54 protein-coding genes (2 of these 54 running past the window's edge) are annotated in these 56,585 nt (G+C 65.7%); 25 read left to right on the forward strand and 29 right to left on the reverse strand.

From position 1 onward, the window contains the following. From GSQ92_RS13830 to GSQ92_RS13870, 9 genes are all read right to left on the reverse strand, one after another. Window positions 1-426 carry the 5' portion of an ABC transporter permease gene (locus tag GSQ92_RS13830; protein ID WP_159013615.1) on the reverse strand. The gene continues 570 nt to the left of window position 1, outside the view, so 426 of the gene's 996 nt are visible here — the first part of the coding sequence; the start codon lies at window positions 424-426; its stop codon lies beyond the left edge, outside the window. Then, a complete protein-coding gene (locus tag GSQ92_RS13835; RefSeq protein ID WP_158803752.1) occupies window positions 423-1,949 on the reverse strand; it encodes a sugar ABC transporter ATP-binding protein in 1,527 nt (508 codons plus the stop codon). The genes GSQ92_RS13830 and GSQ92_RS13835 overlap by 4 nt, the downstream gene beginning before the upstream one ends. 46 nt (window positions 1,950-1,995) lie before the next feature. After that, window positions 1,996-2,565 carry a hypothetical protein gene (locus GSQ92_RS13840; protein WP_216850222.1) on the reverse strand — a complete coding sequence of 190 codons (570 nt, stop codon included), beginning with the start codon at window positions 2,563-2,565 and terminating at the stop codon, window positions 1,996-1,998. Window positions 2,566-2,644: 79 nt separating this feature from the next. Then, the gene (locus GSQ92_RS13845) at window positions 2,645-3,910 is read right to left on the reverse strand and encodes a CoA transferase (protein WP_159013616.1); all 1,266 of its coding nucleotides are present in this window, start codon (window positions 3,908-3,910) and stop codon (window positions 2,645-2,647) included. Next, window positions 3,907-4,410 carry a MaoC family dehydratase gene (locus tag GSQ92_RS13850; RefSeq protein ID WP_158803754.1) on the reverse strand — a complete coding sequence of 168 codons (504 nt, stop codon included), beginning with the start codon at window positions 4,408-4,410 and terminating at the stop codon, window positions 3,907-3,909. Before GSQ92_RS13850 ends, GSQ92_RS13845 begins: the two co-directional genes overlap by 4 nt. 3 nt (window positions 4,411-4,413) lie before the next feature. Beyond that, window positions 4,414-5,208, reverse strand: coding sequence for a CoA ester lyase (locus GSQ92_RS13855; RefSeq protein ID WP_158803755.1), 795 nt, complete (start codon window positions 5,206-5,208; stop codon window positions 4,414-4,416). Window positions 5,209-5,213: 5 nt separating this feature from the next. After that, window positions 5,214-6,695, reverse strand: a complete 1,482-nt coding sequence (locus GSQ92_RS13860) for an aldehyde dehydrogenase (RefSeq protein ID WP_158803756.1) — start codon at window positions 6,693-6,695, stop codon at window positions 5,214-5,216. A 15-nt stretch (window positions 6,696-6,710) separates the two neighbouring features. Next, the gene (locus GSQ92_RS13865; RefSeq protein ID WP_158803757.1) at window positions 6,711-8,339 is read right to left on the reverse strand and encodes a GMC family oxidoreductase; all 1,629 of its coding nucleotides are present in this window, start codon (window positions 8,337-8,339) and stop codon (window positions 6,711-6,713) included. A gap of 123 nt (window positions 8,340-8,462) precedes the next feature. Next, window positions 8,463-9,446 carry a LysR family transcriptional regulator gene (locus GSQ92_RS13870; RefSeq protein WP_254065715.1) on the reverse strand — a complete coding sequence of 328 codons (984 nt, stop codon included), beginning with the start codon at window positions 9,444-9,446 and terminating at the stop codon, window positions 8,463-8,465. Window positions 9,447-9,575: 129 nt separating this feature from the next. On the opposite strand from GSQ92_RS13870, the gene GSQ92_RS13875 reads away from it, so the two are divergent. The 4 genes from GSQ92_RS13875 (at window position 9,576) to pdxA (ending at window position 13,976) form a co-directional block, all read left to right on the forward strand. Then, entirely contained in the window at window positions 9,576-10,847 is a 1,272-nt protein-coding gene (locus tag GSQ92_RS13875) for a CaiB/BaiF CoA-transferase family protein (RefSeq protein ID WP_254065716.1), read from the forward strand. A gap of 26 nt (window positions 10,848-10,873) precedes the next feature. After that, window positions 10,874-11,656 (forward strand): SDR family NAD(P)-dependent oxidoreductase, encoded by a 783-nt coding sequence (locus tag GSQ92_RS13880; RefSeq protein ID WP_158803760.1) that lies wholly within the window; start codon window positions 10,874-10,876, stop codon window positions 11,654-11,656. An 81-nt stretch (window positions 11,657-11,737) separates the two neighbouring features. Further along, the gene (locus GSQ92_RS13885; protein WP_158803761.1) at window positions 11,738-12,949 is read left to right on the forward strand and encodes a four-carbon acid sugar kinase family protein; all 1,212 of its coding nucleotides are present in this window, start codon (window positions 11,738-11,740) and stop codon (window positions 12,947-12,949) included. Next, window positions 12,942-13,976, forward strand: coding sequence for a 4-hydroxythreonine-4-phosphate dehydrogenase PdxA (pdxA, locus tag GSQ92_RS13890; RefSeq protein ID WP_158803762.1), 1,035 nt, complete (start codon window positions 12,942-12,944; stop codon window positions 13,974-13,976). The genes GSQ92_RS13885 and pdxA overlap by 8 nt, the downstream gene beginning before the upstream one ends. Window positions 13,977-14,136: 160 nt before the next feature. On the opposite strand, the gene GSQ92_RS13895 is transcribed toward pdxA, so the two are convergent. Both GSQ92_RS13895 and rho read right to left on the reverse strand, forming a co-directional pair. Further along, on the reverse strand, window positions 14,137-15,531 hold the full coding sequence (locus GSQ92_RS13895) for an amidase (protein WP_254065717.1): 1,395 nt from the start codon (window positions 15,529-15,531) through the stop codon (window positions 14,137-14,139). A 19-nt stretch (window positions 15,532-15,550) separates the two neighbouring features. Continuing rightward, window positions 15,551-16,825: a transcription termination factor Rho gene (rho, locus tag GSQ92_RS13900; RefSeq protein ID WP_158803763.1), complete on the reverse strand. Its 1,275-nt coding sequence runs from the start codon at window positions 16,823-16,825 to the stop codon at window positions 15,551-15,553. A gap of 420 nt (window positions 16,826-17,245) precedes the next feature. Between rho and adh the strand changes: the two genes are divergently transcribed. Then, window positions 17,246-18,766 (forward strand): aldehyde dehydrogenase, encoded by a 1,521-nt coding sequence (gene adh, locus GSQ92_RS13905; RefSeq protein WP_158803764.1) that lies wholly within the window; start codon window positions 17,246-17,248, stop codon window positions 18,764-18,766. A 770-nt stretch (window positions 18,767-19,536) separates the two neighbouring features. On the opposite strand, the gene GSQ92_RS13910 is transcribed toward adh, so the two are convergent. Next, window positions 19,537-20,052 (reverse strand): hypothetical protein, encoded by a 516-nt coding sequence (locus GSQ92_RS13910; RefSeq protein ID WP_158803765.1) that lies wholly within the window; start codon window positions 20,050-20,052, stop codon window positions 19,537-19,539. Between the two features lie 187 nt (window positions 20,053-20,239). Here GSQ92_RS13910 and GSQ92_RS13915 point away from each other — a divergent pair, with 187 nt between their 5' ends. The 5 genes from GSQ92_RS13915 to GSQ92_RS13935 are packed head-to-tail and all read left to right on the forward strand — an operon-like array spanning window position 20,240 to window position 25,769. Further along, a complete protein-coding gene (locus GSQ92_RS13915) occupies window positions 20,240-21,301 on the forward strand; it encodes a BMP family ABC transporter substrate-binding protein (protein ID WP_158803766.1) in 1,062 nt (353 codons plus the stop codon). 17 nt (window positions 21,302-21,318) lie between these two features. Further along, window positions 21,319-22,887 (forward strand): ABC transporter ATP-binding protein, encoded by a 1,569-nt coding sequence (locus GSQ92_RS13920; protein WP_158803767.1) that lies wholly within the window; start codon window positions 21,319-21,321, stop codon window positions 22,885-22,887. Then, window positions 22,884-23,909, forward strand: a complete 1,026-nt coding sequence (locus GSQ92_RS13925; RefSeq protein ID WP_158803768.1) for an ABC transporter permease — start codon at window positions 22,884-22,886, stop codon at window positions 23,907-23,909. The genes GSQ92_RS13920 and GSQ92_RS13925 overlap by 4 nt, the downstream gene beginning before the upstream one ends. Continuing rightward, window positions 23,906-24,793, forward strand: a complete 888-nt coding sequence (locus tag GSQ92_RS13930) for an ABC transporter permease subunit (RefSeq protein WP_158803769.1) — start codon at window positions 23,906-23,908, stop codon at window positions 24,791-24,793. The genes GSQ92_RS13925 and GSQ92_RS13930 overlap by 4 nt, the downstream gene beginning before the upstream one ends. Before the next feature lie 31 nt (window positions 24,794-24,824). Continuing rightward, window positions 24,825-25,769 carry a nucleoside hydrolase gene (locus GSQ92_RS13935; protein ID WP_158803844.1) on the forward strand — a complete coding sequence of 315 codons (945 nt, stop codon included), beginning with the start codon at window positions 24,825-24,827 and terminating at the stop codon, window positions 25,767-25,769. A 199-nt stretch (window positions 25,770-25,968) separates the two neighbouring features. Here GSQ92_RS13935 and GSQ92_RS13940 read toward each other — a convergent pair whose 3' ends face one another. The 6 genes from GSQ92_RS13940 to hemE form a co-directional block, all read right to left on the reverse strand. After that, a complete protein-coding gene (locus GSQ92_RS13940) occupies window positions 25,969-26,604 on the reverse strand; it encodes a glutathione S-transferase family protein (RefSeq protein WP_158803770.1) in 636 nt (211 codons plus the stop codon). A gap of 30 nt (window positions 26,605-26,634) precedes the next feature. Further along, on the reverse strand, window positions 26,635-27,207 hold the full coding sequence (locus GSQ92_RS13945) for a nucleoside 2-deoxyribosyltransferase (RefSeq protein WP_158803771.1): 573 nt from the start codon (window positions 27,205-27,207) through the stop codon (window positions 26,635-26,637). Window positions 27,208-27,367: 160 nt separating this feature from the next. Further along, the gene (hemJ, locus tag GSQ92_RS13950) at window positions 27,368-27,808 is read right to left on the reverse strand and encodes a protoporphyrinogen oxidase HemJ (protein WP_158803772.1); all 441 of its coding nucleotides are present in this window, start codon (window positions 27,806-27,808) and stop codon (window positions 27,368-27,370) included. Between the two features lie 2 nt (window positions 27,809-27,810). Continuing rightward, the gene (locus tag GSQ92_RS13955) at window positions 27,811-28,521 is read right to left on the reverse strand and encodes an HAD family phosphatase (RefSeq protein ID WP_158803773.1); all 711 of its coding nucleotides are present in this window, start codon (window positions 28,519-28,521) and stop codon (window positions 27,811-27,813) included. Window positions 28,522-28,523: 2 nt separating this feature from the next. Beyond that, complete coding sequence (gene hemH / locus GSQ92_RS13960) at window positions 28,524-29,624, reverse strand: ferrochelatase (protein WP_371418558.1); 1,101 nt, start codon at window positions 29,622-29,624, stop codon at window positions 28,524-28,526. 22 nt (window positions 29,625-29,646) lie between these two features. Then, the gene (gene hemE / locus GSQ92_RS13965; protein ID WP_158803775.1) at window positions 29,647-30,690 is read right to left on the reverse strand and encodes a uroporphyrinogen decarboxylase; all 1,044 of its coding nucleotides are present in this window, start codon (window positions 30,688-30,690) and stop codon (window positions 29,647-29,649) included. Between the two features lie 290 nt (window positions 30,691-30,980). Here hemE and GSQ92_RS13970 point away from each other — a divergent pair, with 290 nt between their 5' ends. Then, entirely contained in the window at window positions 30,981-31,859 is an 879-nt protein-coding gene (locus tag GSQ92_RS13970; RefSeq protein ID WP_158803776.1) for a pyruvate, water dikinase regulatory protein, read from the forward strand. Window positions 31,860-31,867: 8 nt separating this feature from the next. Then, complete coding sequence (locus GSQ92_RS13975; protein WP_159013618.1) at window positions 31,868-32,473, forward strand: nucleoside triphosphate pyrophosphatase; 606 nt, start codon at window positions 31,868-31,870, stop codon at window positions 32,471-32,473. Window positions 32,474-32,674: 201 nt separating this feature from the next. On the opposite strand, the gene GSQ92_RS13980 is transcribed toward GSQ92_RS13975, so the two are convergent. From GSQ92_RS13980 to GSQ92_RS13990, 3 genes are read right to left on the reverse strand one after another with little or no spacing between them, the layout of a single operon-like run. Further along, window positions 32,675-33,076: a helix-turn-helix domain-containing protein gene (locus GSQ92_RS13980; protein WP_158803778.1), complete on the reverse strand. Its 402-nt coding sequence runs from the start codon at window positions 33,074-33,076 to the stop codon at window positions 32,675-32,677. Then, window positions 33,073-33,624, reverse strand: coding sequence for a Smr/MutS family protein (locus GSQ92_RS13985; RefSeq protein ID WP_254065720.1), 552 nt, complete (start codon window positions 33,622-33,624; stop codon window positions 33,073-33,075). The genes GSQ92_RS13980 and GSQ92_RS13985 overlap by 4 nt, the downstream gene beginning before the upstream one ends. Continuing rightward, window positions 33,602-34,318, reverse strand: coding sequence for a YggS family pyridoxal phosphate-dependent enzyme (locus tag GSQ92_RS13990; protein ID WP_158803780.1), 717 nt, complete (start codon window positions 34,316-34,318; stop codon window positions 33,602-33,604). The genes GSQ92_RS13985 and GSQ92_RS13990 overlap by 23 nt, the downstream gene beginning before the upstream one ends. Window positions 34,319-34,573: 255 nt before the next feature. On the opposite strand from GSQ92_RS13990, the gene GSQ92_RS13995 reads away from it, so the two are divergent. The 6 genes from GSQ92_RS13995 (at window position 34,574) to holA (ending at window position 42,642) form a co-directional block, all read left to right on the forward strand. Beyond that, entirely contained in the window at window positions 34,574-35,797 is a 1,224-nt protein-coding gene (locus tag GSQ92_RS13995; RefSeq protein WP_158803781.1) for a porin, read from the forward strand. Between the two features lie 479 nt (window positions 35,798-36,276). After that, window positions 36,277-37,566, forward strand: coding sequence for a porin (locus tag GSQ92_RS14000; protein WP_158803782.1), 1,290 nt, complete (start codon window positions 36,277-36,279; stop codon window positions 37,564-37,566). A gap of 164 nt (window positions 37,567-37,730) precedes the next feature. Continuing rightward, window positions 37,731-38,300, forward strand: a complete 570-nt coding sequence (locus GSQ92_RS14005) for a DUF3576 domain-containing protein (RefSeq protein WP_158803783.1) — start codon at window positions 37,731-37,733, stop codon at window positions 38,298-38,300. 76 nt (window positions 38,301-38,376) lie between these two features. Then, window positions 38,377-41,007: a leucine--tRNA ligase gene (leuS, locus tag GSQ92_RS14010; RefSeq protein WP_159013619.1), complete on the forward strand. Its 2,631-nt coding sequence runs from the start codon at window positions 38,377-38,379 to the stop codon at window positions 41,005-41,007. Window positions 41,008-41,012: 5 nt separating this feature from the next. Further along, on the forward strand, window positions 41,013-41,603 hold the full coding sequence (gene lptE, locus GSQ92_RS14015) for an LPS assembly lipoprotein LptE (protein WP_158803786.1): 591 nt from the start codon (window positions 41,013-41,015) through the stop codon (window positions 41,601-41,603). A gap of 25 nt (window positions 41,604-41,628) precedes the next feature. Then, window positions 41,629-42,642: a DNA polymerase III subunit delta gene (gene holA / locus GSQ92_RS14020; protein ID WP_158803787.1), complete on the forward strand. Its 1,014-nt coding sequence runs from the start codon at window positions 41,629-41,631 to the stop codon at window positions 42,640-42,642. A gap of 189 nt (window positions 42,643-42,831) precedes the next feature. Here holA and GSQ92_RS14025 read toward each other — a convergent pair whose 3' ends face one another. From GSQ92_RS14025 to GSQ92_RS14035, 3 genes are all read right to left on the reverse strand, one after another. After that, on the reverse strand, window positions 42,832-43,056 hold the full coding sequence (locus GSQ92_RS14025; protein WP_158803788.1) for a hypothetical protein: 225 nt from the start codon (window positions 43,054-43,056) through the stop codon (window positions 42,832-42,834). A 109-nt stretch (window positions 43,057-43,165) separates the two neighbouring features. Then, complete coding sequence (locus tag GSQ92_RS14030; RefSeq protein WP_159013620.1) at window positions 43,166-44,110, reverse strand: Gfo/Idh/MocA family protein; 945 nt, start codon at window positions 44,108-44,110, stop codon at window positions 43,166-43,168. Beyond that, a complete protein-coding gene (locus tag GSQ92_RS14035) occupies window positions 44,107-45,228 on the reverse strand; it encodes an aminotransferase class V-fold PLP-dependent enzyme (RefSeq protein ID WP_158803790.1) in 1,122 nt (373 codons plus the stop codon). Before GSQ92_RS14035 ends, GSQ92_RS14030 begins: the two co-directional genes overlap by 4 nt. A 129-nt stretch (window positions 45,229-45,357) precedes the next feature. Here GSQ92_RS14035 and GSQ92_RS14040 point away from each other — a divergent pair, with 129 nt between their 5' ends. From GSQ92_RS14040 to GSQ92_RS14070, 7 genes are read left to right on the forward strand one after another with little or no spacing between them, the layout of a single operon-like run. Then, window positions 45,358-45,801: a hypothetical protein gene (locus tag GSQ92_RS14040; protein ID WP_158803791.1), complete on the forward strand. Its 444-nt coding sequence runs from the start codon at window positions 45,358-45,360 to the stop codon at window positions 45,799-45,801. A 29-nt stretch (window positions 45,802-45,830) separates the two neighbouring features. Continuing rightward, window positions 45,831-46,667: a carbon-nitrogen hydrolase family protein gene (locus GSQ92_RS14045; RefSeq protein ID WP_158803792.1), complete on the forward strand. Its 837-nt coding sequence runs from the start codon at window positions 45,831-45,833 to the stop codon at window positions 46,665-46,667. 44 nt (window positions 46,668-46,711) lie between these two features. Then, window positions 46,712-47,491, forward strand: a complete 780-nt coding sequence (locus GSQ92_RS14050; protein ID WP_158803845.1) for an NAD kinase — start codon at window positions 46,712-46,714, stop codon at window positions 47,489-47,491. Further along, window positions 47,488-48,318, forward strand: coding sequence for a nucleoside triphosphate pyrophosphohydrolase (mazG, locus tag GSQ92_RS14055; protein WP_158803793.1), 831 nt, complete (start codon window positions 47,488-47,490; stop codon window positions 48,316-48,318). The genes GSQ92_RS14050 and mazG overlap by 4 nt, the downstream gene beginning before the upstream one ends. Before the next feature lie 30 nt (window positions 48,319-48,348). After that, entirely contained in the window at window positions 48,349-50,904 is a 2,556-nt protein-coding gene (locus tag GSQ92_RS14060) for an AsmA family protein (RefSeq protein WP_159013621.1), read from the forward strand. A 3-nt stretch (window positions 50,905-50,907) separates the two neighbouring features. Beyond that, window positions 50,908-51,630 (forward strand): ATP12 family chaperone protein, encoded by a 723-nt coding sequence (locus tag GSQ92_RS14065; RefSeq protein WP_158803795.1) that lies wholly within the window; start codon window positions 50,908-50,910, stop codon window positions 51,628-51,630. Continuing rightward, on the forward strand, window positions 51,627-51,902 hold the full coding sequence (locus GSQ92_RS14070; RefSeq protein WP_159013622.1) for an acylphosphatase: 276 nt from the start codon (window positions 51,627-51,629) through the stop codon (window positions 51,900-51,902). Before GSQ92_RS14065 ends, GSQ92_RS14070 begins: the two co-directional genes overlap by 4 nt. A 186-nt stretch (window positions 51,903-52,088) precedes the next feature. On the opposite strand, the gene GSQ92_RS14075 is transcribed toward GSQ92_RS14070, so the two are convergent. The 5 genes from GSQ92_RS14075 to ispG form a co-directional block, all read right to left on the reverse strand. After that, window positions 52,089-52,577 (reverse strand): DUF4167 domain-containing protein, encoded by a 489-nt coding sequence (locus GSQ92_RS14075; RefSeq protein ID WP_158803797.1) that lies wholly within the window; start codon window positions 52,575-52,577, stop codon window positions 52,089-52,091. A gap of 190 nt (window positions 52,578-52,767) precedes the next feature. Beyond that, window positions 52,768-53,652, reverse strand: a complete 885-nt coding sequence (gene prmC, locus GSQ92_RS14080; protein ID WP_158803798.1) for a peptide chain release factor N(5)-glutamine methyltransferase — start codon at window positions 53,650-53,652, stop codon at window positions 52,768-52,770. Further along, a complete protein-coding gene (prfA, locus tag GSQ92_RS14085) occupies window positions 53,649-54,716 on the reverse strand; it encodes a peptide chain release factor 1 (RefSeq protein ID WP_158803799.1) in 1,068 nt (355 codons plus the stop codon). Before prfA ends, prmC begins: the two co-directional genes overlap by 4 nt. Next, window positions 54,713-55,945 (reverse strand): histidine--tRNA ligase, encoded by a 1,233-nt coding sequence (gene hisS / locus GSQ92_RS14090; protein WP_158803800.1) that lies wholly within the window; start codon window positions 55,943-55,945, stop codon window positions 54,713-54,715. Before hisS ends, prfA begins: the two co-directional genes overlap by 4 nt. Window positions 55,946-56,098: 153 nt before the next feature. Then, a protein-coding gene (gene ispG, locus GSQ92_RS14095) for a flavodoxin-dependent (E)-4-hydroxy-3-methylbut-2-enyl-diphosphate synthase (protein WP_158803846.1) crosses the window boundary here: on the reverse strand, window positions 56,099-56,585 show its final stretch. 638 nt of this gene lie beyond the right edge of the window; the window shows 487 of its 1,125 coding nt (coding positions 639-1,125); its start codon lies beyond the right edge, outside the window; its stop codon occupies window positions 56,099-56,101.

Consider the following 56,585-nt stretch of genomic DNA (forward strand, 5'->3'; position numbering starts at 1 on the left):
CATCGTCGCGAGCGTGCAGGCGATCGATTGCAGCCCGGCATAAGCCACCAGAAAACCATTCACCGCGCCGACCAGAAGCCCGACGCCCACCACCATGGCGAGGGTGAGCAGCGCGCCCATCGGGCCGTCGGAGGAATGCGTCGCGGTCAGGACATCGGCCAGAGCGATCACCCCGGCGACCGAAAGGTCGAAGCCGCGCATGAGCACCACCAGCGTCCCACCCGCCGCCGCCAAGGCGAGCGGCAGGCCATTGCTGAGCTGGTCGCTGAACTGCGTCGCCGACAGCGCGTCACTCTGGAACAGCGCGTAGATGACCATCAGCAGGATATAGATCGCGATGACCATCGCGGTGCCGCTGCCGAGCAGGCGGCCCAGCACCGGCCGGCGAAACCGTGGCACTTGTGTTTGGGAGACAACGGCACTCATGCCGCGAGATCCCCATGTCCGGTCGCCAAACTGACCAGCCGGTCCTCCGTCAGCGCCGGGCCGGCCAGTTCGCCCGCGATCCGGCCGCCATAAACGACCAGACAGCGATGCGCGAGATGCACCAGCTCGGCGAGTTCGGTGGAGTAGACCAGCGCGGAGCCGCCCCTCGCCACAAAGTCCCGGATCGCCCCGTAGATCACCTGCTTGGTGCCCACATCGACGCCGCGCGTCGGGTCGAAGAGCACAAGATTGCGGGCACCGGAAACCAGCACCCGGGCGAGCAGCGCCTTCTGCTGGTTGCCACCCGACAGCGCCGAGATCCGCATTCCCTGATAGCGTTTCGGCAGATCGACCTGCAGCCCGACGGCCGCCACGGCCTCCGCTTCCATCCGCCGGCTGATCAGCCCGCCACGGCGCACCCGCTCCAGAATTGGCAGCGACACATTGCTGGCGGTCTTGAGGCCGAGGAAGATGCCCTCCGTCTTCCGCTCCTCCGGCAGGAATCCGATGCCGGATTTGAGCGCCGTCGCCACCGAGCGCAGATCGGCGGTCTTGCCGTCGATGCTCACGGCGCCCGCGCTTATCGGCTCCAGCCCGGCCAGCATACGAAAGAGCGGCCGCTGCCCTTGCCCCTCCAGAGCCGCGACACCAACGATCTCGCCTTCTCCGACCTCGAAGCTCACCTGATGCACGCCACGGCCCGAGAGCCCGCGAACCGATAGCCGCGGCGTCGTCTCCCGACGTTTCGGAACCGCGTGCGTCGCCTCATCCTGGGACGTGCCGACCATCATGCGGAAGATCTCGGAATCCGGTGTGCCCGTCAGATCGACGGTCGCGATGGACCGGCCATTGCGCAGCACGGTGCCGCGCCGGCAAAGCCGCCGCACCTCGGCCAGCCGGTGCGAGATATAGAGGATGCCGACACCCTGCGCCGTCAGCCGCTCGACGATCTCGAACAGCCATCCCGGCTCGGCCAAGGCGGCCGTCGGCTCATCCAGCACCAGCAGCTTCGGCCGGTGGCCCAAAGCCCGCACGATCTCGACGCGCTGCTTCTCGGCGAGCGAAAGATCCGCGATCAGGCTGCGAGGATCGACGGTATCGATGCCGAACTCCTGCAACAACGCGGAAGCCGCCTGCTCGTTTCGCCGGGCGGAGGCGATGCCGCCGACGCCCTTCAGCAGATGCGGCAGCATGAGGTTGGTCGCGACACTCAGATTGGGCAGCAGGCTGAGTTCCTGGAACGCCGTCGAAACACCGGCCGCCCGCGCGCCGAGCAGATTGCCCGGCGTGAAGGGCCTGCCAGCGACTTCCAAGGTGCCGCGATCCGGCGTCACGATGCCGCTGAGGATCTTCACAAGCGTCGATTTGCCGGCGCCATTCTCGCCCAGCAGCGCATGCACCTCGCCCGCCGCCACATCCAGCGTGACATGCGCCAGGGCCACCGTCGCGCCATAGGCTTTCGTCAGACCCTCGGCGCGGAGATAGGGCGCCGCCCCATCCACACTCGCCCGCGTCCCGGTCATCTGAGCGTCCAAAGCCAATATCTGCCTTCCAGTCTCGCCGATGCGTTCAGGCAGGGCGCGGCGTCAACACGCCCGCTTCCTGTATTTCCTGCATGGCCTCGTCAGTGAATTCCGCGCGTGGCCCATCACCGGCAATCACGAACATGAGGATGGCCTCCTCCTCCGGATTGCCCGCCGTCACATTCTCGAAACGGCGCGCGACGCCAGGCGGGAAGGACACCACATCGAGCGGCCCCAGATCGACATGCTCGACGGCGCCCTCCTCATTCTCCCAGCTACAGCGCCAGGTTCCCGTCATCGGGATGAAGGTCTCGTTGGTGTCGTGATTGTGCATCATCGGCCCGCGCCCCGGCTTGGCACGGCAGTAACCAAGATTGAACCCTTCGGAGATCTTGATGGCGGCTAACTTCGCCGCAACGTCGCCAACCGGAGAGGTCACGGCGCCACCGCTATTCTTCGGCGGCTGGAAGCCGATGACGTTGTAAAGCTTGCGCTCAGCGCTCGGCATACGGCTATCGGGCAAGCCCCCGTCAGACCCCTGCAAGTCGCTGAAGCGGGCAACGCGCTGCAACATTTTCTGCCGCGAAACGCCAAACCTATTGAGAGTTTCAGCCACCGATCCGTTTCCCCATGGCAAATGCCGTGCTGGCTTCGTTATTCCGTCTCATCTCAGCATAGAGCGCTGAACAAACGCGTCAATTTGCAAAGCTCCTGACCTCTCCCCGCTGTGGAAAGAGCGGATCGGCCTCCGGCCCCGCCACCACGCCGCGATCATGCAACGCCCCGATCGCCGTTTGCGGTAGTCCCAGGACCTCGCTCAGAACCTCGTCGGTCTGGGCACCAAGCAATGGCGCGGGCTGCGTTTCCCCGCGCGTCATGTCCGACAAACGAATGGTGGCGCCAGCAGCCCGATGGCGCCCCACACCCGAGGTCTCGATTTCGTCGAAGATCGCGCTCGCCGTTGAAACTCGCGCATCATCGGCGATCAACTCGCGCACCGAGCGGTATTGACCCCAGCACACGCCACCGGCATCGAATTCGCTCGCGATCTCGGCCAGGCTCCGCGCCTCCACCCAGCGCTTGACGAGGCTCGCAATGATGTCGCGGCCTTCGTAACGATCGGCCTCGCGGCTGTAATCCACGCCAAGTGCCGCCTCGATGCTCGCGATCGCCTCCGCGATGCCGCAGGTTTCGGCGAGAGCGCGCCATTGCCGCGCGGAGACCGCGGCGATCATCACACGCTCGCCATCGGCGGTCGCGAAATCCCGGCCGAAAGCGCCGTAAATGTCATTGCCGATCGACCGGCGCTCCTCGGCGAGCAGCTCCGCCTCCGCCAGCACACCGAGATGCGACATTGCGCTGAAGGCGACATCAGACAGCGCCAGGCGCATTTCGCTACCCTCGCCGGTCGCGCGGCGCCGCAGGATAGCCGCGGTCAGACCAAAAGCCGCCTGATAGGCACAGGCCAAATCCCAGGCCGGCAACGCATGGTTCACCGGCTTGGCGCGTGTGCCATCGCCGGTCAGCATCGGATAACCCGTGGCGCAGTTGACGGTGTAATCGACCGCCGTCGAGCCATCCGCATTGCCCTCGATCGTGCAGCTGATGAGATCGGGGCGCGCACCGACCAGCGCTTTATGCAACAGCCAAGGCGTCGGCACGTTGGTCAGCAGAATGCCGCCCTCCGGCCCCGGCGCCGTCACCAGCGCGCGCAGCAAGTCCCGGCCCTCGGGCTTGCGAATATCGATGGCGACCGAGCGCTTGCCCTTGTTCAGGCTCGTCCAATAGAGGCTGCGTCCACCCGGCATCATCGGCAGCCGGTTGTAATCGATGCCGCCGCCGATCAGGTCGAAGCGGATGACATCGGCGCCGTATTGCGCGAGCGTCAGCCCGGCCAGCGGCGCCGCGATAAAGGCCGAACTCTCGATCACCCGAATCCCGGCCAGCAGCGGATAGGTCATCGCGCCGCCTCCACAGACGCTCGGGTCGGGACCAGGCAGGAACGGATGAAGGTGAGAAACACCACCCCGTCCTGCTTGAACCCCTCGGTGCGCGTAGTGACAATACCTTGCGTCGGACGCGAACGGCTGGGCCGTACCTCCGTTACCTCGGATCGCGCATAGATCGTATCGTCGGGAAAAACCGGCGCGGTCAGCGCGATTTCCTTCCAGCCGAGATTTGCCACGGCATTGAGGCTCACGTCATCGACCGTCATCCCAAGCACGATCGCGACGGTCAGCCCGCTATTGACCAGCATCTGTCCGAATTCGGTGGCGGCAGAGAAATTCGCGTCGCAATGCAGCGGATGCCGGTTCATCGTGAGCAGGCTGAACTGCGTATTATCCGCCTGGGTAATCGTACGCCCCGGCCAGTGCTCATATTGATCGCCGACCGCGAAATCCTCGAGAAAGCGACCCGTCAGCGGCCAGCGGCGTTTTTCGGTAGGGGCTTTTGCCGACATTCCTCAGCCCACCGCCGCAATGCGTTGCGCGCGCTCGATCACCGGCTTGTCGACCAAAGCCCCCGCCACCCGCAGCGCGCCGCGCGGATCAGCCGCGACCGCCGCCAAAACCTCGGCAGCCCAAGCGCGTTCCGCCTCGCTCGGCCGAAAAGCCTCGCGGATCGGCCCGACCTGGCGTGGATGAATCGCGAGCTTGCCGCCAAAACCCATCGCCCGCGCGCGCCGCGCTTCCTCCGCCGTCAGTTCCACATTCTCCACATTCGGCGTCACGCCATCCAGCGGCGGCGCGATACCGGCAAGGCGGGAGCGCAGCACGATCTCCGACCGCGCCATCAGCATCGGCTCCCAGTCCGAAGAACAACCGAGATCGGCGGCATAATCCAGCGAACCGAAAGCCGCCCGCGCGATCCCAGGCGCCCGCAGCAACTCCGCCAACGCCGCCATGCCCCGCGCGGTTTCCACCAAAGGCACCACGAACGCCGCCGGGCAAGCCGCGACGATCTGGGCGATCACAGCGACGGATTCCGCCTTCGCCAAAACCACGCCATCCGGCGGCGCGACGCGCAGCATCGCCAAATCCTCCTCGAACCAAGCCGATCCTTCGGCATTGATCCGAACCAGAACCGGACAGCCGGTAACGCCGTGGCTCGCCGCATTCGCCCGCGCCGCCGCCTTGTGATCGGGCGACACGGCATCCTCGATATCGATAATGACCGCATCCGCGCCCGATTGCGCCGCACGCAGAAACCGCTCGGGTCGATCGCCCGGAACGAAAAGCGGCGCGGTGATGGACTGCATCCGTGTCAACCAAGCACGAAGGGATCCGGCGTTTCCTCCGCCGTGCTGATCCACACGCTCTTGCTGCGGACGTAATCGAGGATGGCTTCCGCGCCATTCTCGCTGCCGACGCCCGAACGCTTCGCGCCGCCGAAGGGCGACATATAGCTGACCGCCCGATACATATTCACCCAGACCATGCCGGTGCGCAGCCGCTCCGACATCCGCAACACGCGGTTCATATCTTGCGTCCACAAACCCGCCGCCAAACCGTACGGACTGTCATTGGCGATCGCCAAAGCCTCCGCCTCATCCTCGAAGGGAATGCAGGCGAGAACTGGTCCGAAGACCTCCTCCTGCGCGATCCGCATGTCGTTGCGCACATCGCCGAAAATCGTCGGCTGCACGAACTGGCTTGTATTGCCGCCCGCCGGATGCGGTGCCGGCCCGCCGCCGAGCAGGCACTTCGCACCTTCCTGCTTCGCGACATCGATGTAGTGCAGGACCTTCTGGTATTGCGGCGGCGTCGTTACCGGCCCGATCTGCGTCGTCCGCTCCATCGGATCACCCAGCTTCGCCGTGCGCGCGAAATCCACCACCCGTTCGACGAACTCGTCGTGGATCTTGCGCTGAACCAACAAGCGCGATCCGGCGACACAAGTCTGGCCCGTCGCGCCAAGAATGCCGCCGACCACGCCCTTCACGGCATTCTCTAGCTTGGCATCACCGAAAACGATGTTCGGTGACTTGCCGCCCAGCTCCAGCGTCACCCGCTTAAGCCCGCGCGCCGCCGTCTCGTAAACCCGCTGGCCGCCCATCTCGCTGCCGGTGAAAGCGACTTTCGCGACCTTGGGATGCGCCACCAGCGGCTCGCCGACTTCCGCGCCGAAGCCGGTGACGATATTGATCACGCCCGGCGGCAGCCCCGCCTGTTCCGCGAGTTTGCCAAACTCCAGCGCCGAGGCCGAGGTGAATTCCGACGGCTTCAGCACGAAGGTATTCCCCGCCGCCAACCCCGGCCCGAGCTTATAGGCCGCCAGCAACAGCGGCGAATTCCACGCGGTGATGGCGACGCAAACGCCCAGCGGCTCATGCCGCGTGAAGTTGAAGGTATTCGCCTTGTCTATCGGGATGACGGCGCCTTGCAGCTTATCGGCCAGGCCACCGAAATAATGGAACCACTGCGGCACGTAGCGCGTCTGGCCCAGCATCTCGGACAACAGCTTGCCATTGTCCCGCACTTCGATCTCGGCGAGGTGCTGCGCATTCTCGGTGATGAGGTCGCCGAGGCGACGCATGATATGGCCCCGCGCGGTCGCATTCATGCGCGACCACTCGCCATCCTCGAAGGCGCGGCTGGCGGCCTGCACGGCGCGATCCGCATCCTCCGCCCGGCCACGTGGAATATTCGCCCAGGCCTCACCCGTGTACGGATTGAATGTCTCGAAGGTCTCGCCATTCGCGGCCTCGACCCATTCGCCGCCGATCAGCATCTTGTAAGTTTGCATTGTCGTTCTCCTAGCTCAGGCGGCCATGGCGAGGCGGTTGTCTTCGCGCAGCATCACCGCGGCTTTTTCCGCGATCATGATGACCGGGGCGTTGGTGTTCCCCGATACGATGGACGGCATGATCGATGCATCGATCACCCGCAGCCCGTCGATGCCACGCAACCGCAGCCGGTCATCCACCACCGCGAGCGAATCATTGCCCATCCGGCAACTGCCGACCGGATGATACATCGCCTGCGCGAATTGCTTGAGATAGCCGAGTATCTCCGCGTCGCTCTGCTTATCGGCGCCGGGCACCGCCTCACCCGCCACATGCTCGGCCATGGGCGAGGCCGCGAAGATGCGGCGCACGATGCGGATACCCTCGATCATCGCGCGCTGGTCTTCCTGCGCGGTGAGGTAATTGAAGCGGATATCCGGCGCATCGAAGGGATCGGCGGAGCGTAAGGTCAAGGCTCCGCGCGAATGCGGCCGGATATGGCTGCAGGATGCCGTGACCGCCGCATGGCTTTCGGCGACGAAGCGGCCTTCCTTGGTGATGATCATGCTGAAGGGGCGAAACTGGATCTGCAAATCCGGCGTTTCGACATGCGGGCCAGACCGCGCGAACGCCGCCACCTGCGCCGCCGCCGAGGTCAGCAGCCCCGAGCGCTTGAGCACAAACTCCGCGACATGCGGAAACAGCTTCCAGGACGTGCGGGCGCTCGCCGAGTTGAGGATCAGCTTGTTGATCGAGAACGCCGGATCAACCTTGGAGAGGTAATGCGCGTAAATGTGGTCCTGCAGATTGCGGCCCACGCCCGGCAGCACATGCACCACGTCGATGCCGTGCCGTCTCAGCTCATCCTCCGGCCCGATCCCGGAAACCAGCAGAAGCTGCGGCGAGTTTATCGCGCCGCCGGACAGGATGATCTCGCGCCCCGTCGCCTCCTTCAGCTCGCCGCCCCGGCGATAGCGCACGCCGGTCGCCCGGCCGTTCTCCACCACGATCTTCGCGACATGCGCCTCGGTTTCGATGGTGAGGTTCTGCCGGCGTTTTGCGGGATCGAGGAAGGCGCTGGCGGCGGAATGCCGCACGCCGTTCAGGATATTGTATTGCACATAGCCGATGCCGTCCTGCTCCGCGCCGTTGAAATCGGCGTTGAACGGCAGCCCGATGGCCTGCCCGGCCTCGACGAAAGCACGCGACGCGACATGCGGCTTGGCGAGGTCACTCACGCCCAATTCGCCGGTCGCGCCGTGGAACTCATCGGCGCCGCGTTGCTGCCGCTCGCTTTTCTTGAAGTAAGGCAGCACGTCGCTCCACGACCAGCCGGCATTGCCCGCCTGCCGCCACAAATCGTAATCGCGTGGCACGCCCCGCATATACACAAGGCCATTGATCGCGCTGCTGCCGCCCAGGGTCTTGCCGCGCGGGCAATAGACCTGGCGGTTATTCAGCCCAGGCTCCTCGGAGGTGTAATATCGCCAATTCACCCGCGCATTCGAATAGAGGCGCGGCGTGCCCGCTGGGATTTTCAGCCAGATATTACGGCTCGCGCCGCCGGCTTCCAGCAGCAGCACCCGAGACTTGCCATCCTCCGTGAGCCGATTGGCAAGCACGCAGCCCGCCGACCCTGCCCCGATGATGATGTAGTCGTACATCCGATGCGACGCTCCCCTGTAGCCGTCAGGCGGCGCTGTTGGCTTGGCCAGTCCGAAGGACCTGTCCTAACGTCAGACGCTTGTTCCCTCTCTAGAAGCCGCCCATCATCAAGACAATTATCATTATGACTCGAATTCTTTAGCTAAAACGATCATTCGGCCACCGGCCCTTGCCGAACCGGCTCGTTCCGCACCGGCGCCGGGAGCTTTGCTTTCCATGAAAGCCGGAATGAGATCAGCGAGCTTTCGCGCCGCCGGGGACAAAGCTTGCCCGCGCAAAGTCACGATAGCGATCTCCCGCGTCATCACCGGCTCGACGATCCGCAATTCTTGCAAGTCTGGTCCCGGATTAGCGGGCAGCGCGATCTTGGGGAGGATCGCCACTCCCAGCCCGGCATTCGCCGCCGCGATCAGCGTCTGCACCTGGGTGAACTGATAGTTCGTGGAGAGGGTTAGGCCGTGGGACGCCACCGTCCGCTCGATCAGCGCGCGGAGTGCCGTGGCGGGGTTCAGCAGCAGCACCGGCATCCGCGCCAGCTCCTCAAGCCGGATGCTGGACCGCAAGGTCTGGAACAGCCGCCGCGGCACCAGGGCATAGATCTCTTCCTTCAGGATGGGCCGGAAGGCGAGATCGGGCTCGTCCAGCACCGGCCCAATGCCGAAATCCACCTCCCGCTTGCGTAGGCTCTCGAACAGATCGGAGGAGGTGAGTTCGCGCACGCTCAGCCGCACATCCGGGTAATCCTTCCCGAAGGCCGCCAGAACCAGCGGCAGCCGGGTGCTTGCCACGGTCGGGGAGCAGGCGATCGAGACATGGCCGCGGCGCATATCCACCGCCTCCTCGATCTTCCTCAGCCCGGCTTCGACTTCATGCAGCGCCCGGCGCACGCAGCCCAAAAGTTGCTCGCCCTCCGCCGTCAGCCGCACCGAACGGGTGGTGCGATGAAAAAGTGCCACGCCAAGCTGACCTTCAAGCTGCTTGATCTGCGTGCTGACCGAGGATTGCGAGCGGCGCGCCTGATCGGCGGCGGAGCGGAAGCTCGCATGCTCGGCCACCAGCAGAAACACCTGAAGGAGCTTGAGATTGACCTTCATGATCGGCTGCATCGGCGTTCCACACGTTTGGTTGATCGCTTAATCCAACCAATCTCCCGTTTATTTGCATTTGTCCAACCATGCCTTGCTCTTTTAAGCCTGCAAGGCGGCGCCCGGTCGAGGCGCCGCGGGGGAACGGGCTTGAACACAACAGAAACAGGCTCCGCTGATGGCCTTCTGAAGGCCGCCGCCGGCCTCCTTGGCGGCTCGGGTTCCGGCAGACAGGCGCTGGAAGGCATCCGCGTGCTGGATATCGCGACCTTCGTCGCCGCGCCCTTCTGCGGCACCATCCTCGGCGACTTCGGTGCCGAGGTCATCAAGATCGAGCAGCCGAACGAAGGCGACTCACTGCGCCGCTTCGGCACGCCGACGGATTGCGGCGATACGCTCGTCTGGCTCAGCGAATCCCGCAACAAGAAGACCGTCACGCTCAACCTGAAAACCGCGGAGGGCGCCCAAATCTTCCGCGACCTCGTCGCCAAATCCGATGTCGTGCTGGAGAACTTTCGTCCCGGCACGCTGGAGAAATGGGGCGTCGGCTTCGAGGCTTTGCGCGAGATCAACCCCAGCCTCGTCATGCTGCGTGTCAGTGCCTACGGCCAGACCGGACCCAAGAAGAACGAACCCGGCTTCGCCCGCATCGCCCATGCCTTCGGCGGCCTCACCGCGCTTGCCGGTGAGGCGGACGGGCCGCCGGTCGTGCCCGGCTCGACCTCGCTCGCCGACTATATCTCCGGCATGTGGGGCGCCATCGGCGTGCTCCTCGCTTTGCGCGATGTGCAGAATGGCGGCCCCGGCCAGTTCATCGATGTCGGCCTCTACGAAAGCGTCTTCCGCCTGCTCGATGAACTCGTGCCCGCCTATGCGAAATTCGGTACGATCCGCGAGCGCATGGGCCCGGATACGATCAATGTCGTGCCGCATAGCCACTACCGCACCGCGGACGGCCACTGGGTCGCCGTCGCCTGCACCAATGACCGCATGTTCGCCCGTCTTGCCGATGTCATGGGCCGGGGCGAACTCGCCGCCTCACCCTTCTACGCGACGACCGTCGCTCGGGTGGAACGCCGCGCCGAGGTCAATGCCATTGTCGCCGACTGGATCGGCCTCCTATCGCAGGCGGAGGTGCTCGACCAATGCCAGAAGGGCGGGGTGCCCTGCGGCCCGGTCTATTCAATCGCGGATATCTTCGAGGATCCCCAGTACCGCGCCCGCCGGAATTTCTTCGAGACCGAGGATCCGCGCATCGGTCCGGTGACTTTGCCATCACCCGTGCCGCGTCTGTCGGAAACACCGGCGGTCTTCCGCCATACCGGCCGCGCTCTCGGCGCCGACACAGCCGAAATCCTTAGCGACCTTCTCGGAATCGATGAAGACAACCTCTCGCGGTTGCGCGCCGTCGGCGCTATCTGAAAGGCTACATCCTGTCCGGTCCCGCCATGTCAGCTTCCGAACCCGTTGTCATTCCGCAACTTCCGTCGCTGCGTCTCGACGGTAAGCGCGCGCTCGTCACGGGGGCGGGACGCGGCATCGGCGTTGCCTGTGCGGCGGCGCTGACCCAGGCGGGCGCGCATGTCACGCTGCTCTCGCGCACCGGCGACGAGATCGAAGCGGTCGCCGCCGCCCTTCGCGCCGAGGGTGGCGCCGCGGATTGCCTGGTCGCGGATGTCACCGAATCCGCCAGCCTCGGCCCACTGCTGGACGCGCGGGCGCCTTACGACATCCTGGTGAATAATGCCGGCACCAATCGGCCGATGCATTTCCTGGAAGTGACTCTCGAAGACTTCGACGCCGTCGCCGCGCTGAATTTGCGCGCCACCTTCTTCGTCTCGCAACTCGTCGCCCGCCGGCTGGCGGCGGAGAAGCGGCCCGGCTCCATCATCCATATGTCGTCCCAGATGGGCCATGTCGGCGGCACGCATCGCACCGTCTATTGCGCGACCAAACACGCGGTCGAGGGACTGACCAAAGCCATGGCGATCGACCTCGGCCCGCTCGGCATCCGGGTAAACACGATCGGCCCGACCTTCATCGAAACACCGCTCACCCGGCCGTTTTTCGCGCAGGAAGGCTTTCGCACCAACGTGCTGAGCAAGATCAAGCTCGGCCGGGTCGGCCAGGTCGAGGATCTCATGGGCGCCGTTGTCTACCTCGCCTCGGACGCCTCCTCGCTGATGACAGGCACCGCAATGATTATCGATGGCGGATGGACCGCCGACTAGGCTACGCCGAAGTCTCATCTGGTTGCTTCCGTCATGGCATGTGAAGACATGCCGTGCCTCACAAGCCATGGCGGTCGAAGAATGCGCCTACTGATCCTCGCGGACGACTTGTCCGGCGCCGCCGATGCCGGGCTCGCCTGCGCCCAGGCCGGGCTTGAAACCCGTGTCATCCTAGGCGGCAGAGACGGCGATGCGGAAGTCCTCTGCGTCGACGCGGATACGCGTCATCTATCGGCGCAGCATGCGGCGGCCATGACCGCCGGCCTCCTGTCGCGCCATGCGGTCGAGGGTGCCGCGATCTACAAGAAGATCGATTCCACGCTGCGCGGAAATTGGGCGGCGGAACTCGCGGCTCTCCTCAAGATCTCGGGCGACGCGGGACGCGCCGTGCTTGCCCCGGCTTTCCCGGCCATGGGCCGCGTCATGCGGAGCGGACAGCAATTCGTCCACGGCACACCGCTGGGCCAGACCGAAATCTGGTTGCACGAGAAACGCGGCGGCTCCGCCTTGCCGGCCGAAATGCTGGGCGCGCTTGGGATTCAGTGCCGCCTGATCGATCTGCCGACCGTGCGCGGCCCGGCGTCGGACCTCGCGGCGGCGCTGGAGACTGCCCCAGGCGTAGCACTCTGCGACGCCGAAACCGAGGCGGATCTCGCGGCCATCGCCCTCGCCAGCGTGCGCTCGGCCGAGCCCCCAATCTGGTGCGGCTCCGGCGGTCTGGCGCAACCTTTGCCGGCTGCCCTGGGACTTGATGGCGGCTACGCGGCCTGGTCGAGGCCGCCGCCCGTCATCCGCCCCATCCTTTTCCTGGTCGGCAGCCGCTCCGCGCTCACCACCACCCAGCGCACCCATCTGCTGGCCGGCGGCGGTGTAAGGCACATCATTCTTGAGGCCGGGCAGGAGACCGAGGCGACGCGTGCGGTTGAGACGGCGCTGGCCGCTGGCAAGGATCTTCTGGTGACTTTGGCGGAGGCTGGGCACGAGGCGATGCGCGGCGGCGAAACAGCCTGTCAGGGCCTCGCCCGTTTCGTCTCGCCCTGGAATGCCGCAATCGGTGCTTTGGTCGCGACCGGCGGCGAGACCGCGCGGGCCGCATTGGAACAGCAAGGGGCGAGCGGCCTGCGCCTGATTGGCGCGGTGGCACCGGGCGTTCCGCTCAGCATTATCGATGGACCCTGGCCGCTGCCCTGCATCACCAAGGCTGGCGCCTTCGGGGAGCCGGATATCCTGTCCCGCGCACGGCGTGTACTGCGGTCAGGCGCTTTGCCCAGAGAAGGTTCCAGCGATGACTGATGCCCCGGCGGATACCCGCCCCCGGATCGCGATCACCATGGGCGACGGTGCCGGCGTCGGCCCCGAGGTCATCGTGAAAAGCCTTGCCCATCGCGATCTCTACGAGCGCTGCCAGCCGTTGGTGGTGGGCGATCTGTCGCGCCTGAAGGCGGCCGAAGCAGTCGTGCGGAGCGGTCTCCGCTTCACCGCCATCAAGGCCGATCAGGTCGATGCCGCGGCCTATGAGGCGGGCACCGTGACCTGCCTCGACCTCGGCCTGCTCCCGGCCGACCTGCCCTGGGGCGTCATCTCGGCCAAGGCGGGCGATGCCGCCTACCAATACATCAAGACCGCCGTGGATCTCGTGCGGGAAGGCGTGGTTGACGCCATCTGCACGGCGCCCCTCAACAAGGAGGCGCTGCATGCCGGCGGCCACAAATATCCCGGCCATACCGAGTTGCTCGCCGAGCTGACAGGCACGCCCGAAGTCTCGATGATGCTGACGGCCCCCGGCCTCCGCGTCATCCACGTGACCACGCATATGGGCTTGCTCGACGCCATCGCGCGGATCGAGCCGGGCCTGGTCGAGCGCACCATCGCGCGCGGCCACGCGGTCCTGGAGGCGGCGGGGCTGTCGCGCAAGAAGATCGGCGTCTGCGGCATCAATCCCCATGCCGGGGAGAACGGGCTTTTCGGCGGCGGCGAGGAAGAAACCAAGATCGCCCCCGCCATCGCCGCCTGCCGCGCCCGCGGCTGGGACGTCGAGGGACCATTGCCCGCCGACACTTTGTTCTTCCGCGCCGGGCGGGGCGATTTCGATCTCGTGGTCGCCATGTATCACGACCAGGGCCACGGTCCGGTGAAGGTGCTGGGGATCGAGGCCGGGGTGAACATCACCGTCGGCATGCCCGCCGTCCGCACCTCAGTCGATCACGGCACCGCCTTCGACATCGCCGGCAAAGGGATAGTGGACGAGCGCAGCCTGCTCGAGGCACTACGCCAGGCTATTGCGCTGGCACCCCATCGCGGCGCGCGGCCGGCGTTGTAGCGGGTTCTCGTCGCAACGCACCGACTTAGAGCGGGACGCTTCTGGCTGAAACCGTGCTCATTTCACATCGTCATGCTCGGCGAAAGCCGAGCATCCACGCCTTCGCGTGCCATGACGAGATCTTCTGGCACCGGTTTGGCTTTTGCATCGCCACGCGATCCTAACCCGCGAAAAGCGCCTCACAAGCCGCGGCGATCGCCAGCACCCGGCCATCGCCACCGCGCGGCCCGATGATCTGCAAAGCCGCAGGCACACCCATCACCGCCAACCCGCTCGGAATGACGCAGGCCGGCGCCTGGGCGAGGTTCACCGGGTAGCTGAACCCCGCCCATTGTGTCCAGCGCGTGAGCCCCGAACCCTCCGGCACTTCCGCCCCCGCCGCGAAGGGCCGCACGGCACAGGCCGGCGAGATGATCGCATCATGTTCCGCCAGCAGCACATCGACGCCAGCGCCAAACACCGCGCGGCGGCCATTCGCCTGAATCAGCCGCGTCGCACTGACCGCGCGCCCCTCCTCGGCGATTTCGAGCAGACCTGGATCCACCTCGGCCAGCGCGCCAGGCGGCAATCCCGCCAGCCGGGCCGCCGCGCCGGTGAACCATAAAGTCTGGAACAGCCCGAGCAGGTCCTCATCCGGCGGCAAAGCGATCGGCCGCAGATTTGCCCCCGCCCGTTCCAACGTGGCGCAAGCAGCCGCGAAATCCCGCGCGACTTCAGGCTCCACAGTCCCAAAAGGCGGCTCGTCCCAAACGCCTAGCCGAAGCCCGACGAGGGAAGCCGCAGCTTCGCCGACCGCAGGCTTGAACGGCAATGGATTTTGAAACCAGTCGCGGAAATCGCGGCCTGACATGGCGTCCAGCATCAGCGCCGCATCGGCCACGCTGCGCGCCATCGGCCCGATATGCGCGACGGTGCCGAAAGCGCTCGCCGGATAAGCCGGCACCCGGCCGAAAGTCGGCTTATGCCCGACGATGCCGGTGAAGGCCGCCGGGATCCGGATCGACCCACCACCATCCGTGCCGAGATGCAGCGTCCCCGCCCCGGTCGCCGCCGCCACCGCGGCGCCGCCCGAGGAGCCGCCGGGCGTCAACGCAGGATCATAGGGGTTGCGCGAAATGCCGGTGAGCGGCCCGTCGGTCAGCGCCTTCCAGCCGAATTCCGGCGTCGTGGTGATGCCGATGATGACCGCCCCGGCCTCTCGCAGCAGGGCAACCGCCGGCGCATCCTCCACACTCTCCACTGCCGGAGCGCGGGAGCCGTAGCGCGTGGCGTGGTTCTTGATCCAGACGATGTCCTTGATGGTCGTCGGAACGCCGTCTAGCGGGCCACGCGGACGGCCGCCCTGCCATCGCCGCTCGGACTCCCGCGCCGCCGCCAGAGCTTCGTCGTGCAGAATGCGCGTAAAAGCGTTGAAGGCTGGTTGGATCGCCTCAGCCCGCGCCAGCGCGGAACTTACGGCCTCGACCGGCGAGGCCTCGCCACGCCCGTAGAGCATGGCGAGTGTTGCGGCATCCGCCCGGGAAAGCGGGTCGGCATCGGCAAGCGGATCGCGCACCGCTTCCTCCGTGAGTGGCTCAGGTGTTCATGGCGTCGAAGAAGTCCTGGTTCGTCTTGCTGTATTTCAGCTTGTCGAGCAGGAATTCCATGCCGTCCGTCGAGCCCATCGGGTTGAGGATACGACGCAGCACCCACATCTTTGACAGCGTCGCGCGCTCCACCAGCAACTCTTCCTTGCGGGTGCCCGACTTCGTGATGTCGATCGCCGGGAAGGTCCGCTTGTCGGAGATCTTGCGGTCCAGGATGATCTCGGAATTGCCGGTGCCCTTGAACTCCTCAAAGATCACCTCGTCCATGCGGCTGCCGGTGTCGATCAGCGCTGTCGCGATGATGGTGAGGCTGCCGCCTTCCTCGATATTGCGCGCCGCACCAAAGAAACGCTTCGGCCGCTGCAGCGCGTTGCTGTCCACGCCGCCCGTCAGCACCTTGCCGGAACTCGGCACCACCGCGTTATAGGCACGCGCCAACCGGGTGATGCTGTCGAGCAGGATCACCACGTCGCGCTTATGCTCAACCAGGCGTTTCGCCTTCTCCAGCACCATCTCCGTGACCTGAACATGGCGCGTCGCCGCTTCGTCGAAGGTCGAGCTGACGACCTCACCCTTCACGCTGCGAGCCATGTCGGTCACTTCCTCGGGCCGCTCGTCGATCAGCAGCACGATGAGGAAGACGTCGGGGTGATTGGCGGAGATAGCGGTCGCGATATTCTGCAGCATAACGGTTTTGCCGGTGCGCGGCGGCGCCACGATCAAAGCGCGCTGCCCTTTGCCGATCGGCGCGATCAGGTCGATCACCCGTGGCGTATTGTCCTTGGCGGGACCTTTCGCGACGGATTGGAAATTCTCCATCTCCATCTTCAGCCGCTCATTGGGATAGAGCGGCGTGAGATTGTCGAAATTGGTGCGGTGCCGCACCGCCTCGGGCGCCTCGAAGTTGATCGTATTGACCTTGAGCATCGCGAAGTAACGCTCGCCGTCCTTCGGTGCGCGGATCTGGCCCTCGACGGTATCGCCGGTGCGCAGGCTGAAGCGGCGCACCTGATGCGGGCTCACATAGATGTCGTCGGGACCCGGCAGGTAGTTCGACTGCGGGCTGCGCAGGAAGCCGAAGCCGTCGGGCAGGATTTCCAGCGTGCCTTCGCCATGGATCGCCTGGTCGTTCTCGGCCAGGTTCTTCAGGATGGCGAACATCATCTCCTGCTTCCGCAGCGATGAGGCATTCTCCACGTTCAGCGACTCTGCGAGACTCAGCAGGTCCGTGGGGGATTTTGTTTTAAGTTCGGCGAGATGCATCGTGACCCTTCGGGGGCGGCGGCGGACCTGAGACTCAGGCCCAGGGGGGATTTTGCTTGCGGAAACGCGCGTTGGGGAGCAGCGGAAGACCGTATTGGAAGAAGGCGGCGGCCCGGATTTCGGCCAAAGGCGCCGGGGGCCCAGGAAGGACCACAGCTCGCCGGCGCGCTATCAGTTGGACCCGGACGCCGCCTAAGTCAAGGGAGGGCGCCATCGCCGCCGCCGAACCCTGAACGCGATGAGGCCGAGATTGCGGGGTCCCCGGTGAAGCTGGTATCGTCGCTATGACGGTCGGATGGCGATATCACGCCGGCCGCGTCATCTCGCCCGACCCACGTCTCAGACTAGCTTTCATGAGTTTCTGAGTAATTAACCAGCCGCGGTAACAAAAATAATAATCCGCGCCAAGGAGGAAAACCGATGGACCAACTAGCTCCCGCAGGCCTGCTGCAGAAGCCGCCTTTCGCGGCGCGATACGAGAACTTCATCGGCGGCAAATGGACGCCGCCGCGCGCCGGCCGCTATTTCGACAACACCTCGCCGATCACCGGCCGGGTCATCTGTGAGGTCGCCCGTTCCGACAAGGACGATATCGAGCTGGCGCTCGACGCCGCTCATGCCGCCAAGGACGCCTGGGGCAAGACCAGCGTCGGTGAGCGCGCCAGCATCCTCATGAAGATCGCCCAGCGGATGGAGGACAACCTCGACAAGCTCGCTCTCGTCGAGGCCTGGGACAATGGCAAGCCGATCCGCGAGACGACGGCCGCCGACCTGCCGCTCGCGATCGACCATTTCCGCTATTTCGCGAGCTGCATCCGCGCCCAGGAGGGCTCGATCAGCGAGGTCGACAACGACACCGTTGCCTATCACTTCCATGAGCCGCTTGGCGTGGTCGGGCAGATCATCCCCTGGAACTTCCCGATCCTCATGGCGGTCTGGAAGCTGGCCCCGGCGCTCGCCGCGGGCAACTGCGTGGTGCTCAAGCCGGCCGAGCAGACCCCGGCCAGCATCCTGGTGGTGGCCGAGCTCATCGCCGACCTCCTGCCGCCCGGCGTTCTGAATATCGTCAGCGGCTACGGCCTCGAAGCTGGCAAGCCGCTCGCGTCCAGCCCGCGCATCGCCAAGATCGCCTTCACCGGTGAGACGACGACGGGCCGTCTCATCATGCAATACGCCAGCCAGAACCTCATCCATGTCACGCTGGAGCTGGGCGGCAAGTCGCCGAACATCTTCTTCGCCGATGTGCTGAACGAGGATGACGCCTTCTTCGACAAGGCGCTCGAAGGCTTCACCATGTTCGCCCTCAACCAGGGCGAGGTCTGCACCTGCCCCAGCCGCGCGCTGATCCAGAAGTCGGTCTACGACCGCTTCATGGAACGGGCGATCAAGCGGGTGGAGGCGATCCGCCAGGGCAATCCGCTCGATCCCAGCACGATGATCGGCGCCCAGGCCTCCTCGGAGCAGCTCGAGAAGATTCTGAGCTATCTCGACATCGGCAAGCAGGAAGGTGCGAAGGTTCTCACGGGCGGTTCGCGCAATGTGCTGGAAGGGCCGCTCTCGGAAGGCTTCTACGTGAAGCCGACGATCTTCGAAGGCCACAACAAGATGCGGGTCTTCCAGGAAGAAATCTTCGGGCCCGTCGTCTCCGTGACGACCTTCGAGGATGAGGAAGAGGCGCTGTCGATCGCCAACGACACGCTGTATGGCCTCGGTGCCGGGGTGTGGACGCGGGACGGCACGCGCGCCTATCGCTTCGGCCGCGGCATTCAGGCTGGCCGCGTCTGGACCAACTGCTACCACGCCTATCCGGCCCATGCCGCGTTCGGCGGCTACAAGCAGTCCGGCATCGGGCGCGAGACGCATAAGATGATGCTCGACCACTACCAGCAGACGAAGAACATGCTGGTCAGCTACAGCCCGAACAAGCTCGGCTTCTTCTGAGCTAGGCTACTGCGTCAGCTCCGATCTAAAGGCGGGGCTGACGCGTCGGCTGTTCCGGCACACCCGCGCTTCAAAATGCCACTGTCGATCATTAGCTAGCTCGGCCGCGACGCGTTTAAAAAAGCTGTGGCTGTCCCAAGGGTGCGGGCGAGGCGAAGTGAACCGCTGCTCTTTTCACTAAATCGATCACGGCAATCTCGGCATCCGTCTCACCCGTCAACGGGATACTGGTCGCGCCACCGTTGCGGTATCGAAAGTGTGGCTGCGGGAAGCGCAGCCATGAGAAACTCAGAGCAGAATTTTGGCTATCGAAGGCCGCGAAGATCCGACCCGAATGCCCGAGGATCACAAGTGAACCAACACGCTTCGTTATGAGGTTGCCAACATCACCCTGAAACAGATGCCCCGCACTAGCCTGCAGGCTGTCGTAGAAAAAATGGAGATTTCGCAGCGAACTCGGGAGTGAAGCGATTTGGGTTTGGCTGGACCCGTCCCGCGTTAACGGCGGGCCGGATGCGACACTCGATCGCCGCCCGTCGTCCCTCAGCGAAGTCTTGGTCTCGAAGCGAGAAAAGGTCTCACCTCGAGAGCGGGGGATCGTCTCGCCAATTTTGCGTATAGAGATGGTCATGCACGCTCCATGCAAAGTCGCTTTACCTTGCACGGATTAAGCCGCTCGGCTTACCTAAACCTTAAACGCCCCGGGGCCTAGCGCTTAGGCGACGACCGTTCTCGCAACCTGCGCTGCGTCTCACGCGTCGTATTCATACTTATGAATAGATGATCGACCGCACTTCGGAGGCAAAGCTGGAATTGGGATATTTCTTGAGGGCATCGTCAACTTGATCGGTAAAGTTATTGATGAGCGTTGTTTGTCTGTCTGCAAAAAACTGCTGATGCTTAAAATGCTTGTCCGTATTGATGTGATCAGGTTCCGTTTGTATGTTTCTTTCTTCAATCAACGCCGTCCTCTCGTTGAACTCCTTGCATATTGGCGCCAGGATTTTAAGAAGAGCTGATTCGGGCTGAGTTTTTGTCAAATTAAGAAGCTTATTGAACTTCGCAGCATTTCTTTTGTTTTGTCCGATCTGCACCAGGAGATTTTTCTCCCTGGAAAAGGCTGGAAGCCGCCGTGGAGCAGGCGATCCATCTACGCGCGCAGGTTTCGGGTCACTTCTATCCGCGTTCTTAACGAGATCTGCAAATTTCTCCGCGCTTTCCGTCGTCGCTCTTCCGGTCGGCGCGCTGACATAAGCCGAAGGCGGAGGAAAACGCGCGACGACCATAACTCTAAACTCCACGAACCACAGTGCGTTTCTACCCAAGATTGATTGAGAAACCCTGGACCCGACAAGATATCGTCCTGTCGATCCGCTATCTCGACGACCCATCCGGCGCCCCAATCCCTCCCGTCCCGATTGACCTTTAACGAAAACTCCACCTAGCTTCGCGCCTCAAACCCCGGAGGTCAGGATGCGCGACGACCACACACGCCTCGGTGCTCTCCCCGTCTCGCGCCGTCAGGCAATCCTCGCCGGAGGTGCCGCCGTCGGACTCGGTGTCCTCGGCCTGCCGCTGATCGGCGAGCAAGCCTTCGCCGCGGGCAAACTGGTGGCGCTGGTCCATACCCAGGCCGCCGGAGACGATGGCCCGATCGACGACATGATCGCCCATCTCAAAGCGCTGTCGAAAGAGAAGGACTTCCCCATCCGCGCGATCTACGCGGCGGACCCCTCGACCTACCAGTCCATCCTGACCACCCTCGCCAAGGCGGGCGCCGGCATCATCGTGACGACCTTCAACGAGATGGCCGATCCGCTGAAAGCCGTGGCGCCCGCCTATCCGGACACCAAGTTCGTCCAGCTCTATGCGGACCCCTTCAACCCGACGATCCCCAATATCCTCACAGTCGAATACCAGGCCCATTACGGCATGTATCTGGCCGGGCTCTTCGGCGCGAAGATCTCGCAGAGCCAGAGGCTCGGCTATATCGGCGGCGTCAGCCTGCCGGGCCTCAACGCCGACCTCAATGCGATGAAGGCGGCGGCCGCCAGCGTCAGCATCAACGCCAAGGTCAAGGGCGCCTTCGCCGGCTCCTTCCAGGACCCCGCGAAAGGGCGCGAAATCGCCAATCAGCTATTTTCCTCCGGTGTCGATTTCATCCAGACCGATGGCGCCGCGACGGATGCCGGCGTGATCCGCGCCGCTGGCGAGGGCGGCAACCGCATCGTCAGCGCCGTTTTCCGCACCCAGTTCAAGCTCGGCCCCAAGACCGTCGCGGCCTCCGTGCTGGTGAATTTCGGCCAGTCGCTCACTGACCAGGTGAATTTCGCGCTGTCCGGCACCTTCGCCGGCGGCCATCATGTCAGCAATCTTGCCGATGGCATCATCGACTTCGTGCCCTCGCCGCTGTTCATGGCGAATGGCCCGGCCGATTACGTGATGCGCGCCAAGGCCGCCTGGCCAGCCGTCGATGCCGCCAAACAGGAGATCATCCAGGGTTCGCTGAAAGTACCCTTCGACACCAAGCTCTGAGGCCCGGGCAGCCGGTCGTGTCCGCCGACCCTCCGGCGCTGGCCTGTAGCGGATTGACCATCCGCTTCGGCGACTTCGTGGCACTGCAGGACGTCACGCTGACCCTCGGCCGCTATCGTATCCATGCCGTCTGCGGCCAGAATGGCGCCGGCAAGACAAGCTTCGCGCGGGCCTGCGCCGGGCTGATCGGCTCCGCCACCGGCACGGTCGAGATCGCCAGCCGCCCCCTGCGGATCGGCCATGTCGCCGCGGCGCGGGAAGCGGGCGTCGAGCTAGTGCATCAAAGCTTCGCCCTGCCGCCCTCCTTCACCGTCGCCGAGGCGATGGAATTCGGCCTCAGCGGCAGCACCGGGGCGATTTTCTTCCGCCGGACCCTCAACCGCCGCTGGGCCAAGCACCTCAAGGCCCTCGGCGTCGAGGCAAAACCGAAAGATCGCATCCGCGACCTGCCAGTCGAGACCCAGCAGGCCGTCGAGATCGCCCGCGCGCTGGCCGGTGACGCACGTCTCCTCATCCTCGACGAACCGACCGCCGTTCTGGCGCCCGGCGCGGTTGACGCACTCTTCGCCCGTCTCCGCCGCCTGCGGGACAGCGGCGTCACCATCATCATCATCCTGCACAAGGTCCGCGAGGTCCTGGCCATCGCCGATACTGTTACGGTGCTGCGCGGCGGCCGCCTGGTGGATGGACCGACCGAGGCCACTGAGGTCACGGCGGAGAGCCTCGCGCGCTCGATCATCGGCGCGGCGGCCATCGCGGCCGAGGCACCGGAGGACCAGGCGGCGCTGGTCGGCGCATCCATTCCGCGCGGCACCCACGCCCAGCCCGCCGCTGCGGTGACCGCACCGCTGCTCTCGATCGCCGGTGCCGCAACCGCCAAAACCGGAGACGGCCCGGCCTTGCGGCAGATCGACCTCTCGGTCGGCGCGGGCGAAATCCTCGGCATCGCTGGGGTCGAGGGCAACGGCCAGCAACCCCTGGTCCAGGCCATCGCCGGGCTTATCCCGCTGACCGCCGGACGCCTGACCCTCGACGGCACCGATATCACCGCCATGCCCCTGGCCGAGCGCCGCCGCCGTGGTCTCCGCATCATCCCCTTCGAGCGCAATACGGAAGGTCTGAGCCTCTCCAGCGCGCTATGGGAGAATTGGGCCGCGCGCGGGCTGCTCGGCCATTCGGCGCTTAGCCTGATCAACCCGGCCAAGCTGCGTGCCGAGGCGCGAGCCGCCTTCACCACCTGGGATGTCCGCTTCGAGACCGTCAACCAGCCTGCCCGCTCGCTCTCCGGCGGCAATGCCCAGAAGGTCATTCTGTCGCGCGAGATCGACGAGGCGGCGCGGCTGATCATCCTCGCCCAGCCGACCCGTGGCCTCGACATCGGCGCCACCGCCTTCGTCTGGCATGCGATGCGGGAGGCGCGGAAGCGCGGCCTCGGCCTCATCCTGATTTCCTCCGACCTCGACGAGCTTTTCGACATCAGCGACCGCGTCATCGTCCTGCAGGGCGGCAGCATCGCCGGAGACTTCACCGCGCCCTATGACCTGCATGCCGTCGGCACCGCCATGGTGGGATCGGCGGCGGCATGAAGGCGGCATCGCTCACCGTCCTCCGCGCCATCGCGTTCGTCCTGCTGGCGCTCATCCTCTGCGGCGTGATCTTTGAGGCCGCCGGCTTCTCGGCGCTCGACATGTTCTCGAGCATTCTCGGCGGTGCCTTCCTGGCCGATGGCGCGCTGATCCAGGATCTTCGCTGGGCCTGCCCGCTCTTCGTCTCGGCGGCGGGCGTGCTGGTCGCTTTCCGCTGCGGCTATTTCAACGTCGGCACGCAAGGGCAGTTCTACCTCGGCGCGATCGGCGCCGCCGTTGTCGTCGCCTTGCTGCCCGGCCTGCCCGGACCCTTGGTCATCCTCCTCGCCCTCCTGCTCGGCATTGCCTTCGGCGCGCTCTGGGCCTTTTGGCCGGGCTGGCTGCGCATCCGCTCCGGCACCGATGAGGTCATCACCACGCTGATGGGCAATTTCATCGCCGGGCTGCTGCTGATCTGGATCACCAGCGGCTGGCTGAAGGACCCCGCCGGCAGCGGCCAGGTCACTGCAAGCCGCCCGGTTCCGGCAGCGATGCGGATCAGCGATTCGAGCGGCGTCTCGCCCACGATCCTCGGCATCACGCTGCTGGTCGCCATCGGGATCTGGGTATTGATGAACCGCACGGCTTTCGGCGTGCTCGGCAGCCTGGCGGGCCGCAACCCCGTGATGGTGACCTGGCAGGGTGCCAGGCTCTCCCGCCTCGGCCTCGGCGCCTTCCTGATCAGCGGCGGCACGGCGGGCCTCGCGGGTGCCATGGAGGTTTTGGGACCGGACGGCAGGCTGGTCAGCGGCTTCTCCCCCGAACATGGCTTCACCGCCGTGCTCATCGCCCTGGTCGCCAATCTCTCCGTCAGCGGCACGGTCATTGTCGCGCTGTTCTTCGGCGGCCTCGCCTCCGCCAGCCTTTTCCTTCCAGTGATCGCGGGCCTGCCAGCGGCGGCCATCGACATGGTCAACGCCGCCATCGCCCTCTTCATCACCGCCCGCGCCTGGCCGCGCCGCCTTGGCGGGGTACGCCGGTGATCTCCCTGGTCGTCGCCGTGCTGCGCGAAGCGACGCCGATGATCTATGTCGCCATGGCCGGCATGTTGGCGCAGCGCGCCGGGGTGTGGAATCTCGGCCTCGAGGGCCTGATGATCACCGGCGCCTGCGCGGGCGTCGTAATCACCGAACGCGTGGGCTCCGTGCTCGCGGGCGTCGCGGGCGCCGTGCTGTTCTCGGTGCTGCTCTCCGTGCTGCTCTGGGTGGTCATCGAGAAGCTACGCGCCAATCCGATCATCGCGGGGCTCGGGCTGACCGGCCTTGGGCTTTCCGGCACCGATCTCGCGATCCAGGCGATCTATGGCAGCGAGGCGGCCGTCACGGCGCCCGCCGGCATCCCCACGCTTGGCCCCGCCTATGGGATTCTTGGCGTGCTCGACGTGCTGGTGCTGCTGATGCCGTTCACGGTGCTGGCGCTCTGGGTGCTGCTCCGCCGCACCCGTTTCGGTCTGCGCCTGGCGGCCTGCGGCGAGCATCCCTTCGCCGCCCGCAGCGTCGGCGCCGATCCCGGCCGCATGCGGCTGCTGGCCCTGGTGTTGGGCGGCGTGCTGGCCGGGCTGGGCGGAGCGGACCTTTCCCTCGGCGGCCTGCAAATCTTCAGCATCAACATGACGGCGGGGCGCGGCTTCATGGCCTTCGCCGCCGTCATCTTCGGCGCCGCGCACCCCTTGGGCACGACCCTCGCCGTGCTATTCTTCAGCCTCGTGGAATATCTCGGAATCAAGGCGCAGCTCGTTTTCGGCGAAAACGCCCCGCGCGATTTCATCCTGATGCTGCCTTATCTCGCGACCGTTCTCGGCATCTGGATCAGCGCTCGCCTGCGTGGCGGCGCGGTGGTCAATTCCGCCGAATTGCGGGATTCCTGAGCGTCCCCAGAACCGGCCCGAAGGCATCTCCATGACCAGAAGAATCATCATCGACACCGACCCCGGCCAGGACGACGCCGTCGCCATCCTGCTCGCCCTCGCATCCCCGGCGGAGCTCACGGTCGACGCCATCATCGCCTGCGCCGGCAATGTCCCCGTCACGCTGACCGGCACCAATGCCCGCAAGATTTGCGAGCTCGCCGGCCGCCCGGACATCCCCGTCTACGCCGGTTGCAGCCGCCCCATGGCCGCGCGCCCCCTCGTCACCGCCGAGCATGTGCATGGTCAAACCGGCCTCGACGGCCCTGACCTGCCCGAGCCTCGCATGCCGCTGCAAGCACAACACGGCGTCGATTTCCTGGTCGACCGCTTACGCGCCGAGCCGCCCGGCTCGCTCACCATCTGCGCGCTCGGCCCGCTGACGAATATCGCCATGGCGCTGGTCAAGGCGCCCGACATCGCGACGCGCATCCGCGAGATCGTGCTGATGGGCGGCGCCTATTTCGAGGTCGGCAACATCACCCCGGCGGCGGAGTTCAACTTCTACGTGGACCCCCATGCCGCCGCCATCGTGCTCGGCAGCGGCGTGCCGATCGTCATGAAGCCGCTGGACGTGACGCATCGCGTGCTGACGACCGACGCACGGCTAGAGCGGATCGGCGCATTGCCCAATGCCTGCGGCCGCGCGGTTGCCGCGATGCTCAACTTCTCCGAACGCTTCGACCTGGAGAAATACGGCACCGCCGGCGCACCGCTGCACGATCCTTGCGTGATCGCCTATCTCATCAAGCCCGACCTGTTTCGCGGCCGGCACATCAATGTAGAAGTGGAGACCACCAGCGCTCTGACGCTCGGCATGTCAGTCGCCGACTGGTGGCGCGTGACCAATCGCGCGCCGAACGCGCTATTCATCCGCGACGTGGACGATCATGGGTTGTACGCATTGCTGGAGGAACGCCTCGCCCGGCTGCCGTAAGGTTATGGCAGGTATTCTCTGGTATAAACCCTGCTCATTCCACCCCGTCATGCTCGGCGAAGGCCGGGCATCCACGCCTTTCTTGCATCACGAAGGCAAGGCGTGGATGGCACGCCTTCGCGTGCCATGACGAGTGTTTGGGTCGCGGTTCAGTATCGGATCATCACGCTCTCAGAGGGGTTAGAACTTGCGCCGCGTATCACCCCGGAAACGGCGACGTGCTCTTGAAACTCGGCAAAGCCTCGATCTTCGACCACCAATCCGCGAAGCCCGGAACAGCGAACACGGCATCCTTGTCCGGAGTCACCGAAACATAGGCGATGATCGGCGCGAGATAGAGATCCGCGAGGCTGAGCTCTCCCGCGATGAAGGGCGAGGCACCCTTTGTCTTCATTACCAGCTCCAAAACCTTGCGGCCGTTCTCCAGCCCGGCGCTCCGCATCGCCTCGCTCTTGCCGCCGACGAAATCCGGAAACAGATGATACCCCGCAACACCGCCGGCCAAAGCGCCATAGCCGTATGAGTCGATGATGCCGACGATCATATCCATCCGCGCGCGATCCTTGGGCGTCGCCGGAACCAGCGATTTACCGGGCAGGACGTCGTTCAGATAACGCGCGATCGCCACGGTTTCGAGGAGACGCATCCCGTCATAATCGAGCACCGGAACCTTGCCGAACGGATGGCGCTCCAGGTGATCCGGTTTCTTCGGATCGCCCTCCAATACGTTGAGCGGCACCTGCTTGAAATCCGTAAATCCCTTCTCGGCCAGCAGCATCTTGACGGTACGGACATAGGTCGAACCGTCGAAGCCCCAAAGCGTCATTTCAGACATGGCTACATCTCCCCAATCTCGTTGAAGCAATCACCCGCCAGCAGGCAAGGCCGCGACACCTAAATGCGCCGCCGCCGCCGCAACGCAACGCTCGAAAACATCGAGCGCGTCGAAAGCCAGCGTCACCCCATTTTCCGGCAGCAGCATCGCTAGACCGCCGCTCAACACCGCGCCCGGAACCATCAGGTTGTCGGGCAAGCCGAACCCCTCCACAGCAAGCCCCGCCATTGGGTCCGGCAAAGCCGCCACCTGCGCACGGCTGCGATCGGTGAAACTGACCGCCGTGTTGGAATAGCCGAAGATTGGCTTGCCGCGCCCCATGAACCAGCCGATTTCCACCAGCGTTCCCGCATCCGCCGAGGCACCGCGAAACGGCGTCAGATTGGCGATGATGATGTCGGCGGCTTCCATCATCTCGACATCCTTGCGGAAGATCGCAAGCCCGGCCGCGCTTTCATGCATCTCGGCAAGGGCGGCGATATCCTCGTTCAGCGGCGGCAGGCCACGAATACCGTAGCGCTCGCAGATCACGATTTTCCTACGCGCATGTGACGCGGCATCGGGCAGAAACACATCGGGTCCCGCGAGATAGGCGCTCACCATCGCATTCGGCCTCTCTTAGATTCGTGTCAGCCTACGCTGGAGATAACACCACTAAGTCATGCCTTTGCTCGCGTGACGAAGGCAAGGCGTGGATCGCACGCCTTCGCGTGCCATGACGGTGGTGGCCGCCGAATCGTTCGATACACCGTGCCGATCCCCATCAAAACGGCTTCACGATGACCATGATGACGATGATGACCATGAGCACCGTCGGCACCTCATTCGCCATCCGGTAGAAACGCTGCGGCCGTGTGTTGCGATCGTTGAGGAAATCCTTGCGCCATTTCGACACTGCGCCGTGAAAGCCGAATAGCAACACCACTGACACCAGCTTCACATACCACCAACCCTGCGACCACAAGGCGCTGCCCAGCACCACTACGAGCAGCACGCCGAACAACAGAGTCGCGAGCATCGCCGGATTGATGATCTGCTTAAGCAACCGCCGCTCCATCACCTTGAAGCGCTCGCTTTCCGCCGAGCCCGGCACCGTATCGCAGTGATACACATACAAACGCGGCAGGTAGAACATCCCCGCCATCCAGGCGATCAGGCTGATGACGTGAAACGCCTTGAGCCAGGGATAGAGCGCCCCCAGCATCGTTACGCAGCCACCTTGGCCAGACCGAGCAGCCCTGGAAGCTCCGCCATCGCACGGAAAATCCCCGCACCTTCTGCCGCCAGAATCTCGCCCGAAGCATGCGGACTGAAGCCGAGACAGGTCATCCCCGCCGCCCGCGCCGCCCGTGCGCCCGGCACGGAATCCTCGATCACCACACAATCCCCGGGCGCCGTGTGACCCGCCGCCGCCGCCGCGAGAAACAAATGTGGATCGGGTTTTCCGTTGAGGCCGATGCGCATCATATCCTCGGCGCTATGCTGCCGGTCTCCCACCAGCCGAGACAGGCCAGTCCGCCCAAACTTCACCGCCATCTCGTCATGCGTCGAGTTAGAAGCAACACGCCACGGCATCCCCGCCCGCGTCAGCGCCTCCAGAGCCGCGGCCGCCCCCGGAATCGCCTCGACGCTGGTCCGCAGCGCCTCGATCATGACGGCGCCGAGCGTCTCGCCGAAATCGAGTGGCACCGGCCGGCCCGTCACCGCCTCGGTCTGCTCGATGATGTCGCGCAGCGAACTGCCGAGGAACCGCCGCTCGCATTCCTCTTCGGTGATCGGCCAGCCCAGGCTGCGAAGCTCGGCCGAGACCACGCGGCTTGCCAGCCCCTCGCTGTCGATCAGCACGCCATCGCAATCGAAGATGACGAGCCGGATCGGGTGGCGACGTTCCGCCAGCAATTGCTGCGCCGTCTTCATCGTCAGTGGACCCTTTCGGCAGTGAAGGCATGGCCGGACCGCGCGAAAGGGCAGTCCTTATGCGAGGCGGGGCAGCGCCGGCCACCACCGCTGCTGCATAACCCCGGCCCACGCTCGCGCGCTTCGACCGCAAGCCGAGCAAGCGCCGCGATAAACCCCGGATCGGAATTCTGCACCGGCGCGCGAAAATAGCCGAGAACATGATGCTTCTCGGCAAGTTCCCGGTATTCGATGTCGAGTTCCACCAGCGTCTCCGAATGGTCGGAGACGAAAGCCACGGGAACCACAACCACCGCCCGGCGGTCCCGTCCGGCCTCGATCACCGCATCATCCGTGCTCGGCCCCAGCCATTTCTGCGGCGTCGCGCGGGACTGATAGCACACCAGTCCCTCGATGTCGGGCTCGCGCAGATGGCGCCGCAGCGCCGCGACACAGGCCTCGATCTGGAACTGATAGGGATCGCCGCGCGTGACGATCGTCTCGGGCAGCCCATGTGCAGAGAACAGCACGCGCAGCGGCGTGCCGGGCGGCAGCGCGGCCCGCGCCTCATCGATGGTCTTCTGCACCAGCGCCGCCGCATTCGCCGTGATGGCCGGATCATCGAACCAGCAGCACAGAGTCGTTGTCGGCCGCACCAGGCCGCCCTGAGCCGCCGCCTCGCGCCAAGCGGAGAGCGAACTGCCCGTCGTCGTCGTCGAGAAATGCGGATAGAGCGGCAGCAGCAAAATCTCGTCCGGCGCCCAATCCTTCACCGCGCGCACGGTTTCCAGGCTGAACGGATGCCAGTAGCGCATGGCGATGAAGCAGCGCGTCTCCCAATGCGGCATCAACGCCGCTTCCAGCGCCGTCGCCTGGGCTTGGGTCAGCGGTAGAAGCGGCGAGCCGCCACCCATCAGCCGGTAGTTCTCCTTGGCGGCGGGCACGCGCTTGCTCGCGATGTAGCGCGCCAGGAATGGCCGGATAAAGGGCGGCACCCGCAGGATGGCGGGGTCGGCGAAGAGGTTGAGCAGAAACGGCCGCACCGCCTCCTGATTGTCAGGACCGCCGAGATTGAACAGCACCACCGCGACCTTCGGCCACGCGATCAGCCGCTCTGGCCTCAGGGAGGAAAGCACATCCACGGTGTCAGGCTCCACGAACGAGATCGACCAGCGCCGCCACATGCTCGGGCGGCGTCGGCGGCATCACGCCATGACCGAGGTTGAACACGAAGGGCCGCCCCCGCATGGCACCCAATATCGTATGAGCAGCCTCCGCCAGCGCATCGCCACCGGCGAGCAAGGCAAAGGGATCGAGATTCCCCTGCAACCCCAGACCCGGCGGCACCAGCCGCGCCGCCACACCTGGATCGCTGGCCGTATCCATCCCCATGGTATCGACGCCAGCCCCGGCACCATAAGCGGCGATCATGGTGCCCGCGAGACGCGGGAAACCGATGACCGGCACCTGAGGGTGCCGCGCCTTGATGATGGCCGCGATTTGCGCCGTTGGCTCCACGACATAGCGCCGGAACAGGTCTGGCGGCAGCAGCCCTGACCAACTGTCGAAGATCATCACCGCTTCGGCGCCAGCCTTGATCTGAGCCAAAAGATAGGTGGAACTCGTTTCCGTCAGCCTCTCGATCAACCGGCCGAACATGGCGGGTTCCCGCGCCGCCAAGCCGCGCGCGGTGGCAAAATCCTTCGATCCGCCGCCCTCGATCATATAGCAGGCGACCGTAAACGGCGCCCCGACGAAGCCGATCAGCGCGGTGCCGGGGCTTTCCTCGGCCAGCTTTTCCCGCAAGCGGCCGATCGTTTCCAGCACCGGCTCAACGCGCCGCAGAAACCCGTGCTCGTCCAGCGCCGAGACCTCATGGGCCAGGCGAAGGGGCTCCAGCACCGGCCCATGGCCCTCGGCGAAGCTCAGATCGCGCCCCAAGGCCCAGGGCAGGATGAGGATGTCGCTGAACAGGATTGCGCCATCCATCCCGAAGCGCCTGATGGGCTGCAAGGTTGCCTCCGTCGCCCGTTTCGTGTCGAGGCAGAAGGAAACGAAGTCGGCGGTTTCGGCGCGCAACGCCCGGTATTCCGGCAGGTACCGGCCAGCCTGACGCATCAGCCAGATAGGCGGCGGCCAGACGGCCTCGCCGCCGAGGGCGCGCAGCAATGTCTTCGATCGGGGAGTCATCCACTGCGCCTCTACCTTATTGAAAGAGATCTAGGAATGAGTGTGGAGGTAGATGGGGGTGTGAGTCACAGGGTACCCGCCCGTCTTCGCATTTGTCCCCAGCTTCGTCCCCAGCTGACACGGCAGGAGATGACGCTCCGCACTCACAGAGTCTTGACCGCCCCGGTACGGCGCCCGTCCGCCACAAAGCTGTGCGAGCGTACCCACCGGAACCTCGGTTCTCCCCGCTTGGAGGCCGAATTGAGCCTTGGGGGCTGATTTATCCCCAGCTTTCTCGTTATGGTTACAAGATGTCCACTCATCGGTTGAACCTGCACCTGGTTTCGGATGCCACCGGCGAGACCCTGAATTCGATCGTCCGCGCGACGACGGTCCAGTTCGAGCACCTCACCATCCTGCCGCATCGCTGGAGCCTCATCCGCACCCGCTTCCAGCTCCATCGCGTGATCGACGGTCTTCAGGCGGAGCCCGGTCCGGTGCTCTCCAGCCTGGTCGATAAAGGGCTGCGGTCGGAACTCGACATGGCCTGCCACAAGCTCGGCGTGCCGGTGGTCCATGTGCTGGACCAGGTGATGACCATGCTGCAGGACCATCTCGGCGAGCAGGCGGCCGCCCGGCCCGGCCGGCAATACACGCTGGACGCCGATTATTTCCGCCGTATCGATGCGATTCACTACGTTCTGGCCCATGATGACGGCCAGGCGCAGGCCGGTATCGCTGGGGCCGATGTGGTGCTGGTGGGCGTTTCCCGCTCGTCCAAGACGCCAACCTCCTTTTATCTGGCCAATCGCGGCATCAAGGCGGGAAACATTCCCCTGGTGCCGGGCATCGCGCTGCCCACCGTCCTGGAGTCCCCGAACTGTCCCGTGGTCGGCCTCACCCTCGATGCGCAGGCCTTGATCGATATCCGGCGCCACCGCCTCAAGATGCTCGGCACCGAGAATGTCGGGCCGCAGCATGACGGCCAATACACCGATCAGGAGGCCGTGACGGCCGAGCTGCTCTGGGCCAAGCGCCTCTGCACCAGCCGCGGCTGGCCGCTCATCGACGTGAGCCGCCGCTCGATCGAGGAGACGGCGGCGACAGTGATCCAACTCATCGACGCCTGGCACGACCGGCGGAACAAGGCAGCCGCCGCGAAAAACCAAGCCCCGCCCGCGTCAGCCTGAAACTCGTCATGGTTGGCTCGCCACCCCTCGTTCTCGCAAGCGGCTCAGCCGCTCGCCGGACCATGCTGACAGCCGCTGGCCTTGATCCCGTTCTCGCACCGGCCGCGATCGATGAGGAAAAGCTCAAGCGCCGAACCAAAGCGGGCGGTCTGGACGCGGGTGAGGCGGCATCGCGGCTGGCCGAAGCCAAAGCGCGTGCCGTGGCGGCGTCGCATCCGGGCAGCCTCGTGATAGGGGCCGATCAGATGCTGATCTGCGATGGCGACTGGTTCGACAAGCCAGCCGACATGGCCAGCGCGCGCCGCCAACTGCTATCGCTGCGGGGCCGCACGCATTCGCTGCCAACGGCGGTGGTGTGCCTGCGCGACGATATCTGCCTCTGGCGCCACCTCGAAACCCCCCGTCTCACCATGCGCCGGTTTTCGGACGACGACCTCGACGCGGTTCTGGCCGCCGAAGGCGAAGCCGTTCTCGGCAGCGTCGGCGCGTATCGGATCGAAGGCCCGGCGATCCGGCTGTTCGAGCGCATCGAGGGCGACTGGTTCGCCATCCTCGGCATGCCCCTCCTGCCGCTACTCGGCTATCTGCGCGACAGCGGAACGATTCCGGGCTGACGTTCTATCGGAGACTGTTGAGCCGCGCGGCTAGAGCAGGTTATTTCCGGCTTGAACCGCGACCCAAAGATCCGTCATGGCACGCGAAGGCGTGCCATCCACGCCTTGCCTTCCTCACGCGAGCAAAGGCGTGGATGCTCGGCCTTCGCCGAGCATGACGTGGTGCAGTGAGCAGGGTTCAAACCGGAGACACCACGCCCGCTAACTCCCCGAACCAGCCGGACGCCGCAGCCGAGGCTTGGCGGCGGGCGCCGTTGCGTCCAGCAGCGCATGCATCGCCGCCACCGTCTCCGGCGGCAGCCGGTGGATTGAGCGCGCCAGCCGGTTCGCCAGCGCCGTCTGCTCCGGCGACAGCCCGGCGGTATTGACCGTTACCCGTGGATGCGACAGCCGCGCGAGCCGCGCCAAATCCTCCGCATCATCCCAGATCAGACCGAAGAACTCGCAGACCTGATGGACCAGCCCGGTGCTCGGCCGTCCGCGCCGGCCATGCTCCAGCGCCGAGAGATAAGCCGCCGAAACCTGCAACTCGCCGGCAAGCCGGGCGAGCGTGACGCCGCGCGCGGCCCGCAGGCTACGCAGCCGGGCGCCGAAAGGCGTCACCTCACCCGGCGCAGCAAAAGCCGCACGGAGCCCGTATTAGTCTGCGAGGGATGGGTCGCCGCCAGAATGAGGGCGCGCAGATGCGGCAGGTTGATCCAGTGGGGCAATTCGCGCCGCAATACGCCGCCCTCCCCGGACCCTCGGCCCGTCACGATCTCGACACAGCGCAGGCGGTCATGCCGCGCATTCTGAATGAAGACCGAGAAGGCCAAAAACGCGCTTTGTGCCGTGCGGCCGTGGAGATCGAGTGTGCGCTGAGGCCGCATCCGGCCAGCCCGCAACTTCTCCCAGGACGAGCTATCGAGACCCGCGGCAGCGCCCCCAACGGTGATCGCCTTGACCGCCGGCTTGCGCGCGGCCGCCGGCGGCCGGGCAACCGCCTCTGCCGCCCGCGCAACCGGTGGCGGCTGCGATGGCGCAGCTTGCGCCGGGGCAGCTTTGGGCAATGAGGCGGCAGGGGACCGGCCACGCAAAGGCCGAGTGCCGATCGAGCGGGTAAACGTCGCCCACTCCTCCCGCTCATGCTCAGAGAGTGGGCGATGCCGCACCGGCGCCTCCCGCGGGCCGGGCGCCGAACAATGCCGAGCCGATCCGCACATGGGTCGCGCCACAGCCAATCGCCGTCTCGAAATCGCCCGACATTCCCATCGACAAGGTGCCAAGCCCATGCCGCCGCGCGCATTCCGCGAGCCAGAGGAAATGGGGCGCCGGATCGGCCTCGGCCGGCGGAATGCACATGAGACCCTCCAGCGCCTCGCCAAAACGGAGAAGCATCGCCGAGATGAAGCGGTCAGCCTCGGCGCGGGCGATCCCGCCCTTCTGCGGCTCGTCGCCCACATTCACCTGCACCAGGAGCCGAGGCAGCTTGCCCTCCTGTTGCGCCGCCTGTTCCAGCGCATCGGCGAGGCGTGGCCGGTCCAACGTCTCGATAACCTCCGCCGCCGCCACCGCGGCCCGCGCCTTGTTGGTCTGCAATGGCCCGATGAGCCGCAATTCCAGCCGCGGAAACTCCACTCGCAGCGCCGGGAACTTGGCCGCCGCCTCCTGGACACGGTTTTCGCCGAATACGGAATGGCCCGCTAGCAGAGCCGCCCGAATGCTGGCCTCCGGGTGAAACTTGGAGACGGCGACGAGGCTCACGCTGCCGAGCGCGCGGGCGGCCTTAAGCGTTGCGGCGTCAATGCGCTGCCTGAGATCGGCAAGCGCTGTCTCAATTTCGGCATTGTTGGCGGAGATCTGCATTCACCAAGGGTTGTCGGCCTTGCGAGGCGGGTCAAGGCGGAGCCTCGCGATGTCTTTGCAAAGGATTGCTGTCTTGTAATCTTAACACACGAGCTTACAGAGCTGTGCTAATAATCTTTAACTATAGTTAGATAATAAAAATCACCAACAAAAAAAGCGTAATAGGACGTGGCCGGGGTTCAGCCGGTCGCGGCCAGAGGCGTGCCCAACCTCACGGGCTTGGTCCGCGGGTCTCATAAAGGAAGAGCGAAGTCTATGCGAAACAGTCTGCTGGCCACCGCCGCCCTCCTGGCGCTCGGCCTAGGTGCCGCAGGGGCGGCTCAGGCCCAGGTGTCGAATCCCGTTATGACCATGGCGCCCGGATCCGTCACCGTCCGCCTAGACGGCCGTATCTCCTGGTTTGCCGGCGTAAGCGGCTTCAGCGGCCAAAGCTTCGAGGGCACGAAACTCTCTGGCGCCGGTTTCGGTGGCTATCTCCGCCTCTTCCCGGGCTTCGACGGCGTCGCGGCGAACGGCCTGCAATACGGCGCGCAGAGCGAACTCCGCGTGAATATGGGCGGCACCGCCAACGACGAGACACTCTATGTCTTGCGGGCCTTCGGCTATCTCGGACTAAAGCAGGCGGGTATCGTCCGCTTCGGTCAGCAGGAAGGCGCGCTCTACCTCTACGATAGCGGTCGCTTCGAGGGTAACGATCTCTCGTTCGATGACGGCGGCTGGAACGGTGACATCCAGAACTGGTTCGTCAGCAAGGCGGCAACGCCGGTCTATCCCTTTACCTGGACGAACAACGAACGCGCGACGGACAAGATTGACTACATCTCGCCTGACTTCAGCGGCTTCGGCTTCGGCGCCAGCTTCGAGCCGAACAACGTCGCCGAGAATGACAGCCCCGCGGTGGTCTCCCAGCCGACAGCGGTGGACATCCGCCGCAATACGCTCGAGGTAGGCGGCCGCTACAAGGCGGTGATGGGGCCCTTCGGCCTCTATACCTCCGCCGGCTACCTCACCGCTGGTCATGTCAATGACAGCGATGCGACGGACGGCCAGCCCTACAAAAACATGAATGTCGGAAGCTTTGGCCTTGAGCTGAGCTATGCCGGCTTCACGATCGGCGGCAACACCAAATTCGGCAGCATGAATGGCCAATTCGAGCCGGAGCCCTCGGGCGGCACGAACGCTCTGGGTTGGATGGCCGGCTGGCAATACGCCATCAAACATCTCAGCTTTGGCGCAAGCTACTTCGACTACCAAAGCACCGGTGACTTCACGACGCCCGCGCTGGAAGGCCAGCGTCGTGAAACCGGTGTCGCGGCGGGCGCCACCTATATTCTCGTGCCCGGTGTGAAGCTCTTTGCCTCCTACCTCTATGGCACGCGCCATCAGGGTGACTTCAACTTCCAGACCAGCAAGGTCGGTCCCGACTTCAACAACATGCAGGCTCAGGTCTTCGCGCTCGGCACCTGGATCTACTGGTAACCACCCCGGCCATTGCGGCCGAGAACGACTGAGAAAGAGGCGGCCGGGTAACACCGGCCGCCTCTTTCTTTTTGTGCGAACGCAGGCTCCCGTCTCTGCATGCGGCGCCCAAAGAGGCCGGAAATGCGCGAGCAGCGCATTTTAAAACGGTCTCTGAGGATAACGGCGGCCCGGCTCGGCCAGTGTGGCCTGAGGACAACGATCGCTTCCGGGGCGGCCAGGTCCCACCGGCCACCTGATCTTTTTGCACCTGCACACTGCGCAAAAACTCATGGGCGGCGTTGTGGCGTTTTAGACACAGTGTTTCGTAAATGTCATTCCCGTTCCTCCTAGACCGTTGCGGTCTTTGCCACCGTCGCGCCATTATCCGCCCGCTGCTTCCAAGCCGATCTTCGCCTCTGCTGGCGCAAGCACCGGATGAAGCTTGAGGCGAAGTGTCATGACGGCCGGGGAAACCTCCGGCGAAATAGGAGGAATGAATGCGCAAGCTCCTGCTGGCCACCGTGGCTACGCTGAGTGTTTCAGCTGGCGTTCTCGCCACTCAGGCTGAAGCCCAGAGCACGTCGGCTGCTCCCGGCACCGTAACGGTCCGGTTGAACGGCCGAGTTAACTGGTACGCCGGCATCGAGGGCTCGTCGCTCGACACCCAGGCCGACGGCACCAAGACCAGCACGACCAATTTCCTTGGTTACCTCCGCCTCTATCCGGGCTTCGACGGCGTCGCCGCGAACGGCCTGCATTATGGTGCCGCGGCCGAAATTCGTATCAACGGCGGCTCCAGTGCCGGCGCCGAGACGCTGTTCGTCCATCAGGCCTATGGCTACCTCGGCCTGCCCGAGCTTGGTCAGGTCAGCTTCGGCCAGGAAAACGGCCCGGTCGTCCTCTTCGAAACCGGCACATTTGAAGGCTTCAACGACGGCGCCTGGTGGGGCGATCTTCCCGCCATTATCCCGTCTGCGGCCGAAGTCGTTTATCCCTTCGTCGATAACGGCGGCTTCAGCCAGGAGACGAACAAGATCGTCTACCTGTCGCCGACCATCGCGGGCTTCCAGTTCGGCCTTGGCTTCGAGCCGAACCACACTCCCGAGAACTCGACGGATGCCGTCACCTCTTCGCCGAACATCTCGGTCTCCGGAGGTTCGACCACGGCTCAGCCGCGTAACCTGATCGACGTTGGCGGCCAGTACACCCAGACTTTCGGCCCGGTCGGCCTCCAGATCGGCGCGGACTATATCAACGCCGGCACGACCAACTACACCGGCGCGCCGCAGCCTGGCGTGACGCCCACCAGCTTCCACCAGATGAGCATCTTCTCGGGTGGTGTCACGGCGACGTTCGCCGGCCTGACGATCGGTGGCAACTCCGTCTACGGTGCCTTCAACCAGGTCACGGGTTACAACTTCCAGCTTGAGCCTGCTGGTGGTGTGAACGCCCTCGGGTGGTTGGTCGGCGCGCAGTACACCATTGGCCCGGTCGTTGTCGGCGCCAGCTGGTTCAACTTCAACACGACGGGTGATCTCCCGAATGGTGTTGACGCCGGCAGCGGTGCCACGATCACCGCCGCGGGCCTCACCACCGGCCAGCAGGTCAACAACGGCTTCGCCGCCGGCGGCACCTATACGCTGGTTCCTGGCGTGAACCTCTTCGTCGACTACGACTACGGCTGGCGCAAGCAGGGTGGTTATGACTTTGCCACCTTCGCCGCAGGCACCGAGCATAACTACGTCCAGTCGCAGCTCTTCGGCGTCGGCACCCAGATCCAGTGGTAAGCTGACCCCGCATCCTCTGCGGATTGTCTAAAAAGGGTGGCGGGACCGAGGTCCCGTCACCCTTTGTCTTGTCGGGCGCTTTGGTTCTCGCTTGGCAGGCGAGGCTTCCAAGGCTACAGAGCACCCCCGCGCGTTCGCGCGGACCAAAGTTCCGGGCGCATGCGATGAAGTCGATACGGGCCACATTTCTTGACGTTGCGCGGGTCTCCGCCGCGGCTGGTCTTCTGGGCACGCTGGCGCTTGCCGGCTGCGGAGGAGAATCCAAACCGGTCGATCCCAGTGTGCTCAACGGCGACCAGACCGTCGGGCCTGGTTACAAGAATACCGGCGGCGGATTGTTCGGCACCTCTGGCCTGACTTTCGGCGTCAACAAGAACCCGCACGGCAATAGCAGCGGCAGCGGTGGCGCCGGTATCGGCGTCAACGCCTATCTGTGGCGCGGCGCGCTCGACACGCTTTCCTTCATGCCGCTCTCCTCGGCCGATCCCTTCGGCGGCGTGATCATCACCGACTGGTATCAGCCGCCCGGCGACACCGGCGAACGCTACAAGGCGACCGCCTATATCCTCGGCCAGGATTTGCGTGCGGATGGCGTGCGCGTCGCTGTCTTCAAGCAGGTGAACACGAACGGGCAGTGGATCGATTCCACCATCGCGCCCGGCACCAACGAGCAGATCGAGGACAAGGTTCTCGCCCGCGCCCGGCAACTCCGCATCCAAAACGCCGCCAACTGACACGGCCGCCGGGCAAATTGCCGCGGCGCGCCGGACCATATTGCCGCCATAGGGTAAGTTGGCGGATACACGGCGCATGAACGACCGACCCGAAACGGCCGCCGCCGAAGTGCCGCTGCCCCCCCGCTACGACTTCCGCGCCGCCGATGCCGTCTGGCAGAAGGCCTGGGAGGACCGCGCCTGCTTCGCCGTCGCCGACCGGCCGCAGGATTCCCGCCCGAAATACTATGTGCTCGAGATGTTCCCGTACCCCTCGGGCAAGATCCATATGGGGCATGTCCGCAACTACACGCTGGGTGATGTCGTCGCCCGCTACCGCCGGGCGCGCGGCTTCAATGTGATGCATCCGATGGGCTGGGACGCGTTCGGCCTGCCCGCCGAGAATGCGGCGCGCGAGCGCGGTATCCATCCCGCGCAATGGACCTGGGACAATATCGCGGCCATGCGCGCCGAGCTGAAGCGCATGGGCCTCTCGCTCGACTGGGCGCGCGAATTCGCCACCTGCGAGCCGCGCTACTATGGCCAGCAGCAGCGCCTCTTCCTCGATTTCCTCGCCAATGGGCTGGTCGAGCGTAAGGAGAGTTGGGTCAACTGGGATCCCAAGGACGGCACCGTCCTCGCCAATGAGCAGGTGATCGACGGGCGCGGCTGGCGTTCCGGCGCGCTGATCGAGAAGAAGAAGCTCTCGCAGTGGTTCTTCCGCATCACCCGCTTCGCGCCCGACCTGCTGTCGTCGCTCGACGAGATGGACCGCTGGCCGGAGCGTGTGCGCCTTATGCAGGCCAATTGGATCGGCCGGAGCGAGGGCGCCCGCGTGCGCTTCCCGCTCACCGAGCCCGCCCAGGGCGTCTCCGAGATTGAGGTCTATACCACCCGCCCCGACACGCTCTTCGGCATGTCCTTCATGGCCCTGGCGCCTGAGCACCCCATATCGCTTGCCCTGGCCGAACAAAATCCTGACGCCGCCACCTTCATCGCGGAGTGCCGCCGCCTCGGCACCACAGCCGCCGCCATCGAGACGACCGAGAAGCGCGGCTTCCCCACCGGCCTGACCGTGCGCCATCCTTTCGACCCCGATCGGCGCGTCCCGGTCTGGATCGCCAATTTCGTGCTCATGGATTACGGCACCGGCGCCATCTTCGGCTGCCCCGCGCATGACCAGCGCGACTGGGATTTCGCCACCGCCTACGAGCTGCCGATCCTACCCGTGGTGCGGCCGCCCGATGGCCCCCAGACCGGCGGCGAGGCTTATACCGGCCCCGGCCGCCTGATGAACTCGGGCTTCCTCGACGGGCTGGATGTCGAATCCGGCAAGCGCGCCGCAATCGACCGCCTTGTGGAAATGGGCTGGGGCGAGAGCGAGACCAATTGGCGCCTGCGCGACTGGGGTATCAGCCGCCAGCGCTACTGGGGCTGTCCCATCCCCATCATCCACTGCGCCGCCTGTGGCGCCGTGCCGGTCCCCGCCGATCAGCTTCCCGTCGTTCTCCCGCAGGACGTGACCTTCGACCGTCCGGGCAACCCGCTCGACCATCACCCGACCTGGAAACACGTCGCTTGCCCCACCTGCGGCAAGCCGGCGACACGCGAGACCGACACCTGCGACACCTTCGTCGACAGTTCCTGGTATTTCGCCCGCTTCTGCAGCCCCGAAGCGCCCGAGCCCACCGATCGCGCCGCCACCGACTATTGGCTGCCCGTCGATCAGTATATCGGCGGCATCGAGCATGCGATCCTGCACCTGCTCTACGCTCGCTTCTTCACCCGCGCGATGCGCGAGACCGGCCGCCTTGCCGTTACCGAACCCTTCGCCGGCCTCTTCACCCAGGGCATGGTGACGCATGAGAGCTACCGCGCCCCCGATGGCCGTTGGCTCTACCCCGACGAGATCACGCGCGGCCCCGATGGCGGGATGGTGCTGACCGACACGCGCGAGCCGGTGACCGTCGGCCGGGTCGAGGCGATGTCGAAATCCAAGCGCAACACGGTCGATCCCGGCGCCATCATCGACCGCTACGGCGCCGACACCGCGCGCTGGTTCATCCTCTCCGATAATCCGCCTGAGCGGGACATGGAGTGGACCGAAGCCGGCGTCGCCGGCGCCTATCGCTTCACCCAACGCCTCTACCGCCTCGCCGAAGGCATCGGCGCGCTCTCGCCGGTCTTCCCGGATGAGCCGCCCACCGATGCCACACGCACGCTGCGCCGGGCCACCCACCAGGCCATCGCGAGCGTCACGGCGGCGCTGGACTCCTTCAGCTTCAACGTCGCGGTGGCGCGTCTCTACGAACTGGCGGCCGCGCTGGCGGACGCCGAGAAGTCGGCCGCCGCCAATCCCGCCGATGCCAGCCTCGCGGCAGCTCGCGCCGAGGCGCTGGATGCCGCCATCCGCCTCTCCGCGCCGATGATGCCGCATCTCGCGGAAGCCATGAACGCGCTGCTGCGGCCGGATGGCGAAACCCTCGTCGCCCAGATGCCCTGGCCCGAGGCCGATGCCGCGCTCGCGGCGGTGGCCGAGGTCACGATCGGTGTGCAGGTGATGGGCAAGCTGCGCGGCACCGTCACGATGGCGCCTGGCAGCCCCGCTGACCAGGTGCTGGCGGCAGCAGAGCGCGAGCCCAATGTCGCCCGGCTGCTCGAGGGGAAGCGTGTCGTCAAGCGCATCCATGTGCCGGACCGCATCGTCAATTTCGTCGTCGCAGGGTGAGACGGATGGCACAGCCGCGAAAAATGGTCGGATTGGCGGGGCGCCGGGGCTTCCTGCGGCTCGGCGGCCTGGCGGCCACCACCGCGAGCCTCGCGGGCTGCGGTATCCATCCCCTCTACGCGCCGAACGCCTTCGGTGGCGACGGTGCGAATGCCGCGGTGCAGCAGCATCTGCGCGAGGTGCAGGTCGGCTTTATCCCGGACCGGGACGGCCAGCTTCTCCGCTACGCCCTGCAGGACCGGCTTGAGGCCGGCCAGACGGCGGAGATTACGCGCTATGACCTCGTGATCCGCTACAACATCAGCAGCATTGGTCTCGGCCTGCTTAACGACAACACGACGACCTATGCCCGCATCATCGCCGTCGCCGCCTGGAGCCTGAACGCCCAGGATACCGACCACACGCTGCTGACGAAATCCGTGTCCCAGGCGGTCGATGGCCTCAACAGCTTCGACAACCAGCCCTTCGCGCAGGATCTCGAAGTCGAGACCGTCCACAAGCGCCTCGCCAATGCGCTGGCCGACCAGATCACCCTCCGCCTCGCGCATTACTTCACCGCGACCGGCCGCGCGCAGGAGCAGGGCAAGCCGGCGTGACGGCGGACGGCTCGGCCGCCCACCGATGAAACTCGACGCCCGCGACTTCGCCGGGTTGCTTCGTGACTCCTCCGGCCTCCGCGCCCTGCTGCTCTACGGCCCCGATTCCGGCCTCGTGCGCGAACGGGCGGAGGGGTTGGCGAAATCGGTGCTGGGCAGTCTCGACGATCCTTTCCGCTTCGCCGAACTCATGCGGCCGGACGGTTCCACGCTCGAAGGCGAAGCCGCGGCGCTTTCCTTCACAGGTGGCCGCCGCGTGGTGCGCGTGCGGGAGACCGGGGACAACCTGGCGCCGGCGCTCGCCCGTGCCTGCGCGGCGAAGGACGGCTCGCTCCTCATCCTCGAAGCGGGCGAGTTGCCGCCCCGCTCCAAGCTGCGCGCCTGGGCGGAGAAGGAGCGCAACGTCGCCGCGCTCGCCTGCTACGTGGAAGAGGGCACGGCGCTCAAGACGACGCTACGCAAGCTCTTCGACGCCCAGAATGTTCCGGTGGCCCCCGACGCACTCGATTGGCTCACCGATCACGCCGGGGCCGACCGGGGGTCCGTGCGGGGCGAGGTCGAAAAACTCACGCTCTATGCCGGCGAAGCCGGAACGGTCGATCTCGCGGCGGTCCAGGCCATCGTCGGCGACCAGGCCGAGCTGTCAGCGGAAGACGCGCTTTTCGCCGCGACCCGGGGCGCGGTCGCCGAGGCTGATCGCGCGGCGGCCACGGCACTCGCCGAGGGTGGTTCGGCGGTCGGGCTGGTGCGCGCGGCCCATGGGCACATGGATCGCCTGGCCCGCGTCGCCGCCGCCCGGGAGTCCGGCCGAACCGCCGCCGAGGCGGTCAAGATGCTGCGGCCGCCGCTCTTCTTCCGCCGCGAAAGGGCAATGCTGGAGGCGGCGGAGCTGTGGCGCTTGCCCGCGATCGCGGCGATCCAGCAGGCCCTCCGCGAAGCCGAACTCCAATGCAAACGCACGGGCCTACCTGCGGAGGCAGTCGCCCACGCCGCCATCCTCGCCATCGCCCGCCGCGCGGCAAGGATGCGCGCCCGTTGAGAGTTTGGGGCGGCATGTCTCTGGTTTGAACCGTTCTCAACGTCCTCACGTCATGCTCGGCGAAGGCGGGGCATCCACGGCTTCTCGCATGACGAAGGTAAGGCGTGGATGGCACGCGGGGGGCCGCCCCGCCTTCGCGTGCCATGACGAACCTTCGGGTCGCAGTTCAATCATAGATCATCAAACGGCCTACCGCGCCCGCTTGCCTGCCGGCGCGCCGGAAATCCAGCGGATCGACCAGCCCGTCAGATAGATCAGCGGCGAGGCCAGGATGAACGGCAGCACGATCGGCAGCCCGGCGACGAGCCCCACGCCATTGTCATTGCCGAACTCGGTCAAAAGCACCGCGATAATCCCCGAGGCGACGAAGAAAAAGGCGGCCAGGGTAAAGAGGCGATAGAGCAAAGTGCCCATTACGGTATCTCGCTAATCGGCGTTTGGAATGGCCAGAACGCTAAAGCACCATCGCAAAAATTGGAACGACTAACCCGCCATGACGAGAAGGCGCAGTCCGAGCTGCCACCTAACCCGCGTCGAAATCCGCCACCCCGCGCCGCTCACCGAGCAGAAACGCATCCGCCACCAATTGCAGCGGCCGGAGATCATAATCGGAGGCCCCCGCCGCCAGCAGCGCCGCGAACCGCTCGTAAATCGCCGGATATTCCCGCGACGGCGCCTCGATTGTCGGAACCCCATCCACCGCCAGACACCGCCCACCCTCGGTAAGCGTGAGATGCACCCCGCTCTCGGTCTCTGCCTCGATGGTCCAGCTCTGCTCGCCCTCCTTTCGCCAGTCGAAGACCGCGGTGAGGCGGCTGCCGGGCAAAGCGTCGGGCGTGTCGAAGGTCAGCTCTGCGCCGATCGGCGTCTGATGGTTGCCAGCAATCTCCAACCGCGACGCCGAAACATGCAGCGGCGAGGGCGTGATCGCGGTCGCAATCGACAAAGCATTGATGCCCGGATCGAAAACCCCGAATCCGCCCGGCTGCCAGATCCAGGCCTGTCCGGGGTGCCAGCGCCGCACATCCTCGCGCCAATCGATATGCAGCCGCCGCAGCCGCCGACCCTTGAGGAGCCGCCGCGCCTCCTCCACCGCCGGGTTGAACCGCGAGTGCCACGTCGCGAACACCACCTGCCCGGTCTCCGCCGCCACAGCCGCCAGAACATCGGCCTCGGCGAGCGTGGCCGAGGGCGGCTTCTCCAGCAGCACATGCTTGCCCGCCCGCAGTGCCGTTATGGCAAGCGCCAGCCGCCCGGTCGGCGGCGTGCACAAGGCGACCGCCTCGACCTCAGGCAGCGCGGCGAGGAGTGTGCCGAGATCAGGGAAACTCGGCAGCCCATTCACCGTCGCCCCTCGGCCGCTGACGATGGCGACCAACTCGAAATCCGAATTGCCCGTGATGGCCGGGACATGCTGGTCGAGCGCGATTTTGCCGAGGCCGGTGATGGCGATGCGGGTAGCTGTCATCGTCTGTCTCCAAGGAAAGGGGCGAGGCCGAGGTCATGCAAAGCCCCGGACATCGCGGCCACGGCCATCCGCATATCCGCCGGGGTGATCGCGCCGATGGCGCCGACCCGAAAGCTCGGCGCCTCGGTATTCCGGAAATTGCTGATCAGCACGCCGCGCGCCTTCAGCGCATCGACGAAACGCTGCAGATCCCACTCGGGCGTATCAGGCGCCCGCACATTCAGCACGATCGGCCCCTGCAGCGCCGGTGGGAGGAAGAAGCCCATGCCGATTTCCTCCAGCCCACCGCGCAGCGCGGTCATATTGGCGCGGTATCGCGCGAGCCGCGCAGGTGGGCCGCCCTCAGCTTCCAATCGATCCAGCGCCACCGCCAACGCCGCCATCGACTGCGCCGAGGGCGTGAAGCGGCTCGAACCAAAGCCGTTGACGCGCCCGTTGTCGTAAAGGTCGCCAAGGTCGAAGGACCAGCTACCCGCCTTGCCGCGCGCCTCCTCCAGCCGCGCGGTGGGCGAAACTGAGACCGAGAAACCCGGCAGCGCCTCCAGGCATTTGTTCGGCGTGAACACCAGCGCATCGATCTCCGGATGATCCGCGACCCTGATCGGCAGCGCGCCGAAGGCGGAAACCGCGTCGAGAATCATCCGGCGCCCAGCCGCGCGAACCACCGCGCCGATCGCCTCCGGATCATGCAGAATGCCGGTGCTGGTCTCGCTATAGATGAGCCCGACATGGCTGAGGCCCGGATCGGCGGCCAGGGCTTCGGCCACGGCCTCCGGCACGATGGGCCGGTCGAGCGGCGCGGGGAGGGTGACGACGCGCCGCCCGATCTCCCGCGCGAGGCGGATCATCCGGTCGGCATATTGGCCGGTCTCGGGGATGAGGATGCCGCCCTCCGGCCGCACGAAGCTGCGTATCGCCGCCTCGATGATGAAATGGCCTGAGCCGGGCAGGGGTAGAGCCACATGCGTTCCGGCGTCACCGCCCGCCAGGTCGCGCAAACGCTCCAGCAAATGCGCAATGCGTGCGCGTTCCTCACTGTCCCAAGGCGCGATATCAGCATTGGCTGCCGCTCTCACGCTGGGATGGGTCATGACTGGGCCAGGTATCAGCAGCAGCATAAGCGTATCGTTCTCCCCTGCCGGGCATGATAGCCGGAGGTGCGAAATAGGGCAGGGTTTCCGGGCATCGATCAGGCGAGTCCGGGCATCGCAGTTCCGTGCGATTGCTGGTAGAGGGGAAATATGTCGATGCCGTTCACTCTGCCGTCCTGGCTGCCGTGGTGGGTGCCGATCCTGGTCCTCGTCCCGGCGATTCTCTACGCCCTGCTGTTCCTCCTGATGCCCTTCAGCGTCATCGGCGTGAAGGGGCGGCTCGATGTCATCGAGGCGCGGCTGGATGAGCTTCAGGGTGAGATCCGCACCCTGTCGCTACGCCTCGGCGAGCCGGTGCGAGGTGGCTACCGTCCGGACGAGGACGCCTACGACCTCACGCCCGTGCCCTCCCGTGCGCCCAACCCGTCCTACGCGCCGGTCGCCTATTCGCGGCCTCCGGTACCGCCCGCCGCCGACAGCGACCCCTATACCTACGACGACAACGACAACGGCAACGGCCGGGATCGCTCGTCGCGCGCGAGCCGCCCCGCTCGGGATCAGCCGGGGCGGACCTCGCGCACGGAGCCCCGCTTCGACTGAGCCCAGAAACGCGCGCCCAGGAGGCTAGTTTGCGTATCAGCGTCATCCAGATGAGTCCCGGCGCGGAGAAGGCCGCCAATATCGCGCAGGCCCGCGACCTGATTCAGGGCGCGCTGGCGGATGGCCGCCCGCGTATGATCTCGCTGCCCGAGATGTGGTCCTGCCTCGGCGGCGACCGGGAAACCAAGTTTCGCGAGGCCGAGGATCTTCCGCCCCCCGGCTCGAACGAGCCCGGCGGTGAGGCCTACGAGTTCCTGCGGGAAGTGGCGCGCGCCAACGGCATCCATGTGCATGGCGGCTCGATCGCCGAACGCGCGGGCGACCGCCTCTACAACACCACCCTGGTCTTCGACACGGACGGCAGCGAAATCGCCCGCTACCGCAAGATTCACCTCTTCGACATCACGACGCCGGACGGGCAGGGCTACCGCGAAAGCGCCGTCTTCCGTGGCGGCAGCGATATCGTCACCTTCAAGCTGCAGGATGTCACGGTCGGGCTCGCCATCTGCTACGACCTCCGCTTCCCCGAGCTTTTCCTGAAGCTGCGTCGCGCCGGCGCCGACATCATCATGCTGCCCGCCGCCTTCACCTTGCAGACCGGCAAGGATCACTGGGAGGTCTTGCTGCGGGCGCGCGCGATCGAAACCCAGTGCTGGATCGCCGCCGCCGCCTGTTGGGGCCGCCATTTCGACGGCTCCGGCGAACCGCGCTTCACCTATGGCCATTCGCTGCTCTGCGACCCATGGGGCCAGGTGGTTGCCTTGGCGTCTGACGGGGTCGGCTGGGTTACCGGCCGCGCCGAGCGCACCATCACCGATAAGGTCCGGCGCGACATGCCGGTGCTCGACCACCGGAAGCTTGCGTGAGCGCGACCCAGGCGCTCAACCGTTCGGCCCTTCAGCGCGAACAGATCCTCGGCGAGCAGCGGCTCGAACGCATAGCCATCGTCGCGGCACCGACACTCCTGGCGCAGGAAGCCGGCGAACGCCTGATCAATCTCTACGGCAATGTTCCGGTGCTCGACGCGCAGGTTGTGGTGGCGCTGGGTGGCGACGGCTTCATGCTCGAAACGCTGCATCGCGTCTTGGGGCGGCCAATCCCGGTCTACGGCATGAATTGCGGCTCCGTAGGCTTTCTGATGAACAGCTTCTCCGAGGAGGGGCTGGTCGAGCGCCTCACTTGCTCCCAGGCCGCCGTCCTTCATCCGCTGCGGATGCATACGGTGACGCAAACCGGCTCAGTCGAGGAGGCGCTGGCCCTCAACGAGGTCAGCCTGCTCCGCCAGCTGCGCCAGACGGCTAAGCTTCGCGTCTCGGTGGATGGCCGGGTGCGGCTGCCGGAACTCATCTGCGACGGGATCCTGATCTCCACCCCCGCCGGTTCAACCGCCTACAATCTATCGGCGCACGGGCCCATCGTGCCGCTTTCCGCCAATCTTCTGCCGCTCACACCGATCAGCGCCTTCCGCCCACGCCGATGGCAAGGCGCGTTGCTGCCCAGTTCCGCCGATGTGCTGTTCGAGGTGCTGGAAGTGGAGAAGCGCCCGGTGGCGGCGGTGGCCGACAGCACCGAGGTGCGGAACGTCGTCTCCGTCGCGGTCAGCGAGGAACGCTCGATGTCCGTGACCGTCCTGTTCGACCCCGACCACGGCCTCTCCGAGCGCATCCTCGCGGAACAATTCGCCGCATGAGGGACGACGCCGCGCTGGCCGGCGAGGCGGCAGCCGGTGCCGAAACCGCGCTGCGCGATCTGCTCGACCTCATGGCCCGCCTGCGTGACCCCGAGCACGGCTGCCCCTGGGACCGCGCGCAAAGCTTCGCCACCATCGCGCCCTATACGATCGAGGAAGCCTACGAAGTCGCCGAGGCGATCGAGGGCGGCGAGCCATCCGCGCTGCGCGACGAACTCGGCGATCTGCTGTTCCAGGTCGTCTTCCACGCCCGCATGGCGGAGGAGCAGGGGCTGTTCTCCTTCGCCGATGTCGCAAGCGGCATCACCGCCAAGATGCGTCGCCGCCATCCGCATGTCTTCGGCGATGCAGGCCCGCGAGATGCCACAACGCAAAACGCCGCCTGGGAAGCCCAGAAGGCCGCCGAGCGCGCCGCAAAGCCCGGCGCCCCCAGCGCGCTCTCCGGCGTAGCCGTCAATCTGCCCGCGCTCACCCGCGCCGAGAAGCTCTCGGCCCGCGCCGCCCGCGTGGGCTTCGACTGGCCTGATCTCGACCAGCTTTTCGCCAAGCTCGACGAGGAAGTGGCGGAGCTTAAGGCGGAAATCGCCGGGGCGCGGCAGGACCGGCTGGCCGACGAAATTGGCGACTTGCTCTTCGTGGTGGCTAATCTCTGCCGCAAGCTAGGCCTCGACGCTGAGGCCAGCCTGCGCGGCGCGAATGCCAAGTTCACCCGCCGCTTCCAGGGTATCGAGGCCCGTCTTGCCGCTACCGGTCGTGTAATGACGGATGAGCCCCTAGACGTGCTCGAAGCGCATTGGCAGGAGGTCAAGCGAGGCGAGGGGGCGTGATCCCGCCAGCGGGCATGGTAAAGAGCCCGCATGAGTGATGCTCCTCCGCCTTCCCCGTCCCGCCGGCCGCGCCGCCGTTTCAGAATCCTGACCTGGATTCTTCTCCTGATCATCCTGGTGCCATTGGCGGCCGCCGGGATCTTCATCGCGAGTTTCGATCCCAACGCCTATCGAGGCCGTATCGCCGCGGCACTCTCCCAGGCGACCGGGCGGCAGGTGACGCTTGCCGGGCCGCTCTCCCTGGCGCTGACGCCAGTGCCCAGCCTGAGGGCACAAGACCTGAGGCTGGCGAACCTGCCGGGCGGCTCCGCCGCCGAAATGGTCCAGGTCGCGGAAATCGAAGCCTCGATCTCGCTTTGGCCGCTGCTGAGCCACCGCATAGCGCTGACGCGGCTCGTCCTCCATCAGCCGCGTATCTTGCTGGAGCGCGTCGGCGGTCAGCCCAACTGGATCTTCCATCCCAATCCGCCGGCGGCATCGACTGTTTCGGCTAACAGCTCAGGCGCCGCCCAGCCCTGGCACCTCTCGCTGCGGTCTTTTCGGCTGATCGACGCCGGCCTCGTCTGGCGTGGTGCTGGCGGTGATGAGAGTATCGATGTGGCGGATGCCTCCGTCACGTCGAATGCGGATGATGGTCCGATCACGCTGCACGGCGCGATACGGTGGCGGGACGTGCCGGTCACCCTCGAAGGAACCACCGGACCGATCGACGATCTGCTCGCCGGTAGCGCCACCGGCAACTGGCCCCTCGACCTGACGCTGAGCGCCGCCGGCTCGAAAGCGAACCTTCAGGGCAGCGTCGCCGACCCAATGCACGCCACCGGCTATATTCTGACGCTACGTGGGGAGATCGCCGCGCTCGAAACCCTGGGGCCGCTTCTGCCGCCGGGCCTGCTCCCAGCAGGCACGACGCTGCCGCCGCTGCATGGGGTCACCGTCTCCGCCATGCTCGACCAGGATGCGAAGGGTGCCCCGCGCATCAGCCGGATCGCGGCTCAGGCCCAGGCCTCCGACCTCGGAACGCTGCTCCCCGGTCTCAAGCTCGACAGTCTTTCCCTCATCGCACCCGCGATGGATCAGCCGGTAACGGTCAATATCCTCGGCGAACGTCACGACTTCGCCTTCACAGTCTCCGGCACGCTCGGCGCCATCGCCGCGCTGCGCGGTCCGGCACAGACCGCCTATCCGCTCGATCTCGTCCTGAGCGCCGGGCAGTCCAACCTGCATGCCCAGGGCACGCTGGCCCAGCCGCTCGTCCTGAAGGGCGCAAATGTCGCGCTCTCCGCCCAGGTCGCCAACCTCGCGACGCTGTCCCCACTCTTCGAGGCGCCCTTACCAGCCGCCACGGCCCTGACTGGCTCCGCTAATCTCGCCGATGCGCCCGAGGGTTTCGCGCATGGTCTTGCGCTTACCCGCCTGAGCCTCAACGGGCCCGAGGGAGATCTAGGCGGCGAAGTCGCCGTCACCTATGGCGGCCGGACCGCCGTCAACGCGACGCTACGCTCCACCCGTCTCGACCTCGACGCGTTGCGCGCCATGGGTCAGCCGCTTGTCCCGCTGTCCGCCATGCCGGCAGCCCCGCCACCTCCGCCACCGGCAGCGCCGGCTCCCGCGCATGCCGAGCCGCGGCGCGTGATCCCGGACCTGCCGCTTCCGGTCGCCGCGCTCCGTAGTTTCGATGGCGATCTGCGGCTTGGCTTCGTCAGCCTGAGGCTCGGGGGAGCCGAATACCGTGCGCTCGTCACCCGCGTGACCCTGGACCATGGGAAGCTCGCGCTGATGCCATCCTCCGTGGTGGTTCCCGGCGGTGCCATGGTGGCAGCCGGAAGCCTCGATGCTTCGGGCGCGGTGCCGCAGGTTTCGCTCTCGGCCCAGGCGCCGAACATTGCATTGGCCCCGGTGCTGGCGGCCCTCGGGCTGGGTGGAGCCGGGCAGGGCTTCGGCCAGGTCTTCGCCAGCCTCAACGCGAGCGGTGCCACCACTCGCGCGCTGGCCGCCAGCCTCAGCGGTCCGCTCGGCATCTCCGTCGTCAATGGTGTGGTCGATGGGCAGATGCTCGCCCGCGTCTTCGCCCCGGCGTTCAAGGCCGCGCGCGTTCTGCCGCCGGCGCTGCTCGCCGCCGCCGGTTCGCTGCCGCTGCGGTGCCTCGCCCTGCGGCTCGACTCCACCGCCGGCCACGCCAACGTTGCCGCCTTGGTCTTCGACAGTAGTCTGCTCCTGCTCCAGGGAACCGGCACGATCGACCTGGGTTCCGAGACCCTCGCTATTGCGCTGAACCCCGAGCTGCACCTCGGCCGCAGCAACCTTAAGGTTCCGCTGACGCTTGCCGGGACCTTCGCTCAGCCGCGCATCTCGGGCGGCGATGTGAGCGTCAACGATCAGCATACCGCTGGTCTGAACGGGTTGCTCCAGTCTCTGCTGAGCGGTGCGCATTCCGCCCCGCCGACCTCCAGCGCCTGCGCCCCGGCGCTCGCCCTCGCGCGTAACGGTCAGCCGGGTCCGATGCCGGACAACAATCCCGGTGGCGGCATCCTCAACAAGCCGATCAATCTGTTCGAGCAATTGCTGCATGGCCAAGGCGGCTAGGCCATGAAACGCCTCTGGCAGCGGGCAAGCTACGGCGCGAGCGAATACGGCTTCGCGATCCTGCTCGACGGCCGCCCGATGCGCCTGCCGAGCGGCGAAACCCTGCCGCTGCGCCACGAGCCCCTGGCCCGCGCCATCGCCGAGGAATGGGACGGGGTTGGCCAAGGCAAGCCCAGCTTTTCCCCCGCCGATCTCCCACTGACCCAGCTCGCCGCCACGGCGCTGCTGCGCGTCGCGCCCGATCCGAAACCGGTCGCCGAGGCCGTCGCACGCTATGCGACAAGCGACCTGCTCTGCTATCGCGCCAGCCAGCCGGAGCTGCGGCAGCGGCAGGCGGCGGAGTGGCAGCCCTGGCTCGACTGGGCTGGCCGTAGCCTGGACGCCTGGCTGCGCGTGACGGAGGGCATTGCCCTGCTCGATCAGGATCCCGCCGCCCTCTCGGCCTTGTCCCGCGCGGCGCACCGGCAGGACGCCGATGCCCTTGCCGCGCTCGGCGTCATGGTGCCGATCCTGGGCAGTCTCGTGCTGGGTCTTGCTACGCTGGAAGGCGGTTTGGCGGCGGCGGAGGCCTATCGCCTGTCCTGTCTCGAAGAGCTGTTTCAGGAAGAGAAATGGGGTGAGGACCGTGAGGCCAGCCATCGCCGCGCCGTAGCGGAGCGGGACATGCTGGCCGCTGCGCGCTATGTCGCTCTGACGCGTCCTCTTCCGGAAGTCCCCCCGTTATGAGCAGCAAGCGCTTGATCATCGCCGGCCGCGTGCAAGGGATCGGCTACAGGGACTGGATGGTGAACCAGGCGCACGCCTTGGGCATTGACGGCTGGGTCCGCAACCGCGCCGACGGCACCGTCGAGGCGCTCGTCAGCGGCACCACGGACGCGGTCGAGGAATTGGCCCGCGCCTGCCGGCGGGGGCCACGCCTCGCTCAAGTCACCAGCATCACGGAAGAGAAGGCGGAACCGCCGCAGGAGCCGGGCTTCTTTTCCCGGCTATCACGGTAGCGGTTATGAGGTCAGAACCACTGGACACGCGTGGTCCGTGAGAGCGGGATGTCTTTCGTTCGAGCCGCGTTCATTCCACCACGTCATGCTCGGCGAAGGCCCAGCATCCACGCCTTGCTTGCTTCACAAAAAAGGCGTGGATGGCACGCCTTCGCGTGCCATGACGGATCTCTCTTGGTCGCGCTCTCAGGCTTCCGGCGCTGCGGCGACGATCGGTATTTCGCGGCTCTCACTATGGCTTTCGCGCTGCTCGCTCGAAAGCTGCTCCTCGGGTGAGCCAAATTCCTGCTCGTCCGTCGGCGGCTGCTCCTCGCCATTCGCCTGGCGCCGGGGCTGTCCATTCTGGTAGCCGGCCGGCTGATTCTGCTGCGCCTGCTGGTTGATGGCGCTCACGATGCGGAAGTAATGCTCGGCATACTGAAAGTAGCCTTCGCCCATCACCCGGTCGCCGGAGCTTGTCGCGTCCCGGCCGAGTTGCAAATACTTCTCGAACAACTGTTGAGCCGTTCCCCGAATGCGAAGATCAGGCCCATTGCTGTCGAAGACGTGATTGCGGTTGAGGGGGACGCCGCCGCCGCTGCCGCCGGAGTGATGCCGTATCGGGCCTCCGTTGCCGCCGCCTCCGCCGCCGCCAGTTCCGCGATGGCCACGGCCACGCATCCGCTTGATATTCATGAGTACGACATGTCGCTTTCCTATTCGCAAACCGCTCGGGCAGCGCCCCGGAGGGCCAGTCCGCCCAATCGACTTTACGCTTCGAACAAGGGTTTCTGGATCTGGCGCTATGGCTCGTTAGCCGAAAGCCCTGCACCGGATGCCAAATCACGGCGGGAGTTGCTCAACCCCGGCGCCATGCACAAACAAGCTAGACTGCGCCCCCCGATAAGCCAACTTCTTTTTGCAGGCGACCCAAGATCGTCACGCGGGGATGACCCGCAAGATCCGGGCGCGTTCCCTCGACAGCCAAACCGTAACCCTTCGCGAGCCGCGCCAAAGCCGTTTCCTGGCCGAGCCCGAACTCGAAGACCGCCTTTCCTACAGGCGTGAGGAGCCTGGCGAGGTCGGCAAACAGGCGGCGATAGGCGTCCAAACCATCCGCCCCGCCATCCAGCGCCAGCACAGGCTCGTGCCGCGCCACCTCGGGTTCCAGCCCCGCGATGTCGGCGGCCGGGATATAGGGCGGGTTGCTCAGCACAAGATCGAAGCGCCCGCTCAGGGCCCCCGCCCAGTCGCCCACCAGGAAAGCGGCGCGGCCGTTCAAACCCAGCCGCTCGGCGTTCCGTGCCGCCACCAGCGCCGCGCCCTCGGCGCGATCCACGCCAAGCCCCCAGGCCGCGCGGAACTCCGAAAGCGCCGCGAGCAGCAGACAGCCGCTGCCGGTGCCGAGATCGAGAATACGGCTCACCGCGCTTCGACCAGGAAAGCAGCCGAGAGCCGCCTCGATCACCGTTTCCGAATCCGGGCGTGGGATCAGCGTGTCCGCCGAGACCAGAAAATCGAGGCTCCAGAATTCGCGATGCCCGAGGATTGTGGCGGAAGATTCGCGCGCGGCCCGACGCGCGATGAAACCGGCAAACCGCGCCGCGACTTCAGGCGTGACCGCCTCGTCCTGACGGCGCAACAGCGTGGCGAGGTCACCCCCCAATGCATGTGCCAGAAGGATACGCGCCTCCCGGTGGGGCGCCTCGATACCGGCTTCGGCGAGAAGCGGCGTCGCGTTCCGCCAAGTCTCGCCGAGTGTCGCGGTCACTGATCCGAATCGGCGAAGGCCGCGAGGCGGGCAGCCTGATCTTCCTCGGTCAAAGCACTGATGATTTCATCCATCTCGCCGAGCAGCACGCGGTCGATCTTGTAAAGCGTAAGATTGATGCGGTGATCGGTGACACGGCCCTGCGGAAAATTGAAGGTGCGGATGCGCTCGCTGCGATCCCCCGTGCCGACCTGGCTGCGGCGATCGGCCGCGCGCGACGCATGCAGGCTGGTGCGCTGCTGCTCGTAAAGCCGGGCACGCAGGATCTTCATGGCCTTGGCGCGGTTCTTGTGCTGGCTTCTCTCTTCCTGCATCGCGACCACGACGCCGCTCGGAACATGCGTGATCCGGACCGCGCTTTCCGTCTTGTTGACGTGCTGGCCGCCGGCACCGGAGGCCCGATATACATCGATGCGCAGATCGCTTTCGTTGATCTCGACATCAACTTCCTCGGCTTCCGGCAGAACCGCGACTGTGACTGTGGACGTGTGGATGCGCCCCTGATTCTCGGTTGCCGGAACACGCTGCACGCGATGCACGCCTGATTCGAACTTCAGCCGCGCGAAGACATTGCGGCCGGTGATATTCGCGATGCCTTCCTTCAGCCCGCCCAGTTCCGTATCGGCATATTCCAGGATCTCGAAGCGCCAGCCCTGCAACTCGGCATAGCGCTGATACATGCCGAAAAGCTGCGAGGCGAAAAGCGCCGCCTCGTCGCCGCCGGCCGCCGGCCGAATTTCCAGGATGGCCGAGCGCGCATCGGCTTCATCTTTCGGCAGCAAGGCGAGGCGGATCTCGCTTTCCAATCGCGGGATTTGTGTGCGGAGCGTTTCGCTTTCCGCTTCCGCCATCTCGCGCATTTCGGGGTCGGCAAGCATGGCCTCGGCTTCGGTGACCCCGCGCTCGGTTTGCCGCAGCTCGCTGATGAGCGTGACGACCGGTTCGATCTCCGAAAGCTCACGAGACGCGCGGACGAATTCCTCACCGACCACACCCGAGGATAACCGGTCGCGCAACTCATCCGCGCGCAAAAGAATACGGTCGAGCTTTTCGGCGAGACTCATCTCAGCGCGTCCACCACGCCGTCGAGCGCCACTTCGCTTTGCGCGCCCGCCGCGAGATCCCGCAATTGCACAACACCGCGCGCAACCTCATCCGAGCCCAAAATGACGGCGGCGCGCGCCCCGATGCGGTTCGCGCGTTCCAGCCGGCGCTTGAGATTGCCGCGATAGCCGATATCCGCGCGAATCCCCGCCGCGCGCAGACGCTGAACCAATGCGAAGGCGGCACCTTCGTTTTCCTCGCCGACCGGAATCACCGAGACCGGTGCCGCGGCGGCGGGCGGTTCCGCGATGAGCATTGCCATGCGATCGACACCAGCCGCCCAGCCGACAGCGGGCGTGGGCGGCCCGCCCATTTCCTCGATGAGGCCGTCATAGCGGCCGCCGCCCAGAACGGTTCCCTGAGCGCCAAGGCTCTGCGTGACGAATTCGAAAGCCGTGTGATTGTAGTAATCCAGACCACGAACGATGCGCGGGTTCTCGATGAACGGCGTGCCGAGCGTCGTCAGATGCTCGCGCAGACGGTCATAGAAGCGCGCGGCCTCGACGGTCAGATGCGGTATGATGGTCGGCGCGTCAGCAACGATGCGGCGGTCACCTTCATCCTTGCTGTCGAGGATGCGCAGCGGGTTACGCTCCAGCCGCTGTTTGCTGTCGGCTGAAAGCGACGCCTCGTGGATGGTGAAGTAATCCACCAATGCCTGGCGATAGGCGTTGCGGCTTGCGATGTCACCGAGGGTATTCACCTCGACCACCACATCCTCAGCAATGCCGAGCGCGGTCAGAATGTCCCAGCCGCAGGCAATGACTTCGGCATCGGCCAGCGGCTCAGCTGGGCCGATCAGCTCTAGTCCGATTTGACTAAACTGCCGGTAGCGGCCTTTTTGCGGCCGCTCGTAGCGAAACATCGGGCCGGCGTAGAATACCTTTTGCGGCAGGGATTGCGTGAGTCCGTTGCTGACCAGCGCGCGACACACGGCGGCGGTATTCTCCGGCCGCAGTGTTACGCTGTCACCGCCGCGATCGGTGAAGGTGTACATTTCCTTCGTCACGACATCGGAAGTCTCGCCCAGCGTGCGGGCGAAGATGCGCGTGTCCTCGAAGATCGGCGTTACCCATTCCTCGAAGCCATAGAGGGCGGAAATCCGGCGCGCGGTGTCCATGACATGCCGGTGGCGCTGTTGCTCCTCGCCGATGAGATCGCGCGTGCCGCGGACGGGTTGGAGCTGCATGGGATTGGGCCTGGGGTGGAGGAGAGAGAAAAGAAATAGCCCCTCCCTGGAAGGGAGGGGTTGGGGTGGGTTGTTCGGCGTGGGCTTGGCGAGTGTAACCCAAGCGAACCCACCCCCGGCCCCTCCCTTACAGAGAGGGGAGCAGCGGCGTCGCTACTCTGCCGCGATGGCGGCGGGTTCGGCGGCGCGGATCGCGGCGGCTTTGGCCTCGACCATCTCGACCACGTGGTCGATCATCGCATCCTTGTCGATCGTATGGCTCTGCTTGCCGGCGGCATAGACCATGTGCCGCCCGGCGCCGCCGCCGGTGATGCCGAGATCGGTCATCGTCGCCTCGCCCGGCCCGTTCACCACGCAGCCGATGATGGAGAGCGTGAGCGGCGTCTCGATATGCGCCAGCCGGTCCTCCAGCGCCGCCACCGTGCGGATGACATCGAAGCCCTGCCGCGCGCAGGACGGGCAAGAAATGATGCGCACGCCGCGATGCCGGATGCCGAGCGACTTCAGCATCTCCCAGCCGACATGCACCTCTTCCTCGGGCTCAGCCGAAAGCGAGACGCGCAAAGTGTCGCCGATCCCGGCCCAAAGCAGCGAGCCAAGGCCGATCGAGGATTTCACCGTGCCGGTGCGCTTTCCGCCC

Source organism: Acidisoma sp. S159, from assembly GCF_009766125.1.
Lineage (GTDB): Bacteria > Pseudomonadota > Alphaproteobacteria > Acetobacterales > Acetobacteraceae > Acidisoma.

Bases quoted from the DNA above. Each gene is read 5' to 3' on its own strand.
- GSQ92_RS13880 (WP_158803760.1), top strand. From the start codon at position 10,874: ATGTCAGCTTCCGAACCCGTTGTCATTCCGCAACTTCCGTCGCTGCGT.
- GSQ92_RS13870 (WP_254065715.1), bottom strand. From the start codon at position 9,446: ATGCAGCCGATCATGAAGGTCAATCTCAAGCTCCTTCAGGTGTTTCTG.
- rho (WP_158803763.1), bottom strand. From the start codon at position 16,825: ATGCATCTCGCCGAACTTAAAACAAAATCCCCCACGGACCTGCTGAGT.
- GSQ92_RS14030 (WP_159013620.1), bottom strand. From the start codon at position 44,110: ATGACAGCTACCCGCATCGCCATCACCGGCCTCGGCAAAATCGCGCTC.
- GSQ92_RS13885 (WP_158803761.1), top strand. From the start codon at position 11,738: ATGCGCCTACTGATCCTCGCGGACGACTTGTCCGGCGCCGCCGATGCC.
- GSQ92_RS13990 (WP_158803780.1), bottom strand. From the start codon at position 34,318: ATGCAGATCTCCGCCAACAATGCCGAAATTGAGACAGCGCTTGCCGAT.
- GSQ92_RS13910 (WP_158803765.1), bottom strand. From the start codon at position 20,052: ATGGTCGTCGCGCGTTTTCCTCCGCCTTCGGCTTATGTCAGCGCGCCG.
- GSQ92_RS13860 (WP_158803756.1), bottom strand. From the start codon at position 6,695: ATGCAAACTTACAAGATGCTGATCGGCGGCGAATGGGTCGAGGCCGCG.
- GSQ92_RS14000 (WP_158803782.1), top strand. From the start codon at position 36,277: ATGCGCAAGCTCCTGCTGGCCACCGTGGCTACGCTGAGTGTTTCAGCT.
- GSQ92_RS13855 (WP_158803755.1), bottom strand. From the start codon at position 5,208: ATGCAGTCCATCACCGCGCCGCTTTTCGTTCCGGGCGATCGACCCGAG.
- GSQ92_RS14060 (WP_159013621.1), top strand. From the start codon at position 48,349: ATGAGTGATGCTCCTCCGCCTTCCCCGTCCCGCCGGCCGCGCCGCCGT.
- GSQ92_RS13995 (WP_158803781.1), top strand. From the start codon at position 34,574: ATGCGAAACAGTCTGCTGGCCACCGCCGCCCTCCTGGCGCTCGGCCTA.
- GSQ92_RS14005 (WP_158803783.1), top strand. From the start codon at position 37,731: ATGAAGTCGATACGGGCCACATTTCTTGACGTTGCGCGGGTCTCCGCC.
- GSQ92_RS14035 (WP_158803790.1), bottom strand. From the start codon at position 45,228: ATGCTGCTGCTGATACCTGGCCCAGTCATGACCCATCCCAGCGTGAGA.
- GSQ92_RS13835 (WP_158803752.1), bottom strand. From the start codon at position 1,949: ATGACCGGGACGCGGGCGAGTGTGGATGGGGCGGCGCCCTATCTCCGC.
- GSQ92_RS13955 (WP_158803773.1), bottom strand. From the start codon at position 28,521: ATGAAGACGGCGCAGCAATTGCTGGCGGAACGTCGCCACCCGATCCGG.
- GSQ92_RS14040 (WP_158803791.1), top strand. From the start codon at position 45,358: ATGCCGTTCACTCTGCCGTCCTGGCTGCCGTGGTGGGTGCCGATCCTG.
- lptE (WP_158803786.1), top strand. From the start codon at position 41,013: ATGGCACAGCCGCGAAAAATGGTCGGATTGGCGGGGCGCCGGGGCTTC.
- GSQ92_RS14025 (WP_158803788.1), bottom strand. From the start codon at position 43,056: ATGGGCACTTTGCTCTATCGCCTCTTTACCCTGGCCGCCTTTTTCTTC.
- leuS (WP_159013619.1), top strand. From the start codon at position 38,377: ATGAACGACCGACCCGAAACGGCCGCCGCCGAAGTGCCGCTGCCCCCC.
- GSQ92_RS13940 (WP_158803770.1), bottom strand. From the start codon at position 26,604: ATGTCTGAAATGACGCTTTGGGGCTTCGACGGTTCGACCTATGTCCGT.
- GSQ92_RS13975 (WP_159013618.1), top strand. From the start codon at position 31,868: ATGGTTGGCTCGCCACCCCTCGTTCTCGCAAGCGGCTCAGCCGCTCGC.
- GSQ92_RS13915 (WP_158803766.1), top strand. From the start codon at position 20,240: ATGCGCGACGACCACACACGCCTCGGTGCTCTCCCCGTCTCGCGCCGT.
- holA (WP_158803787.1), top strand. From the start codon at position 41,629: ATGAAACTCGACGCCCGCGACTTCGCCGGGTTGCTTCGTGACTCCTCC.
- prfA (WP_158803799.1), bottom strand. From the start codon at position 54,716: ATGAGTCTCGCCGAAAAGCTCGACCGTATTCTTTTGCGCGCGGATGAG.
- GSQ92_RS13970 (WP_158803776.1), top strand. From the start codon at position 30,981: ATGTCCACTCATCGGTTGAACCTGCACCTGGTTTCGGATGCCACCGGC.
- GSQ92_RS13945 (WP_158803771.1), bottom strand. From the start codon at position 27,207: ATGGTGAGCGCCTATCTCGCGGGACCCGATGTGTTTCTGCCCGATGCC.
- GSQ92_RS13845 (WP_159013616.1), bottom strand. From the start codon at position 3,910: ATGACCTATCCGCTGCTGGCCGGGATTCGGGTGATCGAGAGTTCGGCC.
- mazG (WP_158803793.1), top strand. From the start codon at position 47,488: ATGAGGGACGACGCCGCGCTGGCCGGCGAGGCGGCAGCCGGTGCCGAA.
- hisS (WP_158803800.1), bottom strand. From the start codon at position 55,945: ATGCAGCTCCAACCCGTCCGCGGCACGCGCGATCTCATCGGCGAGGAG.
- GSQ92_RS14075 (WP_158803797.1), bottom strand. From the start codon at position 52,577: ATGAATATCAAGCGGATGCGTGGCCGTGGCCATCGCGGAACTGGCGGC.
- GSQ92_RS13865 (WP_158803757.1), bottom strand. From the start codon at position 8,339: ATGTACGACTACATCATCATCGGGGCAGGGTCGGCGGGCTGCGTGCTT.
- GSQ92_RS14065 (WP_158803795.1), top strand. From the start codon at position 50,908: ATGAAACGCCTCTGGCAGCGGGCAAGCTACGGCGCGAGCGAATACGGC.
- hemJ (WP_158803772.1), bottom strand. From the start codon at position 27,808: ATGCTGGGGGCGCTCTATCCCTGGCTCAAGGCGTTTCACGTCATCAGC.
- pdxA (WP_158803762.1), top strand. From the start codon at position 12,942: ATGACTGATGCCCCGGCGGATACCCGCCCCCGGATCGCGATCACCATG.
- GSQ92_RS13850 (WP_158803754.1), bottom strand. From the start codon at position 4,410: ATGTCGGCAAAAGCCCCTACCGAAAAACGCCGCTGGCCGCTGACGGGT.
- GSQ92_RS14070 (WP_159013622.1), top strand. From the start codon at position 51,627: ATGAGCAGCAAGCGCTTGATCATCGCCGGCCGCGTGCAAGGGATCGGC.
- adh (WP_158803764.1), top strand. From the start codon at position 17,246: ATGGACCAACTAGCTCCCGCAGGCCTGCTGCAGAAGCCGCCTTTCGCG.
- hemE (WP_158803775.1), bottom strand. From the start codon at position 30,690: ATGACTCCCCGATCGAAGACATTGCTGCGCGCCCTCGGCGGCGAGGCC.
- GSQ92_RS13935 (WP_158803844.1), top strand. From the start codon at position 24,825: ATGACCAGAAGAATCATCATCGACACCGACCCCGGCCAGGACGACGCC.
- GSQ92_RS13925 (WP_158803768.1), top strand. From the start codon at position 22,884: ATGAAGGCGGCATCGCTCACCGTCCTCCGCGCCATCGCGTTCGTCCTG.